At 41.9% G+C, this 57671-nt stretch carries 48 protein-coding genes and 1 tRNA gene (1 of these 49 running past the window's edge); 23 read left to right on the forward strand and 26 right to left on the reverse strand.

What is annotated here, in order from left to right:
* Nucleotides 1–438: 438 nt before the first annotated feature.
* The gene (locus ACYVBM_RS01265) at nucleotides 439–642 is read right to left on the reverse strand and encodes a hypothetical protein (protein WP_460683793.1); all 204 of its coding nucleotides are present in this window, start codon (nucleotides 640–642) and stop codon (nucleotides 439–441) included.
* A 339-nt stretch (nucleotides 643–981) separates the two neighbouring features.
* Between ACYVBM_RS01265 and ACYVBM_RS01270 the strand changes: the two genes are divergently transcribed.
* A complete protein-coding gene (locus ACYVBM_RS01270; RefSeq protein ID WP_460683794.1) occupies nucleotides 982–2199 on the forward strand; it encodes a DEAD/DEAH box helicase in 1218 nt (405 codons plus the stop codon).
* A 3-nt stretch (nucleotides 2200–2202) separates the two neighbouring features.
* On the opposite strand, the gene ACYVBM_RS01275 is transcribed toward ACYVBM_RS01270, so the two are convergent.
* From ACYVBM_RS01275 to ACYVBM_RS01285, 3 genes are read right to left on the reverse strand one after another with little or no spacing between them, the layout of a single operon-like run.
* Nucleotides 2203–2799, reverse strand: a complete 597-nt coding sequence (locus ACYVBM_RS01275; RefSeq protein ID WP_460683842.1) for a response regulator — start codon at nucleotides 2797–2799, stop codon at nucleotides 2203–2205.
* A gap of 15 nt (nucleotides 2800–2814) precedes the next feature.
* Nucleotides 2815–2994: a hypothetical protein gene (locus ACYVBM_RS01280; RefSeq protein ID WP_460683795.1), complete on the reverse strand. Its 180-nt coding sequence runs from the start codon at nucleotides 2992–2994 to the stop codon at nucleotides 2815–2817.
* Between the two features lie 10 nt (nucleotides 2995–3004).
* Nucleotides 3005–3253 carry a sensor histidine kinase gene (locus tag ACYVBM_RS01285; protein WP_460683796.1) on the reverse strand — a complete coding sequence of 83 codons (249 nt, stop codon included), beginning with the start codon at nucleotides 3251–3253 and terminating at the stop codon, nucleotides 3005–3007.
* A 301-nt stretch (nucleotides 3254–3554) separates the two neighbouring features.
* On the opposite strand from ACYVBM_RS01285, the gene ACYVBM_RS01290 reads away from it, so the two are divergent.
* Nucleotides 3555–4343 carry a patatin-like phospholipase family protein gene (locus ACYVBM_RS01290; RefSeq protein WP_460683797.1) on the forward strand — a complete coding sequence of 263 codons (789 nt, stop codon included), beginning with the start codon at nucleotides 3555–3557 and terminating at the stop codon, nucleotides 4341–4343.
* A gap of 206 nt (nucleotides 4344–4549) precedes the next feature.
* Here ACYVBM_RS01290 and sucC read toward each other — a convergent pair whose 3' ends face one another.
* The gene (gene sucC / locus ACYVBM_RS01295) at nucleotides 4550–5761 is read right to left on the reverse strand and encodes an ADP-forming succinate--CoA ligase subunit beta (RefSeq protein ID WP_460683798.1); all 1212 of its coding nucleotides are present in this window, start codon (nucleotides 5759–5761) and stop codon (nucleotides 4550–4552) included.
* 161 nt (nucleotides 5762–5922) lie between these two features.
* Here sucC and ACYVBM_RS01300 point away from each other — a divergent pair, with 161 nt between their 5' ends.
* The gene (locus ACYVBM_RS01300; protein WP_460683799.1) at nucleotides 5923–7338 is read left to right on the forward strand and encodes an MFS transporter; all 1416 of its coding nucleotides are present in this window, start codon (nucleotides 5923–5925) and stop codon (nucleotides 7336–7338) included.
* A gap of 329 nt (nucleotides 7339–7667) precedes the next feature.
* On the opposite strand, the gene ACYVBM_RS01305 is transcribed toward ACYVBM_RS01300, so the two are convergent.
* The 4 genes from ACYVBM_RS01305 to ACYVBM_RS01320 form a co-directional block, all read right to left on the reverse strand.
* Entirely contained in the window at nucleotides 7668–10499 is a 2832-nt protein-coding gene (locus tag ACYVBM_RS01305) for a hypothetical protein (RefSeq protein ID WP_460683800.1), read from the reverse strand.
* 8 nt (nucleotides 10500–10507) lie between these two features.
* A complete protein-coding gene (locus ACYVBM_RS01310) occupies nucleotides 10508–11509 on the reverse strand; it encodes a hypothetical protein (protein WP_460683801.1) in 1002 nt (333 codons plus the stop codon).
* A gap of 25 nt (nucleotides 11510–11534) precedes the next feature.
* Complete coding sequence (locus ACYVBM_RS01315) at nucleotides 11535–12341, reverse strand: fimbrial biogenesis chaperone (RefSeq protein ID WP_460683802.1); 807 nt, start codon at nucleotides 12339–12341, stop codon at nucleotides 11535–11537.
* A 79-nt stretch (nucleotides 12342–12420) separates the two neighbouring features.
* Nucleotides 12421–12969 (reverse strand): hypothetical protein, encoded by a 549-nt coding sequence (locus tag ACYVBM_RS01320; RefSeq protein WP_460683803.1) that lies wholly within the window; start codon nucleotides 12967–12969, stop codon nucleotides 12421–12423.
* 584 nt (nucleotides 12970–13553) lie between these two features.
* On the opposite strand from ACYVBM_RS01320, the gene ACYVBM_RS01325 reads away from it, so the two are divergent.
* Nucleotides 13554–14378: a purine-nucleoside phosphorylase gene (locus ACYVBM_RS01325; protein WP_460683804.1), complete on the forward strand. Its 825-nt coding sequence runs from the start codon at nucleotides 13554–13556 to the stop codon at nucleotides 14376–14378.
* Nucleotides 14379–14384: 6 nt separating this feature from the next.
* Nucleotides 14385–16448 carry a putative porin gene (locus ACYVBM_RS01330; protein WP_460683805.1) on the forward strand — a complete coding sequence of 688 codons (2064 nt, stop codon included), beginning with the start codon at nucleotides 14385–14387 and terminating at the stop codon, nucleotides 16446–16448.
* A gap of 376 nt (nucleotides 16449–16824) precedes the next feature.
* On the opposite strand, the gene ACYVBM_RS01335 is transcribed toward ACYVBM_RS01330, so the two are convergent.
* On the reverse strand, nucleotides 16825–17820 hold the full coding sequence (locus ACYVBM_RS01335; RefSeq protein WP_460683806.1) for a hypothetical protein: 996 nt from the start codon (nucleotides 17818–17820) through the stop codon (nucleotides 16825–16827).
* A 173-nt stretch (nucleotides 17821–17993) separates the two neighbouring features.
* Here ACYVBM_RS01335 and holA point away from each other — a divergent pair, with 173 nt between their 5' ends.
* Nucleotides 17994–18989, forward strand: a complete 996-nt coding sequence (holA, locus tag ACYVBM_RS01340) for a DNA polymerase III subunit delta (RefSeq protein ID WP_460683807.1) — start codon at nucleotides 17994–17996, stop codon at nucleotides 18987–18989.
* A gap of 164 nt (nucleotides 18990–19153) precedes the next feature.
* On the opposite strand, the gene ACYVBM_RS01345 is transcribed toward holA, so the two are convergent.
* Nucleotides 19154–19984, reverse strand: coding sequence for an IS982 family transposase (locus ACYVBM_RS01345; RefSeq protein WP_460683808.1), 831 nt, complete (start codon nucleotides 19982–19984; stop codon nucleotides 19154–19156).
* A gap of 238 nt (nucleotides 19985–20222) precedes the next feature.
* A complete protein-coding gene (locus tag ACYVBM_RS01350; RefSeq protein ID WP_460683809.1) occupies nucleotides 20223–21308 on the reverse strand; it encodes an anhydro-N-acetylmuramic acid kinase in 1086 nt (361 codons plus the stop codon).
* 136 nt (nucleotides 21309–21444) lie between these two features.
* Here ACYVBM_RS01350 and upp point away from each other — a divergent pair, with 136 nt between their 5' ends.
* From upp to ACYVBM_RS01365, 3 genes are all read left to right on the forward strand, one after another.
* Entirely contained in the window at nucleotides 21445–22095 is a 651-nt protein-coding gene (gene upp, locus ACYVBM_RS01355; protein ID WP_460683810.1) for a uracil phosphoribosyltransferase, read from the forward strand.
* Nucleotides 22096–22264: 169 nt separating this feature from the next.
* Nucleotides 22265–23605 (forward strand): NADP-specific glutamate dehydrogenase, encoded by a 1341-nt coding sequence (gdhA, locus tag ACYVBM_RS01360; protein ID WP_460683811.1) that lies wholly within the window; start codon nucleotides 22265–22267, stop codon nucleotides 23603–23605.
* Nucleotides 23606–23865: 260 nt separating this feature from the next.
* Nucleotides 23866–24576: an SAM-dependent methyltransferase gene (locus tag ACYVBM_RS01365; RefSeq protein WP_460683812.1), complete on the forward strand. Its 711-nt coding sequence runs from the start codon at nucleotides 23866–23868 to the stop codon at nucleotides 24574–24576.
* 124 nt (nucleotides 24577–24700) lie between these two features.
* Here the strand turns inward: ACYVBM_RS01365 and ACYVBM_RS01370 are convergent, their stop codons facing one another.
* From ACYVBM_RS01370 to ACYVBM_RS01385, 4 genes are all read right to left on the reverse strand, one after another.
* Complete coding sequence (locus ACYVBM_RS01370) at nucleotides 24701–25156, reverse strand: DUF3368 domain-containing protein (RefSeq protein ID WP_460683813.1); 456 nt, start codon at nucleotides 25154–25156, stop codon at nucleotides 24701–24703.
* Nucleotides 25134–25370, reverse strand: coding sequence for a UPF0175 family protein (locus ACYVBM_RS01375; RefSeq protein ID WP_460683814.1), 237 nt, complete (start codon nucleotides 25368–25370; stop codon nucleotides 25134–25136). The genes ACYVBM_RS01370 and ACYVBM_RS01375 overlap by 23 nt, the downstream gene beginning before the upstream one ends.
* A 183-nt stretch (nucleotides 25371–25553) precedes the next feature.
* On the reverse strand, nucleotides 25554–26666 hold the full coding sequence (locus tag ACYVBM_RS01380; RefSeq protein WP_460683815.1) for a DUF4369 domain-containing protein: 1113 nt from the start codon (nucleotides 26664–26666) through the stop codon (nucleotides 25554–25556).
* Between the two features lie 108 nt (nucleotides 26667–26774).
* The gene (locus ACYVBM_RS01385; RefSeq protein ID WP_460683816.1) at nucleotides 26775–27221 is read right to left on the reverse strand and encodes a hypothetical protein; all 447 of its coding nucleotides are present in this window, start codon (nucleotides 27219–27221) and stop codon (nucleotides 26775–26777) included.
* A gap of 88 nt (nucleotides 27222–27309) precedes the next feature.
* On the opposite strand from ACYVBM_RS01385, the gene ACYVBM_RS01390 reads away from it, so the two are divergent.
* From ACYVBM_RS01390 to argC, 4 genes are all read left to right on the forward strand, one after another.
* Nucleotides 27310–27432 carry a hypothetical protein gene (locus ACYVBM_RS01390; RefSeq protein WP_460683817.1) on the forward strand — a complete coding sequence of 41 codons (123 nt, stop codon included), beginning with the start codon at nucleotides 27310–27312 and terminating at the stop codon, nucleotides 27430–27432.
* 95 nt (nucleotides 27433–27527) lie between these two features.
* A complete protein-coding gene (locus ACYVBM_RS01395) occupies nucleotides 27528–28235 on the forward strand; it encodes a GNAT family N-acetyltransferase (protein ID WP_460683818.1) in 708 nt (235 codons plus the stop codon).
* Nucleotides 28236–28248: 13 nt separating this feature from the next.
* Complete coding sequence (argG, locus tag ACYVBM_RS01400; RefSeq protein WP_460683819.1) at nucleotides 28249–29466, forward strand: argininosuccinate synthase; 1218 nt, start codon at nucleotides 28249–28251, stop codon at nucleotides 29464–29466.
* Between the two features lie 95 nt (nucleotides 29467–29561).
* A complete protein-coding gene (argC, locus tag ACYVBM_RS01405; RefSeq protein WP_460683820.1) occupies nucleotides 29562–30542 on the forward strand; it encodes an N-acetyl-gamma-glutamyl-phosphate reductase in 981 nt (326 codons plus the stop codon).
* A 129-nt stretch (nucleotides 30543–30671) separates the two neighbouring features.
* Here the strand turns inward: argC and ACYVBM_RS01410 are convergent, their stop codons facing one another.
* Together ACYVBM_RS01410 and ACYVBM_RS01415 are read right to left on the reverse strand one after the other, a co-directional pair.
* Nucleotides 30672–31499 (reverse strand): SAM hydrolase/SAM-dependent halogenase family protein, encoded by an 828-nt coding sequence (locus ACYVBM_RS01410; protein WP_460683821.1) that lies wholly within the window; start codon nucleotides 31497–31499, stop codon nucleotides 30672–30674.
* Between the two features lie 100 nt (nucleotides 31500–31599).
* Nucleotides 31600–32436 carry an SDR family oxidoreductase gene (locus ACYVBM_RS01415; RefSeq protein ID WP_460683822.1) on the reverse strand — a complete coding sequence of 279 codons (837 nt, stop codon included), beginning with the start codon at nucleotides 32434–32436 and terminating at the stop codon, nucleotides 31600–31602.
* 96 nt (nucleotides 32437–32532) lie between these two features.
* Here ACYVBM_RS01415 and ACYVBM_RS01420 point away from each other — a divergent pair, with 96 nt between their 5' ends.
* The 10 genes from ACYVBM_RS01420 (at nucleotide 32533) to ACYVBM_RS01465 (ending at nucleotide 46843) form a co-directional block, all read left to right on the forward strand.
* Nucleotides 32533–34992 carry a glycoside hydrolase family 9 protein gene (locus ACYVBM_RS01420; protein ID WP_460683823.1) on the forward strand — a complete coding sequence of 820 codons (2460 nt, stop codon included), beginning with the start codon at nucleotides 32533–32535 and terminating at the stop codon, nucleotides 34990–34992.
* 80 nt (nucleotides 34993–35072) lie between these two features.
* A tRNA-Lys gene (locus ACYVBM_RS01425) sits at nucleotides 35073–35145 on the forward strand.
* Between the two features lie 369 nt (nucleotides 35146–35514).
* Nucleotides 35515–35712 (forward strand): hypothetical protein, encoded by a 198-nt coding sequence (locus ACYVBM_RS01430; protein WP_460683824.1) that lies wholly within the window; start codon nucleotides 35515–35517, stop codon nucleotides 35710–35712.
* Complete coding sequence (locus ACYVBM_RS01435; protein WP_460683843.1) at nucleotides 35712–35996, forward strand: hypothetical protein; 285 nt, start codon at nucleotides 35712–35714, stop codon at nucleotides 35994–35996. The genes ACYVBM_RS01430 and ACYVBM_RS01435 overlap by 1 nt, the downstream gene beginning before the upstream one ends.
* A 53-nt stretch (nucleotides 35997–36049) precedes the next feature.
* Nucleotides 36050–37651 carry a sulfatase family protein gene (locus ACYVBM_RS01440; protein ID WP_460683825.1) on the forward strand — a complete coding sequence of 534 codons (1602 nt, stop codon included), beginning with the start codon at nucleotides 36050–36052 and terminating at the stop codon, nucleotides 37649–37651.
* Between the two features lie 802 nt (nucleotides 37652–38453).
* Nucleotides 38454–39344: a methylisocitrate lyase gene (gene prpB, locus ACYVBM_RS01445; RefSeq protein ID WP_460683826.1), complete on the forward strand. Its 891-nt coding sequence runs from the start codon at nucleotides 38454–38456 to the stop codon at nucleotides 39342–39344.
* 180 nt (nucleotides 39345–39524) lie between these two features.
* Complete coding sequence (prpC, locus tag ACYVBM_RS01450; RefSeq protein ID WP_460683827.1) at nucleotides 39525–40682, forward strand: bifunctional 2-methylcitrate synthase/citrate synthase; 1158 nt, start codon at nucleotides 39525–39527, stop codon at nucleotides 40680–40682.
* Nucleotides 40683–40746: 64 nt separating this feature from the next.
* Nucleotides 40747–41175 carry a VOC family protein gene (locus ACYVBM_RS01455; protein ID WP_460683828.1) on the forward strand — a complete coding sequence of 143 codons (429 nt, stop codon included), beginning with the start codon at nucleotides 40747–40749 and terminating at the stop codon, nucleotides 41173–41175.
* A gap of 116 nt (nucleotides 41176–41291) precedes the next feature.
* Complete coding sequence (locus ACYVBM_RS01460) at nucleotides 41292–42743, forward strand: bifunctional 2-methylcitrate dehydratase/aconitate hydratase (protein WP_460683829.1); 1452 nt, start codon at nucleotides 41292–41294, stop codon at nucleotides 42741–42743.
* 608 nt (nucleotides 42744–43351) lie between these two features.
* A complete protein-coding gene (locus ACYVBM_RS01465; RefSeq protein WP_460683830.1) occupies nucleotides 43352–46843 on the forward strand; it encodes a hypothetical protein in 3492 nt (1163 codons plus the stop codon).
* A 134-nt stretch (nucleotides 46844–46977) separates the two neighbouring features.
* Here the strand turns inward: ACYVBM_RS01465 and ACYVBM_RS01470 are convergent, their stop codons facing one another.
* The 8 genes from ACYVBM_RS01470 to ACYVBM_RS01505 all read right to left on the reverse strand — a co-directional run.
* Nucleotides 46978–47925 (reverse strand): hypothetical protein, encoded by a 948-nt coding sequence (locus ACYVBM_RS01470; RefSeq protein WP_460683831.1) that lies wholly within the window; start codon nucleotides 47923–47925, stop codon nucleotides 46978–46980.
* A gap of 160 nt (nucleotides 47926–48085) precedes the next feature.
* On the reverse strand, nucleotides 48086–51217 hold the full coding sequence (locus tag ACYVBM_RS01475; RefSeq protein WP_460683832.1) for an efflux RND transporter permease subunit: 3132 nt from the start codon (nucleotides 51215–51217) through the stop codon (nucleotides 48086–48088).
* A gap of 38 nt (nucleotides 51218–51255) precedes the next feature.
* Nucleotides 51256–52347, reverse strand: a complete 1092-nt coding sequence (locus tag ACYVBM_RS01480; RefSeq protein ID WP_460683833.1) for an efflux RND transporter periplasmic adaptor subunit — start codon at nucleotides 52345–52347, stop codon at nucleotides 51256–51258.
* 1 nt (nucleotide 52348) lies between these two features.
* Nucleotides 52349–53608, reverse strand: a complete 1260-nt coding sequence (locus ACYVBM_RS01485) for a TolC family protein (protein WP_460683834.1) — start codon at nucleotides 53606–53608, stop codon at nucleotides 52349–52351.
* A gap of 73 nt (nucleotides 53609–53681) precedes the next feature.
* Nucleotides 53682–55052, reverse strand: a complete 1371-nt coding sequence (locus ACYVBM_RS01490; RefSeq protein ID WP_460683835.1) for a sensor histidine kinase — start codon at nucleotides 55050–55052, stop codon at nucleotides 53682–53684.
* A gap of 96 nt (nucleotides 55053–55148) precedes the next feature.
* Nucleotides 55149–55826, reverse strand: a complete 678-nt coding sequence (locus ACYVBM_RS01495; protein ID WP_460683836.1) for a response regulator transcription factor — start codon at nucleotides 55824–55826, stop codon at nucleotides 55149–55151.
* A gap of 301 nt (nucleotides 55827–56127) precedes the next feature.
* Nucleotides 56128–57006 carry a succinate--CoA ligase subunit alpha gene (gene sucD / locus ACYVBM_RS01500; RefSeq protein WP_460683837.1) on the reverse strand — a complete coding sequence of 293 codons (879 nt, stop codon included), beginning with the start codon at nucleotides 57004–57006 and terminating at the stop codon, nucleotides 56128–56130.
* 209 nt (nucleotides 57007–57215) lie between these two features.
* Nucleotides 57216–57671 carry the 3' portion of an ABC transporter ATP-binding protein gene (locus ACYVBM_RS01505; RefSeq protein ID WP_460683838.1) on the reverse strand. 423 nt of this gene lie beyond the right edge of the window, so only the last 456 of its 879 coding nucleotides appear in the window; the start codon falls outside the window, past its right edge; the stop codon is at nucleotides 57216–57218.

Consider the following 57671-nt stretch of genomic DNA (forward strand, 5'->3'; position numbering starts at 1 on the left):
CGAACAGAGAAGTTAAGCCCCTTAAGGCCGATGGTACTGCACCACAATGCGGGAGAGTAGGTAGCTGCCATTCTTCTTAGAGAGCCTCACAAAAATGTGAGGCTTTTTTTATGCGCAATGCTGTATTGCTTTTTTAGCAGAGTTCCCTCTGCCCTTACCGATCTCTGTTGCGGCGGATAAGCCCCTTAAGGCCGATGGTACTGCACCATCCCGATAGTCATCGGGACGGGAGAGTAGGTAGCTGCCATTCTTCTTGAACCCTTCAAGTTTACTTGGAGGGTTTTTTGTTGGACGACATTAAGGTATCCCGATACGCTTTGCTCTGGTTCCCATGATTTTGAACCTTCAGTTCTTTGCCGGCGTTTTTTATTATTACTGTTGAACACACTGACTGACCCAATATAAGGGCTGTCATTTTTTAAATGCTGATTTCAGAGATCAGCCTGTAGCTGTCTTCTTTATATCCTCAATATTGTTTTTAAGCAGCCAATTTCTGAAGTCTGAAGCATTATCGGGCTGGAAGTGAATGATCTGCCCGTTTTTTAACATGATCGTAAAAAGACTTAATGAACTGGCAAATTTTACAAGGTCTGAACAGGGATAGCCGAATCCCTGATAGTAATCATTGTTAGACTTTTTCATTGAGTATAGTTTTTTTTAAGTGTTAAACAATTGGCTGGCTGCAATAAAATAAGCGCAGGCAGCAACTTACGAACTGGGGCCTTAGGAAACCCGACAACGATAAGTGCGCCCACGCTGTAGCGTGAGCGTTTTTTCACTTATGCTCCGTTGTCATTGAAAGTTCCTAAGTTTCAGTTCAGAGCTTAAAGCTAAAAACGCTTCAAGAATTTGGGAGTAAAATTAGCTTTTTTAATCAAAAAACACTTTTTTTTATCAGTATAAATAAAAACTGCTTTTAATTCATAATAAAAGTGTTATACAAAGCAGGTATCTTTGCCACTCATTTTTAACCCGATATAAGTGAAGTTTACAGAATTCGGTTTTGAAGAACAACTGATGGAAGGTATTGAGGCCTCCAACTACGAAACAGCCACGCCTATACAGGAGCAGGCGATCCCTCAAATATTAAATGGAAAAGATCTGCTGGCTTTTGCCCAGACAGGCACTGGTAAAACAGCTGCATTCTTATTACCGCTTATCAATCGCCTGCTTGTGAATGGTACCGCGAGCAATGGGGTAAATGCCATGATTATAGTACCAACCAGGGAGCTTGCCGTACAAATTGAGCAGCACCTTGAGGGGCTTTCCTATTTTACGAATTTGAGCTCCATTGCAGTGTATGGAGGAGGAGACGGCAATAGCTTTATACAGGAAAAAAGGGCGCTTAGCACGGGCGCCGATATTGTAGTATGTACACCGGGGAAAATGATGGCCCATATTAAAATGGGTTATGTAAAGCTGCAGACCCTGCAATACCTGGTGCTTGATGAAGCTGACCGGATGCTGGATATGGGCTTTTTTGATGATATTATGTTTATCATCAACCATCTTCCGCAAAAGCGGCAGAATCTTTTATTTTCGGCTACAATGCCAGATAAAATAAAACTCCTGGCGAAGCGGATCCTGTACCAGCCGGTGGAAATCAGTATTGCTATGAGCAAACCACCCGAAAAGATCGTGCAACGTGCCTATATGGTATATGACGAACAAAAAATCCCATTAATCCAGTACCTGCTACAGGAAAAGAAATATAAAGCAGTGCTGATATTCTGCAGCAGTAAACAAAGTGTAAAGCAGCTGGCAAAGGATCTGCGAAGGGTTGGCGTTAAAGCGGGAGAAATACACAGCGACCTGGAACAGGATTTCAGGGAAGACGTTTTGATGAGATATAAAAGCGGGCGTTTACCGGTGTTAGTAGCTACCGATATTTTAAGCAGGGGCATTGATATTGATCATATTGACCTGATCATCAATTTTGATGTGCCGCACGACGGGGAAGATTATGTGCACCGCATAGGAAGAACCGCCCGCGCAGAAGCGGATGGCAGCGCATTTACGCTGGTTAATCTAAAAGACCAGAGGAAATTTCATGCTATTGAAAAGCTGATAGGGAAGGAAGTGCAAAAAGATAAAGTGCCGGAGCATTTGGGAAGTCAGCCGGCATACATGTCGGCTCCTTTAAAGCGGGGTGGTGGTAAAAAGCCGTATTACAGAAAGCCTGGCAGCAGGCATAAATAAGCTTTAGAGAAAATCCAGCTGACTGGCTTTTCTTACCAGCGATGCCACATTACGGCAATCGAATTTACTGAGCAGGTTTTGGCGGTGCGTATCTACTGTTGTAATGCTGATGTAAAGTTTTTCTGCCACCTCGTTATTGGTAAGTCCTTCGGCGGTCAGCTCCAACACTTCCTTTTCCCGCCTGGTAAGCGTTATAGCCTGTGAGGCCGGCTGATGAAGGGACTGGGCGGCTTCACTGCTCAAGTACAATTTGCCTTTCATCACTATATGTATAGCTTCCATGATCTCGGCCTGCGTGGCGTTTTTTAAAAGATAGCGCGATGCCCCGTTATTCATCATCTTGCTTACAAAGCTGATCTGGTTGAAAGTGCTGAGCCCGATAACAAATACAGAAGGCCATGCTTCTTTTACTTCCCTGTATAGATCTATACAGCTCTTATCCGGCAGGTTAATATCCATTAAAATAATATCCGGTTGTTCTTTTTGCAAAAAAGCAATGCAGGAGGTGGCATTGGTAGCATGCCCCAACCATTCAACAGCGGGTTCCTGTTGCAGCAGGGAACGGATACCTTCTATTACCATGTAATGGTCATCTACTATAAATACCTTTAATCGTCATAATTCCGGCAGTTCAATAAGTACCGAAGTGCCTTTACCCGGTACTGAATGTATATCAATTTTTCCTTTTAGAACATTCACCCGGTTTTTAATATTGCTCCAGCTAATACCCTTTGTTCGTTGTAGTGCATCAGCTTCAAAGCCGTTCCCATCATCTTCTGCTGTAATAAATAGCATGCCGTCAGTTTTACTTAGCTGCACAATAGTTTTTTTTTGCAGCGGCATGTTTAATAATATTATGGATCAGCTCCTGGACAATACGGTAAACAGTGACAGATATGGTTTGATCGTTTACGGCATTTTCCATATTAATACATTCATAATGCACCTGCAAAGCGCCGCTTTTCACAATGTCATTACAAAAGTCCCTTAAAGCCGCATCCTGCCCGAATTTTACTAATGATTCGGGCATCATATTGTGCGCTACCCGGCGCATTTCTTTTATAGAGCTTCGGCAACCGTGAGTTGCTTTTCTGTTTCCAGCTCTGAAATACGCCGCTGTTGCAGCTTTTGACGAGGCATCTTTGAGTAGCAGCTTAAAAGAAATGGAAACAAATCTCTCTAAGATGAAAGCCGCTTCCCGAACCTGTATTAAAGTATTTTAAAAAAACTGGCCCATATGGGCAGTTGATAGCCCTGTAATGACTGAGCCTGCCCCAATCACCGGTATCATCAGCATAGGGCGGTGGCGCTGAAATATAGTGCCAGTATAAGCCCGATGCCTTAGCTTTGAAGTAATGCTGTTTTTTAAAAAGAAAAAGAAAGTGGTTGGAGTTGCCCTATCCGGGGGAGGGCTGAGAGGTATTGCTCATTTGGGTGTATTAAAAGCTTTAGAGGAAAAGGATCTTCAGCCATCTCTTATATCGGGCACCAGTGCCGGGGCAATTGTAGGTGCTTTTTACGCAGCAGGATATAAACCCGATGACCTGATAGAGATTGTGTCGCATCTGAATTTTTTTAGCCCACGTGCTCTGCGGTTCAGTACTTCTGCTTTGTTTGACCGCCAGATGTTATTGAAGATTTTTCATCTTTATTTTCCTGAAAATAGCTTCAGCAGCCTTAAGCTGCCACTGTATGCTGCAGCAACGGATATTGTTTCCGGCAGGTCTGTTTACTTTAACGATGGTCTTCTGGATGAAGCCCTCATGGCTTCCGCAAGTATACCCTTTGTATTCCCGGTAACTAAAATTGCAGCGCAATATTTCCTGGATGGCGGAATTGTTAATAACCTGCCTGTTGAGCCGATACAGGATCAGTGCGATATATTAATTGGTGTGAATGTAAATGCCCTTTCGTACCAGGAAGGCGCCATACTTTCCGGAAGGCGCTTGTTTGACCGTGTTGTTCACCTGGCCCTGGGTCAGCCCGTATATCAGAAAGCTAAACAGTGCGACCTTTTTATCAGCCCTCCTGATATGACCCGATTTAGCATGTTCGATAAAAAAAACGCCCGGCACATATTTGATTATGGGTATGCATATACTATGCAATACCTCGATGAGCATATGGGACGGATTTACCGATAATGCTGTTATATTGCCTCGGCTTTTCACAAATACCGGAAACTAATCTGGAAATTTTTTTATTTAGCGGCCCGTGGAACCTGAGGGAGACATACGCAGTTTGCGGGGAAGTTTCATGCATAAATTTACCTGGGACTGAAAGCATATAATAATAAAAGCGGACTGATTCAAAGTCCGCTTTTAAAGATATGGGTTAAGGATTTTGTAAATTAAGCCACGGCTTTTTTTACCAGGTCGGCTGCTTCGCTTAACAGGATGGCCGACTGAACTTTAAGGCCACTTTCATCTATCAGTTTTTTAGCTTCTTCGGCATTTGTCCCCTGCAGTCTTACAATAATGGGAATATCTATATTGCCCAGGTTCTTATAAGCCTCAATAACTCCGGCAGCTACCCGGTCGCAGCGAACAATACCGCCGAAAATATTAATAAGGATTGCTTTTACGGCAGGGTCTTTCATAATTATTTTAAATCCTGCTTCTACAGTTTGGGCATTGGCAGTGCCGCCCACATCAAGAAAATTAGCCGGTTCCCCGCCGCTTAGCTTGATCATGTCCATGGTGGCCATAGCAAGACCCGCGCCATTTACCATACAGCCTACATTACCATCCAGCTTTACAAAGTTCAGGTTATACTTACCTGCTTCTACTTCTGTAGGGTCTTCCTCTGTAATATCACGCAGGGCGGTCAGATCTGCATGGCGGATCATGGCGTTATCATCTAAATTCATTTTACAGTCAACAGCAATGATCTTATCATCAGCCGCTTTAAACAGCGGGTTGATCTCCAGCATACTGCAATCGAGCCCTACGTAAGCATTGTAAATGTTAGTGACAAATTTTACGCAGTTTTTAAATGCTTCGCCTTTCAGGCCCAGGTTGAACGCTATTTTTCTTGCCTGGAAACCCAGTAATCCACCGGCAGGATGTACCCACTCCTTAAATATTTTCTCCGGCGTATCGTGCGCTACATCCTCTATGTTCATACCTCCCTCGGTACTATACATAATTACATTTTTGCCTGTAGAGCGGTCTAAGAGTATCGATAAGTAAAATTCCTGTCTTTCGCTTGGCCCGTCATAATACATATCCTGGGCTACATATATTTTGTTCACCACTTTTCCCGCAGGGCCTGTTTGCACCGTAACTAATGTGCCGCCTAAAAGGCCCTTTGCAAACTCTTCTATGTCTTCTAAAGATTTGGCTACTTTTACACCGTTCAGGCCGCTTTCCTTTACCGTTCCTTTTCCTCGGCCACCTGCATGTATTTGCGCTTTTACCACGGCAAATTTACTTCCTGTATCCGTTTTAATTTTCCTGTATGCTTCTTCGGCTTCCTGAACAGAGCTGCATGCATAGCCGTCCTGTACCGGGACATTGTATTTTTTTAGTAACTCTTTAGCCTGATATTCATGAAGGTTCATAATAAAAACATTTGGCACGAAGTTAAGGGTTTGCGATATAAGATGTAAAGTTTGACGCGTGTTTAGCATTACAGGCAGCGATATTTAATTTGTAATGTATGCCCATGACCTCTTACCTGCAGGTTTTTTATATTCGTGATAATTTTGAAAATCAATAACAAATGGATCCGATGAATGCTGATCAGCGCTTAGGCTCAACCAGGAAGGTGCTTCCCGTTATCCTGGCAACATCCATATTTATGCAGATGCTGGACTCTACGATTTTAAATACTTCTCTTCCGGCCATAGCAAAAGATCTGGATGAATCTCCCATGAATATGCAGAATGCTATTATCAGTTATGTTTTAACGCTGGCCCTGTTTATGCCCGTAAGCGGTTTCCTGGCTGATAAATTTGGTACTAAAAAGGTTTTTATTTCATCGTTGGTGCTGTTTGCCTCAGGCTCTTTGTTTTGCTCGCTTTCTCAAAATTTAACACAACTCGTTGTGTCGAGGGTAGTCCAGGGAGTGGGCGGAAGCCTGATGACTCCTGTGGGAAAACTGGCGCTTATCAAAACATTTCCCAAAAACGAATTGCTGAAGGCAATGAATTTTGCTATTATTCCTGCATTGATCGGTCCTGTATTAGGGCCTCTGGTTGGTGGTTACATGGTAGATTATTTGTCCTGGCACTGGATCTTTCTTATCAATATCCCGATAGGGCTTACAGGAATATTATTAAGCATAAAGTTTATGCCCGATTACCGGTCTTCTGTTATAGATTTTGATTTAAAGGGATTTCTGATATTTGCAACTGCATCACTGCTGCTTTCCATTGCACTCGAACTGTTCGGCAATACTATGCATGTTACGCCGGTTTTGCTGGTCATTTCCCTGGGGTTTCTGATGCTTTACCTTTATTACCGCCATGCCAGGCGGGACGATAACCCTATTTTTCCATTGAATTTATTCCAGGTAAGAACTTTTCGCGTAGGAATATTAGGCAACCTGGCCACACGCCTGGGAATAAGCTCGGTTCCGTTACTTTTACCTTTGATGATACAGGTGGCGTACGGACAGTCGGCAGTTACATCGGGCTGGATTGTGGCCCCAATGGCTTTAACGGCAATGTTTGGCAAATCGGTAGTGATCCGGATCCTCAACAGGCTGGGATACAGAAGTACTTTAATGATCAATACCTTCATTATCGGAATGTTGATTTGCTGTATGGCTATACCGGGTACTCATACTTCTATCTACTGGTATATTCCTGTTATTGCTGTTCTGGGATTTTTTAATTCCATTCAGTTCACTTCTATGAACACCATTTCCATAGCCGATTTAAGGGAGTATCATACCAGCAGCGGAAATTCTCTGCTTTCTGTAAATCAGCAGCTGGCGATTGGCTTTGGCGTGGCTTTTGGCCTGATTGTACTTAAAATTTTTCAGGGTAATACGGCGCTTATACATAATGAAATTCATAATGCTTTCCGTTATACTTTTTTAGTGGTGGGTGGTTTAACCATTATATCAGGACTGGTATTCAGAAGATTGCATTTTAAGGACGGAGAGAATATGAGGTCGGGAGATAATACCTGATGCGCTCCCTACCCATCTCTCAGCTTTGTTTAAAGGGCTGTTACATTGCCGGGTGTATGATGAATGCAGGACCGGCAATATCCCAAAGATATATAACCAGGTAAGAGCAAACGCATCTGATTTTTGAAAAACTTTTATGCTTCATATCACCCATTACGAAATTTTCAGCAGGCTTATCTGTCTTAATCTATTTTTAATTTTTTATGTAAGCATCTGCTGCTTCACGGCCGTACTGCACCATGGCATTACATTCTTATTGCTCTTTAGCTTTAATTGAGAAAAAGAGGTGTTTTAATCATTTGGGTATGGATAAAACGATCTCTAACCAACTAATCCCCAAATTTTTTCACTATTCTTTTCTTTTCTTTTGCTTTGATGGTAAAGGTAGGAATGGAAGTGATTTTACCACTGCTGATGCTAAAGGCAGTTGCACCGGTATCGGAAACATAGGTGTTATCCGGCAGCGATTTTTCATCCAGCATTAACTGATAAGTTCCCGTTGGTAAAAAAGACATGAACGCTCCCGAATCATCAGTACTTATCCTTTGCACTATTTTGCCTTCCTGGTTATATATGTTAAAGATAATGCCATCAAAACGAGGCTCAAAATGTAAAGATGTTCTTATGTCTATATCATATTCTATTTTACCGGAAATGGTTCCGCTTTGGTGCAATGGGATTTCTATATTGGATTTATATTCCTTCAATACAATCTCTTTTTCTTTACTAAACCACCCCTGCTGTGCGCTGGATTGGATATTGTATTTCCCAAACGGAACTGACTTATATAAGAGTTGTCCTTTAGTGTTTGTTTGGAAAGAAGTGTTGTTGATTACAATTATATGGTTGCTTGCAGTAGCGTCTCCTTTGTCAAAGATATTGTTGCCGTTATTATCATAATATACCATTGCCTGAACCGTTCCTTTTTTACCCGGGGATGCTTTGGATGATTTGAAATTAAAAGTAAATCCAAGCTCCGCAGATGCTACTGATGTAGGCGGTATATCGAACCCGGTATTGGACAAGTTGTACCTGAACCAGGAAGTATTTAGAAAAACAAAGTAGCGCTCTTTTGGGGCATACCTGAGATTGACATAGGCCGAAGGTGCTTTCCCTATCATATAATCATTTATGTAGCTGGCTCCGGAATTGATTAAAAGCTTTTTACTGAAAATAGATTGGTTGATGTTTATCGACAGCATCAATCTTTTATAATTATTATTAATGCCCGTTCGTCTGGTTGTAGCATATTCAGATAAGAAATAACTTCCGTGCTGGTAAATGACATTGAAATTAATAGCTTTGAAAACATATGAGCTGTTCAGTTTAAACTGAAGCGGATGTGTTGTGTTTTCAGGATAGCGAACCATGCCGCCGTCCATGCCTATAATAAAAGAGTGGTACTGGTTGGGGCTTGTCCAGTTTAAATTTGAAGCCAGCCTGTGTGCATCCATTGACAAGAGGTTTCCTGTGTCTGCTATATTCAGCTGGCGGTTGATACTGTTAGATGTTTCGTGTTGATATTGGTAAGTAATTGTTAAGTTTATTTTTTTCAAACGGGGCAGGTTAATGCCCGCATCTGTTCTGATATTGGTTGACTTTATGTTCATATTGTAAGTGTAGGACCGTGGCGCAAAATCAGAAGCGAAAACGCTTGCATAAAGTGAAGAAGTGTTACTTAACGATTTTGTGAATGTTTGTTGCAGTTGCAGCAAGCCGCGCCTGTTGCCTGGAAAATATTTTGTGCTGTAAAAATAATTACCAGAGGTTCTTATAGTTTTGTACTCCCCAATATGTTGTACCTCTACAGCTGTCGAAAAGTTCTGATTTTTTTCAGATTGATACTTGCTGTAACCTTCATACAACCTCACTTTCACATGGTCAGACTTGCCCAGATTGTGATTGATTTCGCTGCCTACCACGTGATGCATTGCTTTTTCATACACGTCTTCTTTAAATATATAATTGAAGGTACCGTTGTTTAATGTGTTTTGTTGATTAAACATGCCAACAGCATAGAAGCCGTAACCATTTTTTAAGAAGCTGCTTTTTTGAATGAGGTTAAAGTTCTCGTCGATAAACCCGGCCTGCAAGCCCCTGCTTTTTATTTTATTATTGATGGTTATTTCAGCTCCGCGTCCAAAAAACGGAACTTCTAATGTACGGCTGATATTGCCTATTCGTATTTCGTTTGCGTTTAAATAGTAAGATAAATATGTATTACTTACAATCGGCGCATGGTCATTTTTCAGGGTATACAGGCTGCCGTTCAAACTTACATATCCGGCAGGCAAATCAATATTGGTGTTACCCATCAACTGATAAATATCAACGTTATTACCTATCCTTCTATAGCTGGCAGTAATGCTGTTACTTTGGTAAAGTGAACCCAGGTCGTTTGTTTGCACGTTATTATAACGTTTGGATGAGGATACGTTCAGTACGGTTATTACTATATTGCCAAACAGCTCTTTCTCAGCTCCACGCAATCCGGCAACCTGCACTGTAAATCTGTCCAGCCTCAGCAGTTTTTCAGGAGCAAGAAAGTGGAATTTGAAAACAGTATCTTTTTTTCTGTCTATAAATCCGGTGTATTCAAAAAAGTTTTTTTCTCCGGTGAGCTCGGGTATATTAAATACAATAGTGGCTGCCTCTCCAATATTTCCGGTATTGCTTACTGCAACAGCTACCTGTACAGAGTCGTGTATATTATGTAGGTTTATTATTGGCTGATTGGTAAACAGGTTTAACTGCACATTAGCTGTAATAGCATATTTAACATTGTGGCTTAATATCAGTTGCTTGTTTTTTGAGAAAAGCTGTAGAGAAAACTGAGCATTCCCGGCAGTGATATTATTCCCGGCAATTATTTTTAGCGGAATAAATATTTTTTCATCAGATGCCATTGATACAGGAATGGAATCTCCCAAAATGCTGGTAAAACCTGTTGGCGTAATTACTTTCAGGTATCCATCAAAATCGCCACTATCTGCTTTGGAAATCTTTACCATCATGTCCAGCAGATTTTCTTTTTGAGGGTGTTTCTCGGTAGTGACCTGTATACTCAGTTGCCGGTTTACCTGCGCTGTTGCTGCAAGATATCCGCCAAAGCATAATAGCATCAGAAAAAGTAAGGCTTTTTGTAAAGCGTTAAGATTCATATTTACTGCTATTGTGGCGTGATCTCATATTGAAGCGTTGTGGTATAATTGTCCATTTTTGCTTCAATAAGAGATAGGTCTTGAGGCTTGGTAGAATAAATGATATCATAGTAAACAGCCGTGCTGCTTGATGATCCTGTTGCGATTTTTTGAAAGGCCGCGCTAAGCCAGGCTGCACTGCTACTTGTCATACTGCCTGATGTACTGTTTACTTGTACCATTACTGTATTTAGCGGTAAGGTATTACCTGTTACAGATGTAAAGGCGGCGGGCACCGATTTTACTCTTATCTGATAACTGGTGTTGGCATTTATTACCAGGGCGCCGGGGTAAGTTACTGTAACACCGTTAACATAATCATTAATCGTTTTAAACTCCAGTAGCCCGTTCCGCGCACCTGATCCCACCTGTATAGAATATTGATTGGTTACCGGCGGGCTGCCAGAAAGTGCTCCTATCTGTAATTGATAGGAGTGTTCCCGTAATCCTATTATATTATTATTCTGATCGTAAACTTTAAATTCAAGTGGAAGAAATAAGGTGCTCCATGCCGGGAATTTACCAAGATAAGCTCCGCCGGCTATTGTCAGGTTGTATAGTAACTGCAGCTCATAATAACCATTGGGGGAAGCGGGACTGTTATACAGGCTGGCATTGGATTGCGGTATTAAAAACACTTCCTGACCAAGCTGCAGCGTTACATTTAAGGGGGCACCTATTTGTGTAATTGTGGGTATGGGGCCCGGGTAAGCCTGCCCCGATGTAGTTGTTGGCTGCAGGCTTATCATGTTAGCAGGAAGCTCCTGCCCGTTGGAAGCCATTACCGCTTGTTTTAATCTTACCGATATTTTCCATTTCGAAACATTGATATTGCCGTTACCTGATAGCGATAGCGAAAAGGCATTGGTGCTTGTGTTACCTGCGTATGAGTCTACCTGTAAATAGTTATTACTCCATGAACTGAAATTAATATTCTGTCCTTTGGCTTTACAGGTTAGTATAGCCGCCATGCATAATAAATATAGCCGCAGTTTGTTACTCATAAGTAAATGTAAGTTCGGCCACTTCCAGTACATCCTCCATACCGTAATCCATAATAACAGTGGCGGTATATTTCCCTTTCTCAAGATTTTCGGGTAATAAAATTCTTGTTTCACGTTTATTGCCGGGCATTGAATAAAATACAATAGGTTGAGCAGGTATTTTTTTGCCGGATCCCATATTAACCAGGTCCGTGTAGATAGTGCCATCACACCATATGACACCGGTATTGTCAAAGCTAAGGATGATGTTTTTTTGCTCTTTATCAAATTGTAAATTTCTTATTTCAACTTTTTTGTTCCTTGCCTTTACCGTTTTGTGAAAAATTTTAATCCCTGAGCGTATGCTTACTTTAATATCAGTTCCCCTGTAATCCATGTCGTTTACCGGGTTCATTTGTGTAACGAACAGCAGTGCGGTATGCGCTCCGATACTATCCGGTAAGGTATCCGGTGTGGAAATAGTCACTTCGATTTCCTTTATTTCTCCGGGACGTAGAGAAAAGTATTTGTCAGCTTCTTTAATAGTTATCCAACCTGCGCAGGAGTTGGGCAGAGATCCTGCGGTATACGTAATGTTTTCTCCTTTCAAATCATAGGCCCAATCACTTAATGATACCGCAAGGTTTAAAGTGTGGTTGGTACTTACATTAGTTACTACTACTTTCTGTGTGCTGCTATGTCCCTCGTTTACTTCAAAATACAACCTGGGAGGAGAAACCGAAACTCCGGTTTGTGCGATTACAGGGCAAATGAAAAGGCTTAAAAGGGATACTACAATGGATGTTTGAAACAATCTCATTTTTTTTGGAGCTAAAATACAAAGAAGAGGCCGTCTAAAAGTCAGCCTCTTCTTTTAATATTAACCAAAGCTTGTTTTATTATTGTGCTATAATTGTATAAGTAACGGTTGTAGTATATTTTGTAGGATTTTGGCCCGCTACATAATTGTTAATATAAGCATCAGCACCTGCGCCTTTATATTCTATATTAACGCTTTTGTCTACACCACCTGTAGTAGCAGATACGATAACCTTTTCATCAGCAGAAAGGGGAGAGGCTGTGTATTGTGCATTGCTTACAGCTTTTGTACCCGCAGTCGGAACTATTTGAATAGTGTTGGCATTGATGTTGCCTGCAGGGCCTGTTTTAGAGGTTGTAAGTTCAGAACCTGAGCTTTTTACCTTTACCTGAAATCCACCAGTGCTATATATTTTCAGGTGATCTGCCTGTGCAGCGCTTACACCGTTTGCATATTGTGCAACAGTTGTGTACTCCAGGTTTACTTCTTTTTGGCTTTGGTTTACAATCAATGTCTGAATGGGGTTGAGTTTTACATTTAATGTAACATTATCTGTATTGGTGCTTTGAGCCTGAGATGCGGTAGCAAAACCAAAAAATGCAGCAGATAAAATTAATGTTCTTTTCATGTTTGTATATTTTTATGAGTTTTAAAATTGATATAGAAAAAATGTGAGTTATAATTGAATTAAAAGGAGAATAATAACAGTTTACGGTTGGGTAAGGTAAAGAGCGTTATTAAGTCCGGCTTCATACAAAAAATGGATCAGAGCGATGCTTTTGTTCATTTAAATTGTTTTAGGGCTGTGGCTTGAAGGCTTATTTCCAAATCCGACACGAAAATAAATCGGGCACAAATGTGGTTTGGGGCATATTCGATGAATGACCTGTTTTTAAAGATGAATTCCTTCTTTTTTTCGCCCAAGTAATTTTGCAGGTCCAGTGAAAATCCGGATTTTGACTTTAAAAGGATATTTAAACTGTTTCCTTATGGTAGTGAGATGTTTACGTCTTGTACAGCTACTTTTCTATTTACTGATAAATGTCATATATTGACCTGATGAAACTCATGATTTTGTATCATTGTAATGATTAAAGCAATCGCTGTTGGTTCATATAATCGGAAACCCCGTCAAATGCACTATTAACTTTTTCTACCTTAATGAAGCTGTTCCTTTCACTATATTTGCTCACATTAAAATAATTATTCCCTATGAGCAAGGGCATTGTAGAAAAAGTGAATGAAACCGCAGCGTTTTTGAACGATCAATACAACGGGCAGGCTAAAATTGCTATTGTTTTAGGAAGCGGATTGGGCAATTTTGCCGGGAAAATAAAAGTAGAAAAAGAAGTTCCTTATACGGATATCCCTCATTTTCCTGTATCTACAGTGAAAGGTCATTCGGGAAAGCTGATCTTTGGGGAGCTTTCGGGAAAGAAAATAGTAGCAATGAACGGCCGCTTTCATTTTTATGAAGGATATACGCCCCAGGAAGTGGCTTTCCCCATTCGGGTTTTAAAAATGATGGGTATAGAAACACTTTTGCTGAGCAATGCCGCCGGAGGTGTTAATCCAGCTTTTAATGTGGGCGACATTATGATCATTAATGATCATATCAGCTTTGGTACACCAAATCCTTTAATTGGCAAAAATATAGAGGAATGGGGTACACGCTTTCCCGACATGAGCGAGCCTTACAAAAAGCATTTGATTGCCAGGGCCAAAGCAATAGGCGCTGCAGGCAATATTCAACTGCATGAAGGTGTATATTTTGCTGTAACCGGGCCCACTTTTGAAACAAGGGCCGAATACCGGCTTATACAGATTGTAGGCGCCGATGCCGTAGGTATGAGTACGGTACAGGAGTGTATTGTTGCCAACCACATGGGAATGGAGGTATTCGCGGTGAGCGTTATTACCGACCTGGGTATAAGGGAAGAAGAAAATGTGATCACTCACGAAGAAGTACTGGAAGCTGCCCATGCGGCTGAACCGAAGCTGGCGTATTTATTTACAGAATTGATAAAAGCTATATAGGGTTTGATGAGGTTTTTTTCCGCATTCATATTTATACTGATCAGTTGTTCGGCTTATTCACAAGGCGCACTAAGAAGCGTGGGCGACCGGTTCAGGGGAATGAGCGGGGGCTCTGGTGGTGGTACTGATACCATTGGTCATCGTGATAAGTTTGAAGACTCTATTACGATCAGCTATCGTTATTTAGATACGGCACGTACCTACAGGCTGGATTCTTCCATTAATGATTTTACGGTCAAATATCCTATTCCTGCAGATTATTATTACCTGGGAAATACCGGAAGTGCCGCGCAGTCTTTTTTATTTTCACCCAACATGAAAGCCGGATGGGACGCGGGCTTTCATGCCTATGATATATATAAGTATAAGATCGAGAACGCCCGTTTTTTTACCACCACCCGGCCTTATTCCGAGATCAGCTATATGCTGGGCACACGCAGCGAGCAGTACATTGAGCTGATGCACACCCAAAACAGAACACCTAACTGGAATATTGGCCTTCAGTACCGGTTGATCAGTGCCCCGGGTATATTCCGTAATCAGAAAACCAGCCATAATAATTATGTACTGACCAACTCGGTACAATCCGTAAACAAACGCTACCATAACTATATCGCTATTGTAGCCAATAAGCTGAAGGCTGGCGAAAACGGTGGCATTGATACTTCTGTAAATTATATAGATAATCCCGATTATGCCGATCGCATACGGGTACGTACCCGGCTAGGCGGTGATGCGGGGGTGTCTGCTAATTTTTTCAGCACTGAAGTTCCTACGGGTAATAATTATGAAGATTTTAATGCCCTGATGCGCCAGCAATTTGATCTCGGACGTAAAGATTCGCTGGTTACCGACAGTACAGTAGTACCCCTGTTTTTCCCCCGCGTCCGGCTGGAACATACTATCAGGTACAGTGCTTACAGGTATTTGTTTTCCGACAAAAATCCTATTGAGGATTATTACCGGGAAACATATCACCTCGAAAGCTTAACCTCTCCTTTCCGCAGAGAAGACTACTGGCGGGAGCTGATGAATGATTTTTCAATTTATACTTTTCCCGATGAAAAAAACACGCAGCAGTTTTTAAAAGTAGGAGTGGCTTTACAAAACCTGAAAGGTGTTTTCAGGGATGCGGTAACAGAAACATCCGATGGAATTAATTATAGCGATGATGTAATTACTTCCGGTTATAATGTGATCGGGCATGGAGAATATCGTAACCGCACCAAAAACCGGCGCTGGGATCTTTTGGCAAAAGGAACCCTGTATTTTGTTGGGATGAATGCCGGCGATTATGAAGCGGCGGCCAGCATTCAAAGTTTATTGGGTGAAAAGATCGGGTCGCTTCAGCTGGGTTTTGAAAATGTGAACCGTTCCCCGTCCTATATCACCAATTCCAACAGCTCATTTTATTTAATGCCCGCAAGTATTGATCTGAAAAAGGAAAACAGCACACATCTGTATGCTCATATTTACCAACCTTTGTTAAAGCTAGGTCTGAGCGGTCATTACTACCTGGTAAATAATTATATTTATTACACCGATTTTTATACTATTAACCAGGCGTCTATTTTCAACATGCTGCAAATAGCAGCTCACAAGATTTTTGCTGCCGGTAAAAAAGATCAGTTTAAATGGGTAGCAGACGCTTATGTTCAGCAGGTAATTGGGAACGGTCCGGTAAATGTACCTGCAGTATTTACCCGTAACCGGTTTATGTATGACGGCAACCTGGGATATAATAAACTTAAAATAGCTATGGGCTTTGATACCCGCTACCGTACCAATTACAAAGGCAACAATTATTCGCCGCTTTTGGGCCAGTTTTTTTACCAGGACGAAACAACCGTTAAATACAAGCTGCCCGACATAGACGCATTTATTCATTTCCGCATCAATTCCTTCAGGGCGTTTGTTCGCGCTGAAAACCTGAATACTTTCAGGGGTTTACCCAACACTACCGGCAAGGGTACCATGTTTGGGTTTACCAATAATAATTTTGCTGCTCCTCATTATCCTTATCCTGGTTTAATCATCAGGTTAGGGATTGCCTGGGGATTTGTAAACTAATACAAACAGCCCCGCAAAGTATATTGAACGTAAGTACCCAATTCTTCGATGGGCGGAAGTAGTAATTTTATATGGTATCATCGTCAAGCTGGTAATTTTTGTTCCGGCAGGTTTAAGGAAACTGCAGGGCAGGTTGTTTTCAACAAAGAATAAATGTTCCTATTGATTCCAATTACAGAAAGTCAGAAAGCAGGCTGAAATATACACCATCTGTCAGGCCCGTACATAACAACAAGCTGTACTTCTCATCATAACATTAAATCAATCCTGAGCTCGCTTAGCGGAGTTTTAGCTACATTTTTAAAACCGCCTTATAGGTGCAAAAAAAACCGCACCTGGTTAAAGATGCGGCGTTTATTTTGAGGTTTCTGATGGATTATCCGAAAATTCCTTTTCTTAAGCTTCTGATCCCTTCGCCGATTTTGAAGCCATTGTGATAAACTTCAATCTTGTAATCACCGGGTTTGAAGCCTTCCGTATTTTTGATAGGGAAAGAAACGCCTTTGCGGGTTCCGGTTTCATATTCCACAGGGATTTTAGCCGTAAAGTTCCGGTCTCCGTCCTGGCGGGTAGTCATAGCTCCCGACCCTAACTCATTGTTTTGCACAATACTGCCTTTAGGATCGGTAACAATAACATACAGGTCGGCCGGACCAGAAGTAGTAACGCGGTTTTCAATATTAAAAGTTATCTGTAATTTATCTACCCTTTTGGCAAAGCTGGTTTCTTTTTCCTTGCCATTGCGTTTTTCTTTTAAAGGCGTAATAGACATACCCGAGGCCGAAAGTGTGCTTGCCACGTCAACAGTATTTGCCAGTTCTTCATTTTCGGCAGCACGCATTTCGAGATTCTGACTCAGAACGTTCTTTTCTGTATTCAGATGGCTATTGCGTACGGTCAGCTCCTGATTCTCACCTTTAAGCTGGGTGATCTGGGCTTCAAGCCTTCCTATTTGACCGTTCAGTTCTCCAATCAACTGGCGGGCTCTTTTTAAATCGGCCGCTGTTGCATTATTGTTGCTTAATATCCTGTTAATCTCTGCTTTCCGGGTTTCAATTTCTTTTTGCAAAGCGGTTTTTTCACCCCGCAGGCTGTTGTTTGCACCAGTGATAGAATCGAGCCGCATTTCTGCGAGGTTAAACATCTGTCTTAATGAATCAGACTCCGACATTACATTTTCTGTTTGTGAATCAGTCGGCGAAAACAAATTCTCATTATCTGTACCCGAGTTTTTATTCCACAACATATAACCCCATGTGCCCAGCAGCGCAGCTATAAGCACCCCAATAATGAGATTTCTGCCTCCATTTGGGTTGGATGGGCTATTATTAGATGGCTGCTGAGAAGCAGAGGGATAATTCGTGTTTGCCATAAACAATGAAATTTTAAATGAATAACTGCATTATACTGCAGGAGGTGAAGTTTTTCTAATGCTTAAAAAAAATGTCCTTTCTCACAAAACATAAATTATGCCAAATAAAATTAAGACTTTTATTCAGGCTCTTTTTTGATAATATTTTAGGATTTTAAAATTATCTTGCGGGCATGTCTGTCGATAAGGTTATATCAGATTGGAAGAAAAATGCTTATAAACCAATATATTGGATAGAGGGCGATGAAGAGTTTTACGTAGATCAGCTGGTAGATTATGCAGAACGCAACATACTTAATGAAAGTGAAGCCTCTTTTAACCTGACCATATTTTATGGTAAAGATGCTGCCTGGGCAGATGTACTGAATGCCTGCCGTAAATATCCCATGTTTTCAGACCGGCAGGTGGTAATATTGAAAGAGGCCCAGCAAATGAAGGAGGTCGATAAGCTGGAGCCGTATATTCAAACGCCTTTATCTTCTACTATTTTAATAGTAGCTTTTAAAGACAAGAAGCTGGATGCACGCACCCGGTTTGCCAAGCTGGTGAAAGACAAAACGGAATACATCCTTACCAGGAAAATATATGACAATGCTTTACCGGAATGGGTAAATTCGGTAATAGGAGGAATGGGATATAATATTACTCCTAAGGCAAACAGTCTTATTGTAGATCATATTGGTAATGATTTAAGCCGTATTAAAAATGAGATCGATAAGATACTTATTAACCTGGGTGGAAGAAAATCTATTACCGAAGAAGATGTTGAAAATTATGTAGGCATCAGCAAAGAATTCAATGTATTTGAGTTGCAGAGTGCCATTGCTGCCCGGGACCTTGCCAAGGCCATACGCATTATTCAATATTTTGGTGCTAACCCCAGGGTAGCGCCTATTCAATTGGTATTGCCCTCCCTCTATACATTTTTCAGCAAAGTGTATATGGTTTTTGGTGTTTCGGGCGGCGAAGATGCCATTGCCAGGCAGATCGGAGTAAACCCCTATTTTGCAAAAAGTTATTTGCAGGCCTCCAAAACCTATGGTTTCAGCGGCGTTGAGAAAATATTGTTATTACTGCACCGGTATAATCTTAAAGGTATCGGCATCAGCGCGGCCAGGGTAGAAGATGCCGAGCTTTTGAAAGAAATGGTAGCAAAAATCATGATGTAAGATGAGGCCGGTGGTTCATAGTTCATGGTGGATAGCAATAGGCCAAAAGCCAGGTAACTGATCGCTGGTCGAAAACATTCATCACCCCTTACTCATAGAAGTTTAAAAGCTGTTGAAGATGGTTGAATGCTGGTGAAGGGTATTTAATTAATTCAAGTTGCTATTTAATCAGTGAGTTTATTCAAAGTAAAAGCGAGCATAAACATCACCAGTTTGATCAGGAACCCTTTAAAGGTCACTGCATGTATTTTTCTGAGAAACAAAGCCTTTATTTGACTAAAGGCCGTTTCTATTCCTTTTCGCATTTGTTCTTTGATAAATCTGATCCAGGGCTGATCCGGTCTTCTGGAATTGCTTTTGCGACAAATCATTAACTCCACGAGTTCTGCTGCTTTCATATCATCTTCAGCCTGGTAATCAGTATAGGCCGAATCGCCATAAATCTTACTTTCTGCCGCTACTGCCAGTGGTAACTTTTTCAATGCCTGTACATCACTTTTCGAACCCGGCACAAAGCCAAACTCTACCGGAATACCTGTTGAGTTAACCAATACCTGCACTTTTACTCCATAAAAATAACGTCGCATGCTGCTCTGCTTACCCCGCCACTGTTTGCCTTTCAGTAGCTTGCTGCGGCTGATGCGGATGTTATCACACACCGGTACAGGGAACGAATCAATCACATATTCAGATGCCCCTGCCATGCTTTTTAAGCAATGTCCTAACTGCCAGAAAACAGACACGATCAATTCGCTGACTGCATGAAGTCTACGATTAAACCGGCTTTTATCCAGCATCTGCGGTACCAACCTGGTCATCTTCATAAAATTCCGGCCATTGTCCTGATGACCTCCAAAATAAAGAGCCGATACCAGCGCGGTTGTGATCACTTCACTATCACTTACCCTGCGGCGACTGTCCTCCAAATGGCCAATTCCTTTCAAAATATCGTCTATAATACAATAAAGAGCTATAATTTTATCTTCTGTGAGCATTGATAATCGAGTTTTGTGTGTGGTAACTCAAAATTATCTTTTATTAATGCTCCTTTTTATTTGCTTACTTTAATAGCAACTTGGGTTAATTAATATAAAAATATTTAACAAGGTGGGGCGAATGATGGATATCAACTATATGGTATAGCAATTCTATACTTGGATAATCAGCAACCAATGCTCATTTTTCATTTACAGAAAGCTAAAAGCTTTAAGCCCTATGCTTTCGGCTTCCTGTCTACTCTTCCTGCCCCATCCACATAGCCCCACCCACACTATTACGCGCAGCCCCAGTAACAGAACTTAGCACATTATATTCTTCGCGCCAGCGCAGCACGCCTATCAGCGCCATAATCAGGGCTTCTTTATATTGTACCAGCTGTTCATCAGGCACCACTACCTTAATACCCTCTAAAGCCTGTTGCAGGCGTTCTACCAGGTAGCTGTTGAATGCGCCACCACCGGTTACCAGTAGTTGTTGCTCTGTTGCGGCTGCTGTTTTATGGGTCATCAACGCATTTTTAACCTGCCGTACTATATGGGCTGTATAGGTATGCAACGCATCTGCCGCAGAAAGCCCATATTTCTTAATAACAGGATAAACCGTATCTGTTCCGAAGCTGTTTGCCAAAGACCTGGGTATCGGCAATGTATAGTAGGTAAGTCCGTTCAGCTCATTCAGCAATGCCTGGTTTAACTGCCCATGCCGGGCCAGCTCGCCGCCTTCGTCAAAATCTTTACCCACTTCGTTTGCCAGCATATTAAGCACCCGGTTGGCGGCACATACATCAAAGGCTTTGTAATGGTCGCCCTTAATAGAAATATTGGCAATACCGCCTATATTTAAAAAATAGGGATAGTCAGGGAAAAACAACTGCTCGCCAATAGGTACAACAGGAGCGCCCTGGCCGCCAAAAGCAATGTCCATAGAGCGGAGGTCGCTTACAACCGGAAGCTGGGTTACAGCGGCTATTGCTGCACCATCACCCAGCTGGGCGGTCATTTTTTTTGCAGGCAGGTGAAAGGTGGTATGCCCGTGAGAAGCCACTACCGCTACTTTAAACTGTAAATGATGCCTGTTTATAAACTCATTTACTCTGCCACCCAGGTAATGACCGTATTCGCTATGCAATAGCTGGTAGTCCAGGGCAGAAAGCGATGTAGCGTTTTTCAGCTTTTCTGTCCATTCCTCACTATAAGGCAGGCAGTCTGCGTGAATAATTTCATAGCTCCATTTACCGCCATTTTCCAGGATCTCGGTAAAAACTATATCCAGTCCGTCAAGAGAGCTGCCGCTCATTAATCCTATTGCACGATAGACCATCGTAATATAAAAAAGTTTAGATTTAAGGTAAAGCTTTAAGCATAAAGCGTCAGGCTTAAAGCATATTTCCTGTAAGTTTGCCAAAAGTAGTAAAACACATTTGTAATCGGCCAAGATGCTTTAAAATAGAGAAGATATGATCAGAAATTTAAGTAAAAGTCATAGCCTGTTAAGTAACTGGATAAGCGAGCTGCGCGATATAGATGTGCAAAACGACCGCATGCGCTTCCGGCGTAACCTGGAGCGTATTGGAGAAGTTCTGGCTTACGAAATAAGCAGGGAGCTGCCTTCTGTTATTCAAGAAACGCATACTCCGCTTGGCATTTCAGAAAGCAAAGTGCTGGCAGCGCAACCCGTTTTGGCTACCATACTGCGTGCAGGCCTTGCTTTGCACCAGGGTTTGCTGAACTACTTTGATAAGGCTGATAATGCTTTCATATCTGCTTACCGTAAACATCATAAAGACGGTACTTTTGAAATTGAAATTGAATATGTCAGTTGTCCCGACCTGGAAAACAGGATATTGATTGTTTCTGATCCTATGCTGGCCACAGGAGCCTCTCTTGTAAAAGCGATACAATACTTAAAAGACGAGGGCCAGCCTGGAAAAATACATATTGCCGCTGCCATAGCCTGCACCGAAGGCCTGGAATATGTAACCCGCGAAGTGCCGGAAGCAACCATCTGGTGTGGAGACATTGATGAAGAAATAACTGCGAAAGGATATATTGTTCCGGGCCTCGGCGATGCCGGTGACCTGGCTTATGGCAGTAAGACACAGCATTAGCGCCTTTTGTTTCACAATACTCTAATGCTACGATAGTTATTGTGGGTAATTGTAGAAATATAAAAAATTAATGCTTTCTGAGTTTTCCTTTTAGAAAGTTGAAAATTATACTGAATAAATTAAAAGAAATCTGTATTTTCCCCGCAAAATTTGATCTATTTAATAGTATATGAATAAAACAACAACGGTGTTTGTTGAGCGTATCAACGCCAGGAATGCAGGAGAGCCAGAGTTTTTACAAGCTGTTTCAGAAGTTGCCGAATCCGTTATCCCATATATTGAATCGCAGCCGCGGTATAAAAAAAGTAAAATTTTAGAGCGTATTGCCGAGCCGGAGCGGGTTTTGATCTTTCGCGTGCCCTGGTTAGATGATAAAGGAGAAGTACAGGTAAACCGTGGTTACCGTGTTCAGATGAATAGCGCTATAGGACCTTATAAAGGCGGGCTGAGATTTCATCCTACCGTTACGCTTAGTGTGCTGAAATTTCTTGCATTTGAGCAGGTATTCAAAAACAGCCTTACCGGATTGCCTATGGGCGGTGGAAAAGGTGGTTCTGATTTTGATCCTAAAGGAAGATCCGATAATGAAATAATGAAGTTCTGTCAGAGCTTTATGACTGAATTGTACAGGCATGTAGGAGATGATATTGATATCCCGGCAGGGGATATTGGTGTAGGAAAAAGGGAAATAGGCTTCCTGTTTGGCCAGTATAAACGTATTACCGGCACATTCAATGGGGTGCTTACGGGCAAAGCTTTTGAATGGGGCGGAAGCCTGATAAGGCCTGAAGCTACAGGCTACGGGCTCGTGTATTTTGTTGAAGAGATGCTGCAGAACAGGGAAGAATCTTTGCTGGGTAAAAGAATATTGATCTCCGGATCGGGCAATGTGGCCCAGTTTGCAGCTGAAAAATGCATCAGCCATGGCGCTAAAGTGCTTACGATGTCGGATTCGGAAGGATTTATTCATGATCCTGCGGGCATTGACCAGGAAAAGCTGGAATATATAAAGGAACTGAAGAATGAGCGCAGGGGACGTATGAAAGAATACGCCGATCATTATGGCTGTGAGTATTATGCAGGCGAAAAACCCTGGAAAATAAAATGTGATATTGCATTGCCCAATGCCACGCAAAATGAGCTGGACATAGCCGATGCGCAATTGCTCATTAGTAACGGCTGTATTTGTGTTGCAGAGGGAGCGAATATGCCCTGTACACCTGCGGCTGTTGCTGCCTTTAATAAGGCAAAAGTGCTGTATGCACCCGGTAAAGCAGCCAACGCCGGTGGAGTAGCGGTTTCGGGACTGGAAATGTCGCAGAACTCTTTACGTTATTCCTGGACCAGGACAAAGGTTGATAACAAGCTTAAAGAGATCATGAGCGATATACACCAGATCTGTGTGAAGTACGGAAAAGACGATCATGGGCATGTTAATTATGAAAAAGGTGCCAATATAGGCGGTTTTGTAAAAGTAGCTGAAGCCATGTTATCTCAGGGAGTAGTATAGTAGTATAAGACATTACCCTGTCTATAGGCAATATATATTCGAACGATAAAGGTTATTCATCGGGAATACACTGCAATACTTCTTTGATCACCTGTGCAGTCTGTGAGAGACAATGGTCCGCAATCTGAATGAATACTGCTCACTGAACATACAGGCTTACACAGAAAGGACTCTTTGATCTTCTGTGTGTAAACGGCGAGCGATAAAGGTATTCAGGCAGCATGTTGTTTTAAAAACTTTAAAAGTTGTAACATTGTTTCATGTCAGCACAGGTTTATTTGATCCCCACTTTTCTTCATGAGCAGGCATTGCATGTTTTACCTGCTTATATTGCAGAGGCTATAGAAAAATGCAATGTGTTTTTTGCAGAGAATGAGCGCTCTGCCCGCAGGTACTTCAAGCAATTAAAACGGGAGATCGTCATTGACAGCTATGAATGGTTTACCATAGGAAAGGCGGAGAAAGAAGTTGTACAGGCTTTTCGCAATAATATCAAAGAAGGGAAAGCGATAGGGATCATCAGCGAGGCTGGCTGCCCTGGAGTAGCCGATCCAGGGCAACTGTTAATTGCTGCTGCGCAGGAAATGAATGCTACTGTTGTGCCCCTGGTAGGCCCCAGTTCCATTTTATTAGCGCTGATGGCCAGCGGTATGAACGGACAACAGTTTTGCTTCGCTGGATATTTGCCTATTGACAATCATCAAAGGATAAAAGCCATAAAAGAACTGGAAAGCGAATCTGCAAAAAAGAACAGTACACAGATATTTATCGAAACGCCTTACCGGAATAACCAGATGTTGGAAACGATCCTTAAAAGCTGCCAGCCGTCAACAACGCTATGCGTAGCGGTTAACATTACCGGCCCCGATGAGTTTATCAAAACTAAAACTGTTCAGGACTGGAAAAAGAAAATACCCGACTTTCATAAGCAACCCGCAATATTCTTGCTCAACGCCAACCAAAGCATTTAACTGGTGGATAGTTCGTCTTTCGCTGTGGGGGGAGGTTTTAAAATGCCATATAGCGGTTCACGGCCTGGCAGTCGGGCATTTGAGATTCGTCAGCCGACAACTCAAACTTGTTGTGCGCATGGCTTTATTCATTAGCCCTCTTTAAAATTAATGATTCAAGCTGTCCAGTAATTCTAAAATTGGTCGATTTGATTTTGGAAAGTATAGGTTTAACAGAAGGAATTATACCAGCTAATTTTGCGTCAACAATAACTCCGATAGTTCCAATAATTGTCAAACCAAGTTGATGGGCAAATTTTCTGCCTTTCAAATCATCAATAATAAGCAGGCAGTCATCTATTTCAACGGCAAGAGCAATTGCACTGGCCTCTCCCTTGTCGACAGAGGCTTCGATTATAGATTGATAATTTTTGTCAGTTGGTTGTCTTAATTCAAACCATGCAGGTAAGGGTTTGCCAAACTCTTCCGCAACTTCGCTGGTTGTGATTATTATTCCAAATAATTTATTTAAGATATCAAGCTCGTCAATTTTTTCGAGTAAGATTAGGCAACTTGTGTCAGAGATGATAGTTTTGTGCACCAAGTATATCTTTTTCTAATTCGGTTTCAGAATAATTAAATACTGATACATCATAACTTCCCAAAACTTCCATAAACGCCCGTTTGGTATAGCCGGCAAGTTCAGCAGCTTGTCCCAATGATAAAGAGCCCTTTTCATATAACCTGGCTGCAAGCATGGTTTTTGCTTCTCTTTCATCTAAATGGTCAGGTATTTGAACTGTCATGGCCTTCATACTTCAAATTTAATTGAAATTAGCAGAATTACAAAGTATTTAAAACGTCAATTAGCTTGCACCCAACGTTCAGTCAAAAAATTGGAAACTCCATAGTATAGGAGCGGCACCGTTGGTCTTGTTCAAAAACGCTTTCATTCCTCGTCCTGCGGACGAAACGAAAGCTTAGTTATTAGCGGTAGTTTATTTTTCGGCAATGAGTTTCTCCAACTTATTTATAAAATTATCACCCTCAAATCCAACAAATTTCTCTACAACTATTCCTTCTTTATTAATCAAATAAGAGGTAGGTATCGCCTGAACATCATATATTGTCTTTATGCTGCCATTATCGCCTTCTAAGTCAGATACATTAATCCAAAGGATATTGTCTTCTTCACTTGATTTTGCCCAATCAGATTTATGTTTATCTATAGAAAAGCTAACGATAGAAATTTTATCCTTAATCCGATTGTACTTCCTGCTCATTATTCTGTTTTGAGCCCGGCAAGGCCCACAACCCCTACTCCAAAAATCAAGCAGGATATAATTACCCTTTAGGGAGGATAATTTGAATGGATCCCCGTTTAATGACGTTGCGTCAAAATCAATAAATTGCTTCCCTACTTCTATAAGACTATCCGTTGCAAATGCCATTAATGACTGTCCTTTAAGGGTTGATTGTAGTTGCCCGCTCATTTGCGAAACAAGGGTTTTGACCGTATCTTTCTCAATCCGTTGTCTATTGCGATAAATAATATCTTGCCCTAAAACAGAGTTGGGATGTTGTTTTCCAAACTCAACGTATATATTATGAGAAGCCGTTTGGGCATTATTACATATTTCTATCAACCGATTTTTACTCTCATCGTTGGGGTACAATTTATTTGTTACACTATCAAAAGCCGTGTAGAAAACCTTGTCATAAGGATATTGCTTTAATCTTAATTCATTTTGTAAATCTTGTTCTTTACCTCCTTTAACAACAGCATTTAAGTCCATATGATTAATGGGAGATTGAAATGTCATTTGTGTATTTTCTACCATGATAGTCACTGCTTCATTTGGGTTTTTTACCCAAATCCAACAGATAGTTGGTTTTTCGACATATCCTTTAAAGGTAAATTTTCCCTGAGCGCTTATCGCCGAATCTAATGTATTTTGTCCGTCTAAGTCGTACAAATACACTTTTGTTCCATTTTCTATTCCGTCAATACGCCCCTTGATTTCAAAACCCTTTAATTTATTGCGCTGTGCAAATGATAGAAAGCAAAAGCACATAAAAATTGTCGCAAAAGCAAACTTCTTAAAGTTCATAATGTTTTTTTAATTACCGCCAATTCTCAAATAACCGAACTTCTCACATACGCCCAATCCCAAACAAGCCACTAAGCCATTTATAATCAAGGATGAGGCAATCAATACTTAAAAACCCGATGCAGGCGCCGCGTCATTCATAGAAATGATGCTGTCCACTATATAGCGGGTATTGCCGCGCCAGGGAAGAACTCCATTGTACTCTTTATAATGCAGATCGAAGCGCTTGCCAGAATTCATTTTTAAAATATCAAACACTTTTTTGTCTTTGATAGAAAATTCAAATTCGTTGGATTGCACGCCTCCTGTAGCTGAACCACGGATGCCTTCCTGTATCAGCTTTCCTTCATAGGTTTTAAAGACCTGTCCTTTTTCCACTGCAAAATTCAGGTAACCCGACTTTACACCGTCAGAAGTATAGGGGTAATAAAATTTCCAGTAAATGTAGCCCCCCGCCACTATAAAAATAGCCAGGAAGAACAATAATATATATTTGGCGCAGCCCCTTCTTTTTTTAGGCTGCAAATTGGGAGTAGGAACGGGTTCAATAGGCATAAAAAATGTTTTTCTTAAATAAATTTAATCCTATAATATTAATTTATTGCACTAAATTTGCGGCTCTAAAAGTACTATTTGTTTTTAAATGAACAATCTTTTTAACCATACCAAGCAGTTTGAGCTTCATCCACTGGTTACAACAGGGGTGTATGCGGTAGGTTTTGATGTGTTTATTTTCTCTCCACGTCCACAGTATCGTATAGGCTGACAGGCCAACCTCAAGCCACAGGTACCTGTCAGTGAAGCGCTTCCGAAATAAAAACATTAGGGCAGGCATCCCACAAATTTTTACAAATACCGATAGTGGACAATCAGGAAATCATTGTTAGAGTAGCAATACCGGAGGATAAAAAATTTTCAATCGTTATTACCGATGAGATGGCCTCCTCTGCTGCAGCGCGCGGTACTGGTATAGCCCGGCGCAGCCCGGAGTATATCGAAAAGAAAATTGATGAAGGTAAGGCCGTGGTAGCTGTTACCAAAGATGGTGAGTGGGTAGGCTTTTGCTATATAGAAACATGGAGCCACGGCGAGTATGTGGCTAATTCTGGTCTTATTGTTTCGCCCAACTTCCGGAAAAGCGGCGTTGCCAAGAAGATCAAGCAAACAATTTTCAATTTAAGCAGGAAATTATACCCCGAGGCTAAAATTTTTGGTCTTACTACCGGCCTGGCTGTTATGAAAATTAACAGCGAGTTGGGATATGAACCGGTAACTTATTCAGAACTTACACAGGATGAACAGTTTTGGGCCGGATGTAAAAGCTGCGTGAACTACGAGATCCTGATGAGTAAGCAAAGGAAGAACTGCATGTGTACCGCCATGCTTTACGACCCTAAGGATCATTATGAACCCGAAGAAACCACGGCTTTTTTTGAAGAGAACCGATCGGGCCTGGAAAGATTACTCCGGTTCAAACAATGGAAGTTTTTAAAGCACTTTCGCAGGAAAGATAAGAACGGAGGCTCGGGCTCTACTATTAAAGTATTTTTACATTCACTGTTTCACTAAAATATATTATTCGATGGCTAAAAAAGTTGTTCTGGGTTTCAGTGGCGGTTTAGACACCACTTTCTGTGTTAAGTACTTAACCGAAGAAAAAGGTTATGAAGTGTACAGCATTATCGTAAACACCGGCGGTTTCAGCGAAGAAGAGCTGGAAGATATTGAGGCACACGCCAAAAAGCTGGGTGTAAAATCGCATAAAACGGTCAATGCGGTTCAAAATTATTACAATTCGATAGTGAAATACCTGGTATTTGGTAATGTACTTAAAAACAATACCTATCCTTTAAGTGTATCTGCCGAAAGATTAAGTCAGGCCCTGCATATTGCCGAGTATGCCAGGCAGATCCATGCAGATGCAGTGGCGCATGGAAGTACCGGTGCCGGCAATGACCAGGTTCGGTTCGATATGGTGCTGAACATCATTGCTCCCGGTACTGAAATTATTACCCCTATTCGGGACATGAAGCTGAGCCGCGAATCGGAAATTGAGTACCTGAAAAGCAAAGGGGTGGAAATGAACTTTGAAAAAGCAGTGTATTCTATTAACAAAGGGCTTTGGGGCACCAGTGTAGGAGGTAAGGAAACGTTGCATTCGAAAGGGATGCTTCCTGAAGAAGCATGGCCTACACAGGTTACTAAAACAGGCAGCGAAGAAGTAGTGCTTGAGTTTGAAAAGGGAGAGCTGGTGAAAGTAAATGATGAGCGTTTTGATCACCCAACCGAGGCTATTCAATATTTACAATCCATTGCGGGCCCTTATGGTATTGGCCGCGACATACATGTAGGCGATACTATTATTGGTATCAAGGGCCGCGTAGGCTTTGAGGCTGCAGCTCCTATACTTATTATAAAAGGCCACCATGCTTTGGAAAAACATGTATTAAGCAAATGGCAACTGCAATGGAAAGACCAGATATCACAGTTCTACGGAACATGGCTGCACGAGGGACAGATGCTGGATCCTGTGATGCGCGATATAGAAGCTTACCTTGAAAGCAGCCAGCGTAATGTAACAGGAAAAGTATTTATTCAGCTCCATCCCTATCGTTATCAGGTAATAGGTATAGAGAGCGAATACGATTTAATGAGCAGTGCTTTCGGAAGCTATGGGGAGATGAATGCAGGCTTTACAGGCGAGGATGTAAAAGGATTTACCCGTATTTTTGGTAACCAGACAGCTATTTACCATTGGGTAAAAGAAGGGGTACAGCAGAAGAACGCCAGCGAATTTTAATGGATTAGTTCACAGATAACAGTTGATAGGAGGCTTTTGTGTATCGAAAATACTGTCAACAGTCATTCTTTCGGCTGTCATCTAAAAAAAGGAGCATGATAAACGTAGGAATTATAGGCGGGGCGGGCTATACTGGTGGAGAACTGATAAGATTGCTTATCAATCACCCACAGGTACATATCAGCTTTATTCACAGCCGCAGCAATGCCGGTAAATATGTGTATGAAGTGCATAAGGATCTGATTGGCGATACGAAGCTGAAGTTTAGCGAAGCTTTTTCCCAGGATATTGACTGCTTATTTCTTTGCCTGGGGCATGGTGAGTCTACCCGGTTTTTACAGGAGAATAAAATAGCTGACGCTGTTAAGATCATTGACCTGGCTAACGATTTCCGTTTACAGAAAGACAGGGTACAGGAGGCAATTGGCCGCACTTTTGTTTATGGCTTGCCTGAGCTGAATAAGGGCGCCATCACCGCAGCTCATAATATTGCTAATCCCGGTTGTTTTGCCACTACCATCCAGTCAGGATTATTGCCCCTGGCCAAAGCGGGTTTATTGAAGGATATTTATACAACCGGTATCACAGGCAGTACAGGAGCAGGGCAATCTCTAAGCGCAACTGCTCACTTCAGCTGGCGCGCCAGTAATATCCAGGCTTACAAAACTTTAACCCATCAGCATTTGGGAGAGATAGGAGAGTCGCTGCACCAGTTACAGCCAGGCACTGATATAGATCTGAGCTTTGTTCCCTGGAGGGGTGATTTTACGAGGGGCATTTTTGTAAGCTCCACTATTGCTACAGATCTTTCCCTGGAAGAGCTGTTCCCTCTGTTTGAAGACTTTTATAAAGACCATCCGTTTACACAGGTGAGCCGAACTCCTGTATTCTTAAAACAGGTAGTGAATACGAATAAAGCTGTTGTTCATTTAGAAAAAGCCGGTAACAAGCTGGTGGTACATTCTGCTTTGGATAACCTGTTAAAAGGGGCCAGCGGCCAGGCGGTGCATAATATGAACCTGCTGTTTGGTTTGGATGAAACGCTGGGATTGAGGCTGAAACCTTCCGCATTTTAAATTTATACAGGTTGCTATCCATGCTATTATGCCGGCCTGCAGGACCCGGCATGCCATAAACTATTTGCGCCGGATCACAGCAATGTACGGCCTGATAGGAAATATCCGGTAATCCCTGAATTCGGAATATTATTCAAAATAAACCTTTACGGTTTGATAAAGCAGCTGGTTTTGCATAATAGCTGAAGAACGGCCGGCTTTTTCTGAGTATCCTTTTAGTCCGAAAAGTCCGGCTGCATTGCCTTTATTGATCGCTACCTCAAGATAATCGGCGCTGTTAAAGAGGGCTAACTTTTCTCCCTCCGGCACATCGGCATAAGACTCGCTGATTTTATTAATCACCTCATCTCTCAAAAAAACAATTTTGAAAGAGCGTCCCTGCCGTTGTTCTTCAAACTGCTTTTTGGTAATATTTACCACTACATTCTCAAAATTATCGATGAAGATGATCTGCCCTTCAATAAACGTATTGCTTTCTATAGGCAGTAAAGGGTTTTTTTCTATAAAGCTGACATCAGGGATTCCTATTTTCTGAATCGGTTCTCCATTAGAGAGCCGGGTAATAGTTTCTGCAATGACCTTAGTGCAGTAAAGCGTATTTTTATTAGCGCCTTTTTCCAGCTTAATGCCCATCACCATATCTGGTTTTTCTTCCAGTATCATATTCAGCAGGCCATTGTCTGCACAAAAGATATATTGATTCTTATGAAAAGCCAGCAAAAGGTTTTTAGGTTTTTTATCGAACAGGTTTACCAGGATGATATGATAGGTGAATTCAGGAAAATTTTTAAATGCTCCTCGGCAAACATAAGATGCCTGCGGAAAGTTGAATGGCGCAATATTGTGTGAAATGTCGATGAGTTGCAGATCAGGACCGGCTTGCAGCAGTTGAGCTTTTATCGCCCCTATGAGGTAGTCGTTATGCCCGATATCTGATGTAAGTGTTACAAAATTCATTATGATTTAGTGCCGATCTGCGTATAATGTTTTGCTGCGCAATTTATCTTTTTTTGATCAATAGTTGAAAGATAATAACGGTATAGTTGGTTATTACCTGTTATTTAACCAGTTGCTTATTCTTAAAATAGAATTTATGCACCAGTTTATCTGCAAGACCCGGAAAAAACTTATTCAGGAAAATAGTTTCTTTGCCGGTAACAGTAAGTACCAGGGTCCTTTTCTTTTTTACTATAGCGGTGAGCAAATGCTGCGCGCATTCTTCTGCACTCATCATTTTGCCTTCATCCATAGGATTTTCTTTTTGCTGCGCTCCTTTATCGTTCAATGCATGATCTCTTATTTTGGATGCAGTGAAACCGGGACTTACCCACATTACATGTACTCCGTCATCTTTTAATTCGGTTTTTAATGATTCAAGAAAACCCTGCAGGGCAAACTTGCTGGCAGAATAACCGGTACGCCCCGGTAAACCCCTGTAGCCAGCAATAGATGAAATGCCTACAATGGTGCCCTTGCTTTCAATAAGCGCGGGTAACGCAAACCGGGTGCAATAAACAGATCCGAAAAAATTAATGTCCATTACTTTTTTAATAACCTCCAGTTCCAGGTCTTTGAACAGTCCGCGCATACTGATGCCTGCGTTATTAATAAGCAGGTCGATTCTTCCGTATGCGCTTAAAGTGGATTCAATAAACCTTTTACAGTCTGCCTCTTTACTTACATCAGCTACCAGTGTATGCAGCGGAAGAGAAGGATGCGTTGCCTGCAGTTCATACAGTTTATCGTGGCTGCGGCTGCAGGTAGCCACTTTAGCGCCGTAAGTAAGTAAAGCCGTTACCAGGGCTTTCCCAATTCCGTCTGTGCCGCCGGTAACAACAGCTACTTTATCTTTAAAATGCACATTCATTAAATGATGATCAGTTGATTTTAGCAAACCTACTTATAAAAGAGCAAAAATCAATAATGACGGGGTGCCATCATTTTTGTAAATTCACAGGGATTTGTTTGACGTACTCTTTATTTTGTTTATATGCGTTATATTTTTTTGCTGGTTATTGCCGTTGTTATTAATACGGTTGGTATGGCACAGCAGGCCTGGATCAGGATCAATCAGTTAGGCTATATTTCTAAAGGAGTAAAGCAGGCTGTGCTTGTGGCAAAAGCCGATATAGACTGTAATGGTTTTATTTTGGTGGATGCAATTACCGGTAAGGAAGTGCTTAAAAGCAGCCGGGTTAAATATTCCGGCGAATGGGGTGCATTTAAAAACAACTGGCGGCTCGATTTTTCAAATTTTGGGGTGAGCGGTCTGTATTATCTGAAGGCCGGAAATATAAAATCTCCTGTATTCAGAATTGATGATAATGTGTATAACGGTGCTGCGGATTTTATATTACGGTATATGCGGCAGCAACGTAGCAAGTATAATCCTTTTCTAAAGGATAGTTGTCATATGCAAGATGGATTTATCGTATACCATCCTGATAAAAAAAAGGACTCTTCTTATATAGATGTGGCTGGCGGCTGGCACGATGCATCGGATTATCTGCAATATTTGCCCACATCGGCCAATGCCACTTACCAGATGTTGTTTGCTTATATGCAAAACCCCGGTCGCTTTGCCGATTTTTATGATGCTGCCGGAAATGAGGGTGCTAACGGCATACCGGATATAATAGACGAAGCAAAATGGGGGCTGGACTGGCTGGTAAAAATGAACCCGGCAAAAGGCGAATATTATAACCAGTTGGCCGATGACAGGGACCATACAGGATTGAGGCTGCCAACAAAGGATAGTGTGAAATATAGTGCAGATAAGGGCCTGGCCCGTCCTGTTTATTTTATAACCGGCCAGCCACAGGGAGAGAAGTATAAAAACAAGACAACAGGTGTCGCCTCTTCTGCCGGAAAGTTTGCTTCGGCTTTTGCGCTGGGAGCCGTTGTGATGAAAAAGTTTGATCCTGCTTTTGCAAAAAAACTTGAGCAAAAAGCAGCAGATGCTTATGCTTTTGGAAAGAAGTATCCTGGCAATACACAAACACTATCAGTAAAAGCTCCGTATATATATGCGGAGGATAATGATGCAGATGATATGGAGCTGGCCGCTCTTTCTTTATATCTTTTATCAAAGGATAAAAAGTATCTTACAGAAGGTATCCGCTTTGCCCGGCAGGAGCCAGTAACACCGTGGATGGGCGCCGATAGCGCGAATCATTACCAATGGTATCCCTTTGTGAACCTGGGACATTACCTCGGAGCAACACTGGACAAAGAGCACAGGCAGGAATACCTTTCTTTTATGCGAAAGGGTATTGAAAAGGTAGTTAACCGTGGAAAATCGAATCCATTCTTAAACGGGGTGCCGTTTATTTGGTGCTCCAATAATTTGCTGGTTGGCATTTTAACCCAGATGCGTTTGTATAAAATGCTTACCGGCGATACATGCTTCGACGTGGAAGAAGCTGCAATGTGTGATTGGCTGCTGGGTTGCAATCCCTGGGGAACCAGTATGATATGCGATCTGCCGTATAATGGTGTTACACCTAAAGACCCCCATTCCGCTTTTACCTATTTGTATAAGTATAAGATCTCCGGCGGGCTGGTAGATGGCCCTGTATATGGAAGCATCTGGAACAAACTTATCGGCATCAGGCTGTACGCTCCTGATGCCTTTGCAGCGTTTCAGTCAGATAAAGTAGTGTATCACGATGATTTCGGAGATTATTCCACCAATGAGCCAACGATGGATGGAACAGCAAGCCTTAGTTATTATTTCGCTTCTTTGGCAAATGATAAAAAAGAAGTTCTGGAGGAACTGGATAGTGAAAATGCCGTGATTCAATTCAACCCTCATAAAAAAAATATTTACCTGTTGTTTTCAGCACACGAATTTGGGGATGGAAGAAATATAATTTTAGATGCACTCGATAAAAACAAGGTAAAAGGGAACTTTTTTTTCACAGGAGATTTTCTGAGGAACCCACACTTTCATGAGTTTGTAAGAAAGGTGAATACCGGTGGGCATTATATAGGGTCTCACTCAGATCAACATTTGTTATATGCAGATTGGAGCAGGAGAGACTCTTTGCTTGTAACCAGGGATTCCTTTTGTACAGATTTAAAAAACTCACTTAAGGAGTTGGAGCGATTGGGTGTTAAAAGCGGAAAATATTATTTAACGCCTTACGAGTGGTATAATAATAAAATTGTACAGTGGAGCGGGGAACTTGGGTTAACGGTAATAAACTACACACCCGGAACTTTTACTAATGCAGATTATACCTATCCTGAGCTGCCCAATTACAGGTCCGGTGATGAAATTTTGAAGCGTTTGGTAGTATCAGAGAAGCAATCCGGATTAAATGGTTATATGCTCTTGATACATTTAGGTACTGACGCCAGGCGTAAAGATAAGTTGTATGATAAACTGGATGAGCTGATAAAATGGTTAAAGACAGCGGGATATGCCATTGACCGGTTGCCAAAATAAAAAAGCTAATTTTTTTTTCTAAAAGTTTGGAGTAATAAGCTGATAACTCTATATTTGCACTCCCAAACGGGAAAACGGTTGATTTCGTAGCTCAGTTGGTAGAGCACAACACTTTTAATGTTGGGGCCCTGGGTTCGAGCCCCAGCGGAATCACAGGAGCGCATCATTTATGATGCGCTTTTCCTGTTCTAAAGGGTTAGTAGTAACCTGATCCATTAACTGCCTGACTTTACATATGATTGCAAATGGAAAAACTTCATTCTTATAATATTGATTCAAAGGCTCATTAAATGTATTTCACCCGTGGGAATTTAAAGGAGTAATTTTGCTGCCTGGTGCAGATGCGGGGCGCCGATTGGGGTGGTGCGGCTGTAACGCCGGATGGTATGATGTATATCAATGCTAACGAAATGGCATGGTGTTCAGTGTAAGCAGGAAAAAAGAAAGATCTTCCGAACCGTATTCAGGCGGGCGTGCATGATATAGTACTTATTGTGCCGCCTGCTATAAATCTGATCTTTCGTGCAGCCCCGGAAGCAGAAACAGCAGATCGTAAATTATTTGTTCGGGCAGGATAAGATAGATGCGGTAGATGATGCCAATGATCCCGGTGCGGGAGCCGATGTGCCTTATGCGTTTAATGATTACAATAAATTCCTGGATGAAAACGGCAACCCGGCTATATCCCACCCTGGGGAGCCCTTACCGCTATTGATCTGATTACCGGCGAGTACCAGTGGCAGATACCCCTGGGTGAGGCAGAAGCATTAAAATCAAAAGGAGTAAAAAATACAGGCACTGAAAATTATGGCGGGCCATTGGTAACAACAGGTGGATTGATTATCATTGCTGCTGTAAAATATAGTAAGAGCAGGGCTTTAGCCAGTCCTCAGGTAAATTGTTGTGGGAATATATTTTGCCGGCAGCCGGTTTCGCAACACGGAAAACAATATATTGTTATTGCTTGTGGCGGTACAAAGCTTTATACACCTAAAAGGAGATAGCTATATTGCGTTTGCACTGACATAAAAAATTACTACTAAAAAAAAAGAATAACATGAAGCGGATATCTTTAGCACTACTTGTTTTTGCTGCATTGCCGGCCTCGGGGCAAAACGTTGCCGGAAACGGAAAATCCAGGCCCAACATAGTCTACATCATGAGTGATGACCACAGCTACAAGGCCGTAAGTGCTTATGGGCATGGTTTGAATAAAACACCCAATATTGATCGTTTGGCTAAAGAAGGTGCGCTGTTTACAAGGGCTACGGTTACCAACTCATTATGCGCCCCAAGCAGGGCGGTAATGCTTACCGGCAAGCATAGCTATATCAATGGTAAAGTAGATAATGTATCCCGATTTGACTGGTCGCAGGAGAATTTTCCCAAACTGCTTCAGCGTGCCGGTTATACAACAGCAATGGTAGGAAAGATCCACATGGATGGGTTACCGCAGGGATTTGATTACTCCGCGGTACTGCCTGATCAGGGTGATTATTATAATCCTGACTTTATAGTGAATGGCCATAAACAGCAAATCCACGGCTATGTGACCGATATTACAACCGACCTGGCGTTGCAATGGTTAGACAACCGGGACAAAGACAAGCCTTTCTGTTTGTTATATCACCAGAAAGCGCCGCACAGGGAGTGGCTGGCTGCCGAACGGCATTATAAGGAATATACCAGGATGACCTTTAAAGAGCCTGAAACACTTTTTGACGATTATAAAGGGCGGGGAACAGCGGCCAAAGCGGCCGAGATGAATATTCTTAAAGATATGAACTGGGCCGGCGATTCCAAGATACATCCTGAGCTGATGGACGAATTAGGGATCCCTTCCACATTGAAATGGGATAAAGATGCGTACAGGCGCAATTTGGGGCGCATGGATGCCGCACAGCGTGCAGCATGGGATGCAGTTTATGATCCTATTAACGAGGATTTTAAAAAGAGATATAAATCTATGTCGCAGGAAGACCTGATGCACTGGCGTTACCAGCGTTATATGCAGGACTATCTGGGCACCGTTGCTGCAGTTGATGACGGGGTAGGACAGGTGCTGGACTATCTTGAAAAGAACGGTTTATCAGAAAATACTATTGTAGTGTATACTTCCGACCAGGGTTTTTACATGGGCGAACATGGCTGGTTTGATAAAAGGTTTATGTATGAAGAATCTTTACGCACACCATTGCTGATCCGTTATCCAAAAGAAATAAAGCCGGGGATTAAAGTGAGCTCATTAGTACAGAACCTCGATTTTGCGCCCACTTTCCTGGATTATGCAGGGGTGAAAGTACCGGCAGATATGCAGGGCGAATCATTCAGGAACCTGGTAGCTGGTAAAACTTCTAAATGGCGCGATGCTGTTTATTATACATATTATGAATATCCTTCCATACATATGGTAAAGCGTCATTATGGTGTTCGCACAGATCGTTATAAACTCATGCATTTTTATTATGATATAGATGAATGGGAATTGTATGATCTGAAGGAAGACCCGCAGGAGATGCATAATGTTTATAATGAGCCGGCGTATAAAAAAGTAAAAGAGCAGATGCGTAAGAAGCTGGCGGAGCTGCGGAAAAAGTATAAAGACAGCGATACAAATGATAACAGGTTTATTAAAAATTACCTCAATGATATAAAATAGCAGCAGATACCGGAACTGGCAAACAGGCAGATCATTTGTTTTTATCATAGTTTTTTTATCTGCATTTTATGCCTGGCCCGGGAGCCAGAAGATATTTTGCCTAAATGGGCGAATCTTAATGAGGGTAAATCGGCATTTGCATACGAAGCACAAATAGCCACAAAGGCAGCGCTATGCAAAAACAGCGTTCAATAAAATACTGGGCCCCTTCCCGAAAAAAACGCCTTTAAATGCGGTAGTGACGGTGGCGTAAAGTAGAAAAACTGTATTTTGAGTCTTTACCCGGGTATTTTCTTCAGCGTGTTATACTCAATCTTATAAAGAAAGGCTTTGCTGTACTGGTATTTCATCCCAGTAGGACAAGACAAGCGAAGACAGTATCTGCATATTGAAAAATGCGCAGTTTTCATCCATTAACCATCTTAGCCGGCAGTATGGAGTGGTGAGAGATACCGTGGAAAAGCATATAAGATACTCAAAAACGAAGGGTATATTTATGCGGTGAAAGGTAAAGGATACTTTTGTTTGTAGAAATAGATAGCAGGCTTTGAAGAAAAATGAGGCAGCAATGGCTTTGCCTTTTTATAGAATAGTTTGGTTCTAAAGGATGCTTGATTTATAAAAATTTACACAACAGTAACCTCCCTTATTGAACTGTGTTGCTCCTTTCTTCTGGCAGCCCTCAAAGCTATTGCTGGCATTCCCTGCTTTCTGCATTCCGCGCAAAATTTTATAAGAGTTGTTTAAGGTTTTCTTATATTACACTTCTCAATTCAAATATAATACATCACATTTAATACGTATGACCCCCAATCATTCATGTTCTCCCGGTTATCGCTTTCGTGAAGCGATGAAAAACGAAAGCCCTTTGCAGATTGTAGGAACTATTAATGCCAATCATGCCTTATTGGCCGTTCGGGCGGGTTTTAAAGCGATCTACCTGTCAGGCGGCGGCGTTGCTGCTGGTTCTTTGGGAGTTCCTGATCTGGGTATTACCAACCTGGATGATGTGCTGGTGGATATCAACCGTATTACCAATGTAACAGATACGCCTTTGCTGGTAGATGTGGATACCGGCTTTGGTGCATCGGCGTTTAATATAGCACGTACCGTAAGATCCTTAATAAAAGCAGGTGCCGCTGCGCTGCATATAGAAGACCAGGTAGGCGCCAAGCGCTGTGGCCATCGCCCCGGAAAAGAAGTAGTGAGCAAAGAAGAAATGGCAGACAGGCTGAAAGCCGCCGTTGATGCGCGTTCTGATGAACATTTTGTAATTGGCGCCCGTACCGATGCATATGCCGGTGAGGGTCTGGAAAAAACTGTAGAACGTGCGGTTACCTATAAAGAAGCAGGGGCCGATTTTATTTTTGCCGAAGCGGTGCCCGATCTTGCCAGCTATCAGAAATTTGTTGATGCTACCGGTATCCCTGTCCTGGCTAATATTACCGAGTTTGGTATGATACCCATGTATACGTTAGAGGAATTGCGTGAAGCCGGTGTGGGACTGGTATTATATCCTTTGTCGGCTTTCAGGGCAGCGAATAAAGCGGCTCAAAATGTGTATGAACATATAAGGAAAGAGGGTACCCAGCAAAACGTTTTACATACTATGCAAACCCGCCAGGAATTGTACGAAAGCATTAATTATTATGAATACGAAAAGAAAATAGACGACCTGTTTAAAATAAAATAATATTAAATATCGAAATTTGAAATCCGAAATCCTGAGATCAGGAGGGAATAGTTTCTCTCTTCATGAGGCGGGTTGGAAGCAAGTCCTGGCAAAGGGCTTCTATCCGGTTTATTCCCTGTAGGGTATAACATCATCTACTGGCACATAAGTTAATAATATAGTCAATTTAAAACAATAATAATGTCAGCTACTAACGAACCTAATACATTTAAGCCTAAAAAAAATGTTGCGCTTTCGGGTGTGGCAGCAGGCAATACGGCATTATGTACAGTTGGTAAAAGCGGCAACGATCTGCATTACCGCGGTTATGATATTAATGACCTTGCAGAAAAGGCTTCTTTTGAAGAGGTGGCCTATTTGCTGATTCATGAAAAGTTGCCTACCCTGCCTCAGCTAAAAGCATATCAGGCTAAGCTCAGGTCTTTGAGAGGGCTACCTGATGTAATTAAGAAGGTGTTGATGCAGATTCCCGCAGCGGCACATCCTATGGATGTTTTGAGAACCTATGTATCCGTGCTAGGAACGGTGCTTCCTGAAAGAGAAGATCATAACATTGCCGGTGCCAGGGATATTGCAGATAAGTTATTGGCCTCGTTTTCTTCTGCATTATTATATTGGTATCACTATTCGCATAATGGAAGACAGGTGGATGTGGAAACGGATGATGATACAGTAGGCGGGCATTTTCTGCACTTGCTGCACGGTACCAAGCCGCCTGACAGTTGGGTAAAAGCCATGCAGGTCTCTTTAAATCTTTATGCAGAGCATGAGTTCAATGCATCTGCTTTTACCAGCAGGGTAATTGCTGGTACAGGTTCCGATATGTATTCTGCAATAGCCGGGGCTATCGGAGCATTGCGTGGACCTAAGCATGGGGGCGCGAACGAAGTGGCGTTCGATATACAAAGCCGTTATATAAATGCGGATGTAGCTGAAAGAGATATAAAATCCCGATTGGAAAAGAAAGAAGTGATCATTGGCTTTGGCCATCCGGTTTATACTATTTCAGATCCCAGGAGTGTTATTATTAAAAATGTAGCTTATGCCTTATCCAAAGAGGCCGATGATATACAGCTGTATGATATTGCCGAACGCCTGGAACAGGTCATGTGGAACGAGAAGAAAATGTTCCCCAACCTGGACTGGTTTTCTGCGGTAGCCTATCATATCATGGGTGTGCCAACAGCCATGTTTACACCACTGTTTGTAGTGTCAAGGGTTACGGGCTGGAGCGCGCATATTATAGAACAAAGGCTGGATGGCAAGATCATCAGGCCCGGCGCCAATTATACAGGCCCCGAAAATCTGAAATTTGTACCGATCAGTAAGAGAAAATAGTTCATAGATTTTGCTCAAGGGATATTTAATAAAGTGACTAACTAAAAATAAACTACAATTATTTATGACCATAGTAAATCCATATTTATATTTTAATGGTAATTGTGAAGAGGCTTTTAATTTCTACAAATCAGTTTTTAGAGCTGAGTTTAAATATATCGGACGTTATAAAGATGTGCCTCAAACAGATCGCAGCGTTTTTTCAGATCAGGATAACAAGATCATGCATGTTTCGCTACCTATTAGTAGCGAAACCACTTTGATGGGATCGGACAATGCAGCACTTTTCAGGCAGGGAGGTTCAATAAACAACTTTTCTTTAGCAATTAGTACAGATAAAAAAGAAGAAGCCGATAGGTTATTTCAGGCGCTTTCCATTCATGGAGAAGTAAAGCTGCCCATAAATGAAACTTTCTGGGGTTCGTACTATGGCATTGTTACAGATCAGTTTGGGATTAGCTGGAAGGTTAGTTTTGAGCTAACTATGAATTAATGAATAGTTATCCTGCATAGCTCATGGCTTATGGTTCATCATCTATTCAACAGCAATATTCAACTGAACAATAATAAACTATTATTAAACTACCTATCAACTCATAAACTTAAAAAATGTCCCACATTTCCAACGAAAGACCACAACCCGATAAGGTACTGGCAGATATAGCCGATTATGTATTAAACTATGAAATAAAAAGCGGGCTGGCTTTACAAACTGCCCGGTATTGTTTGCTCGATACATTGGGCTGCGGATTTGAAGCGCTTACTTATCCTGCCTGTACGAAGCTGTTAGGCCCGATAGTTCCCGGAACGATTGTACCCAATGGCGCTAAAGTGCCCGGTACCGGTTATACGTTAGATCCTGTACAGGCGGCCTTTAATATCGGTGCTATCGTCCGCTGGCTTGATTTTAACGATACCTGGCTGGCCGCAGAATGGGGCCATCCATCGGATAATTTAGGAGGTATTTTAGCTACTGCCGACTGGTTAAGCCGTACCAACATTGCCGAAGGAAAACCGCCTTTAACCATGCTGCAGGTATTACATGCCATGATACTGGCGCATGAGATTCAGGGTGTTTTAGCTTTGGAAAATTCGTTCAACCGTGTAGGGCTGGATCATGTGATCCTGGTCAAAGTAGCTTCTACAGCAGTGGTAGGAAAATTGATAGGTTTAAACCGGGATGAGCTGATCAATGCGCTTTCTTTGGCTTTTGTAGACGGCCAGTCGTTAAGAACTTACCGCCATACACCCAATACCGGTAGCCGTAAATCCTGGGCGGCAGGTGATGCTACCTCAAGGGCGGTTCGCCTGGCATTGATTGCTAAGACCGGGGAGATGGGTTACCCATCAGTGCTTACCGCAAAAACATGGGGCTTCTACGATGTGTCTTTCAGAGGCAATTCCTTTAGTTTTCAGCGCGGGTATGGTACTTATGTAATGGAGCATATCCTGTTTAAAATTTCTTTCCCTGCTGAGTTTCATTCGCAAACAGCTGTGGAAGCTGCCATGAGCCTGCATGAAGTATTAAAAGCAAGCGGCAACACCAGCGATGATATAAAGCGCATAATTATCCGTACGCATGAAGCGGCTATCCGCATTATTGATAAAAAAGGCCCGCTGAATAATCCTGCCGACAGGGATCATTGCATCCAGTACATGGTTGCGGTTCCTTTGATATTTGGCAGGCTGACCGCGGCGGATTATGAAGATGTCGTTGCTGCCGACGCAAGGATTGATGCGCTGCGCGACAAGATTTATTGCGTGGAGGATACGCAGTTCACCAGAGATTATCATGATCCCGAAAAACGTTCTATCGCTAATGCATTAACTATTGAGCTGAATGATGGAACTATTCTGGATGAAGTAGTGGTAGAGTATCCGGTCGGTCATAAGCGCCGGCGTGATGAAGGTATTCCCCTGCTGATAGAAAAATTCAAAATAAACCTTGCGCGCATTTTTGATGAGCAGCAGCAGCAACAGATCCTAAAGGCAGGGTTGGATTATGACATCCTTACAAATATGAATGTAAATGAGTTTGTGGATTTGATGGTGAAGGATTGATGAGGCTGCGAGGCGAGGTTTATGGTTCAAGTAAAGTTACAGGTTACTGGTTTCTAGTTACTGGTAACTTGTCGAATTTCGTACATCGTACACCTAGCATCGTACATTTTACATTATGTTGGTTGTGAACTTTCAGCCTTTGGCTTTCAGGGCTTTCATTGGGCATTGAATATTGATTGTTCGGATATTCTATACACAGGCGTAAAATATTCAATAATAAATTTTCAATACATCAATACTCAATTGTAGTAAAGAGTGCTCTGCTTTTAGCCTTCGGCCTTTCGCTTCCGGCTTCAGCCTTTCGCTATTCGCTTTCATGCCTTACATCGTACATCTTATATCGTGCCTTTTACATTATGCTGGATGGGGGTTTCTGGTTACTTGATGCTGGATAAGTCGTTCATAGTTCATGGCTCATGGTTCATTGCCAAACCTATCAACTTTTCAACCCTGCCCTGCCGGTCAGGCGGGCTTTAAACTTTTCAACCTTCCTCCTGTCAACTGTCATCCGTCCTCTGTCCGCTTTCATTATCGAACACCTAACATCGTACATTTTACATTATTCTCCCCTGAATACCCGATTTTTGTTTTTTTCAAATTGGTTGGGTTTGCGCTTTATCTGTATCATACCTGTATTGCTGATCAGTTTATCATCTTTTTTGATAACCTACGGGCAATCGCCTGTCCTTCCGAAAAGCAATTACAGGGAGGCGTACATACCTGTAAAGGCCGGCGCGGGGTATAAGCTGGACTCGCTAAGTATTATTCCTTCCACATTTCAAATAAACGGAGTTGACAGCCTTCAATATATTTTAGACTATACCAATGCGGTACTATATTGGAAGTTACCTCCTGCTGATTCAGCGGTAAAGGTACGTTACAGGGTTTTCCCATTCAGGTTGAATACAGCTATCCAGAGAATGAGGTATGACAGCCTGGTGCTTTATTCCACAGCCCCTATAAGAGCGCGCACGAATGAAAGTGCAGAAAGGGCAAGCTTGTTCAATTTTGGCAATATACATGCGCAGGGCAGTTTTGGCCGCCAGGTGGGATTTGGTAATAACCAGGATGTGGTGCTGAATTCAAACCTGAACATACAGCTGAGCGGGATGCTGGCAGATAGTATAGAGCTGCAGGCTGCTATTACGGATAATAATATACCGATACAGCCTGATGGCAATACCCAGCAACTGAATGAGTTTGATGAAGTATATATCCGCTTTAAAAAGAAAAACTGGCAGCTGAATATTGGTGATATGGATATGAAAGAAAGCAGGAGCTATTTTCTAAAGTTTTACAAGCGCCTGCAGGGTATATCTTTTCAAACCATCAATGATATTTCAAAAAATACACAGTCCAATACGTTGGTGAGCGGTTCTATTGCAAAGGGAAAGTTTACCCGCAATGTATTTCAGGGATTGGAAGGCAACCAGGGACCATACAGGCTTTCCGGCGCTAATAATGAAACTTTTTTTATTGTGCTGGCCAATACCGAGCGCGTATTTATTGATGGGGTATTATTACAGCGTGGCGAAGACCAGGACTATGTGATCAATTACAATACCGCAGAAATTACGTTTACTCCCAGGAAAATGATCACCAAGGACAGCCGCATACAGGTGGAGTTTGAGTATGCCGACCGGAACTTTTTGAACATGAACATTTTTGCTATGCAGGAGATGGACTTTAGTAAAAAAGTAAAGCTGCGCGTGGGTTATTTCAGTAACAGCGATGCTAAAAATTCTTCTGTGAACCAGGTGCTGGATGCACGTCAAAAACAATTTTTATTTGATATAGGGGATAGTGTACAGAAGGCTTATTATCCATCCGCCGTACAGGACACATTAACGGCTGGCAAGGTGTTGTATGAGCGGGTGTATGATACAGTGGATAACGTGGTAGACTCCTTTTATCGTTATTCCATTGATCCCGAAAGGGCAAAATATAACCTGGCTTTTACAGAAGTGGGCTATGGCCGGGGAAATTATATACCTGACAACAGTAATGCCAATGGAAAAGTATTTGTATATATGCCGCCGGTTAATGGGGTGTTGCAGGGTAATTTTGAACCGGTTGTCCTGCTCGTGGCGCCAAAGAAGCAACAGTTGCTGACATTGGGAGTTGATTACAATATAACGCCGAATACTGTTGTTAAAACAGAAGTGGCAGCAAGTAATTATGATGTGAACACCCTGTCTGCTTTAAACGACAGCGATGATAAAGGGTATGCCGCAAAGGTTCATTTAAGTAACACCAGGATGCTGCAGGAAAAGAACAAGCTGAGTTTGGTGACTGCTGTAGATTATGAATATGTGCAACAACGGTTCCAGCCGCTGGAGCGCCTGCGGGAAGTAGAGTTTACAAGAGATTGGGGGCTGCCCCTGACTATGCAAAGGGCTACCGAAAATATAATCAAAGCTTCGGCAGGTTTGCATGGCGAAAATGGCAACAGCCTGCAATATCATTTCGTTAATTATAACCGGAGCGACCATTATAACGGTTTTCAGAACGCGCTGACGCAGTTTACCAATGTGAAGACCTGGTTTTTTAATAACCAGTTTGTTTTGACTAATTATAACACAGCGAACTACAAAGGCTATTTCCTGCGGCCTGTTATAGAGATCAGCAAGACACTTCCCTGGATGAAAAACTGGATGATCGGCGGTAAATATACGCTTGAAGAAAACAGCAGCAGGGATAAAATCAGCGATACATTAATGCCGGTTTCTTTTTCTTTTGACACGTATACCGCCTATCTGAAGTCAGGGCCGGAAAGCAGGAACCGTTATGGTGTCAGCTTTTATACGCGGAGTGATAAATATCCTGTTGGAAAAAGCCTGGTTCGCGGGGACAGGAGTTATAATCTTAACCTGCAGGCAGAATTATTATCCAACGCCAGCCGGCAATTCTATTTGAATACAACTTTCCGGAAGCTGAAAGTATATAACGATGAGGTGAGCCCACAGGCAGAAGACCATACATTACTGGCGCGTGCCGAATACCAGATGAACGAGTGGAACGGCTTCCTGAACGGAAATATACTATATGAAGTAGGTGCTGGCCAGGAGCAGAAAAGGGAATACGCTTATCTCGAAGTGCCTGCCGGAACGGGCCAGTATACATGGATCGATTATAATGAAGACGGTATACAACAGCTAAACGAATTTGAGCTGGCAATATTCACTGACCAGGCAAAATTTATAAGGATATTTACGCCCACCAACGAATATATTAAAGCAAATTACACTACATTTAATTACAGCCTTAATATGACTCCTAAACAATTGTGGGGGAAGAAAGAAGTTGCGGGTTTCCCGAGGTTTTTATCCAGATTTATATGGAACAGTTCTCTGCAGATCGCAAAAAAATCGAAGGCAACGGGTTCGTTCGAGTTTAATCCTTTTGGTTATGGATTAAGCGATACTAACCTCATAACACAAAGTACTATATTAGTAAATACTTTGTCCTTTAACCGCCAAAGTACCAGGTGGGGTGTAGATATTACCAACCTGCACAACAACAATAAAGCTTTTTTGACCTATGGATACGAAACCCGGCAAAACAGCGAGTGGATGCTGAAGTACCGGCATTTTTTATCGCCTTCGTTAACCCTGAACATGAATGCACTTACAGGCTCCAATAGTTTAACCACTAATGATGCCCAGTTTGATAATCGTAATTATAAGATCAGCAGGAATAATGCGGAAACCTCGTTGTCGTTTATTCGCGGTACTGCTTTCAGGCTTACTACAGGGTATAAGTACGAAGTAAAAAGTAATGCGCCCTTATATGGAGGAGAAAAGTCTGTGTCTAACGCGCTTACGGCCGAAACCCGGTACAATATTTTGCAAAGCGCTTCTTTAACGGCCAGGGTTACCTACAATGGGTTGCAGTATAGTGCAGGCGCAGGTGCTGCACAAACCACTATCGGTTATATCATGCTTGATGGCTTGCTACCCGGCAGCAATTTTTTATGGAACGTTATGCTTACCAAGCGCCTGCTCAATAACCTCGAGCTGAATTTCCAGTACGATGGCCGTAAGCCGGGCAATACAAGAACGATACATACAGGGCGCGCAAGTTTAACAGCGATATTTTAACGCTTATAAATGCTCCGCTGCTGCGTGTTGAGCTGGGCTAATACTTAAAAACATTAACACTGTAGCAGCGCAACTTGCTTGCTGGTGTTCCTCCATTGTTGCGTAGCCATCACGCAACATCAGCGGGGCGCGCTCTATTTATCTGAGATAATAGTATTATTTGCAATAGGTACAATCTGTATCCAGATACCGCTTACTTTAAATTGAGCACCTGTGTCTGTATTCTGGACAGTCAGCGTATAATTGAAAACACGTTTACAGTAGGTGATCTCACCTTTTAAATATACGGTGTAATAAGGTTTCACCAATATCTTATAATCATTAAAGCGGTCTTTAATATATGGCGTTGTAGTAATACCTTCTTTATATATCGTTCTGCCTGTAGCATACATTTTATTTTCTATAATTAAATCAGGAACACTGATATGGACGCCTTCTTCCGGCAGCCAGCCAAATGCCCCATAGTTGCTGCTTTCAAAATTAGAGGACTGCACTACATTTTCGAAAATAGCTGCATAAGGTTTCCAGATAGCTTCTGATGTGGAGTTGCTTAAAGTTAACGTTGAACAGCCTTCTCCGCTTTTATAAACACGACGTTGATCTTCTGATTCTTTAAACTCCGATTTTACTAATTTATACCCTTTTCCTCTTTTTTGAATAACGGTGATATAGTGCTCCCCGCCTGTTTTATCAGTTACAACTATCTCAAATTTTCTTTCGGATGATGCATCAAAATTTTCTTTTAGTTGAATAGTAAATTTATCATTTCCTTCGCGTATCAGTGTCAGCCATCCCGATGAGGCGGCTACATGCCCGTTCCCTTTTAACGTTAAAGGCTTGCCGTTATGATCCAATACAGCTTCTCCGGACGGCATATACTTTACTGATGCTATACTCCAGCCACTGGTTAAAACGGGAACTTCAAGCTCGCCGCCGCTTAAGATTTCCAGTGTTTTATAAGAAGGGGCGATGAATTCAATGTTACTGCTCTTGGTGCACGACGTAAGCCAAACAGAACCTATTACTAACAGCATTACTCCCAACCGGTTAAATGTGCTCATATTTCCTTTGTATTGATCCATTCATGGGTAATTGTAATCTTTGCCCGTCAAAAGTACAAACAAATGCAGTAACACAGGTTGCGCCTGATCAATAATACAGGGGTAAGAGGAACGCTGATGCGAACCTTTTTTTAAGTAGGATTTACTATTGTATGAACTTCTACGCAATTTTGACGTTATTTTATCTCATACTGATTTTCTTTTTATCCCTTAAATGAAGCGCCTTATGATAAATGATGGGGAAAACAAGCAAGGTGAAAATGGTGGCTGTTACCAATCCTCCGATAATAACAATGGCTAATGGTTTCTGGCTTTCGGAGCCGATGCCTGTACTGATGGCTGCGGGTAGTAAGCCAATAGCTGCCATTAATGCCGTCATAACTACCGGCCGGGTTCTTACTCTTACAGCATTGATGATGGCCTGGCTTAAGTCGCTGTGGGTTTTTGCCTGTTTATGAAATTCGGAGATAAGAATTACGCCATTTTGAACACAAATGCCAAACAGCGCAATAAATCCTACACCTGCCGAAATACCAAAGTTCATTCCTGTAAGATGCAATGCCAGTATGCCTCCAATTAAAGCAAAAGGAACATTAATTAAAACATAACCGGCATCCCTGGCATTACCAAACATAATAAACAACAAAATGAAGATCAGTATCAGGCTGATAGGCACTACCTGTGTGAGCCGGTTGCTGGCCCTTACCTGGTTCTCAAACTCACCGGTCCATCCTATCTTATATCCTTCGGGGAGATGGACATTGGCATTTACATTTTTCTGTGCTTCCGCAATGGTGCTGCCCAGGTCGCGCTCGCGAACAGAGAACTTTACACCAATAAAGCGTTTGGTATTATCACGGTAAATAAATGCCGGGCCTGTTAATTGTTTAATAGCCGCTATTTCTTTAAGGGGTACTTTATTTCCCGAAATAGAGGGAATCATCAGCATCAGGATATCATCCTCGTTTTTGCGATAGTCTTTATCATAACGGATACGGATATCGAACTTTTTTTCGCCTTCGTACTTTTGTGTAGCGGTTTTCCCTCCGATGGCCATTTCTATTACAGCCTGGGCTTCGGCTTTGGTAATACCATATATAGCCATTTTTTCTTCATCAAATAATATACTGATTTCGGGTTGTCCTACATTGCGCAGTATGCCCACGTCTTTTATGCCGGGCACATTTTGTATCTGTGCTATTACCTGGTTGGCATATTCATCTAATTTATCCAGCTTGTCTCCATAGATTTTTACGGCATTGGAAGCTTTGATACCTGCGGCAGCCTCAGCAACATTGTCAATTATGGGTTGAGAATAATTATAAACAATACCCTGGTACTTGGAGAGATCTTTGTCCATTTCATCTATAATGTCATCCATTGCAATACCCTTTCTCCATTTATTTTTATCCACTAAATCTACCTGGAACTGCACAAAGTAAAAGCCGTTGGGATCGGTGCCGTCATTACTCCGGCCGGTTTGAGACAGGACATCTTTTACTTCAGGAAATTTTCTTAGTTTGGTTCTTAATTCATTAGTTAGCTTAACGCTTTCCGGTAAAGATATACTCATAGGTAATTCTGCTGTTACCCACAACGAGCCTTCGTTTAGCGGCGGTAAGAATTCTGATCCTAACCATCGCGTAGAAAATATGGTAACGGCAAAGAATAAGACAGCAGTCAGCAATGTTACTTTTTTATGTTTGAAAGTCCAGTTAAATCCTTTACCTACAACCTGATTTACAAAACGGGTAAAGAAGTTGTCTTTTTCTTTTACATTTTTATTAAGCAGGATAGCGCATAATACCGGAACCAGGGTAAGCGTAAATATTAAAGCTCCCAGTAAGGCGAAGCCTAAGGTCCATGCTAAAGGCGAAAACATTTTACCTTCTACCTTCTCAAAAGAAAAAATCGGAAGCAATGCAGAGATAATAATGAGCTTGGAAAAGAAAATAGCTTTTCCCATTTGAGAACCGGTATTCTTTATTAATCCCATTTTTGCCAGGCGGTTAAATTTTTGCATGCCCGTTTTATGGGCGCGATGGTCGAGCGCAACGAAAATTCCTTCCACCATAACAACAGCGCCATCTATAATAATCCCGAAATCTATAGCTCCCAGGGAAATCAGGTTAGCGCTCATGCCCTTTAATTTCAGCATTAAAAATGCAAACAATAGAGATAGCGGAATGACAACCGCTACCACAACAGTAGTCCGCCAGTCTGCCATAAATAAAAATACAATAACTGTAACCAGTATAATCCCTTCAACCAGGTTATGCATTACCGTTTTGGTACAATAGGCCATCAGGTTATCTCTGTCATAAAAAGTTTCCATTTTTACATCAGATGGTAAAACGGAGGTATTCAGCTCATGGATCTTTTCCTTTACACTTGCCAGTACCTCGCTTGGGTTTTCACCTTTGCGCATCACTACAATCCCTTCCACTACATCATCGTTATCATTCAGGCCTACCTGTCCCACACGCGGCTTGCTCGTTTCAATTACGTTGGCCACGTCTTTTACCAATAACGGGTGGCCATTAAAAATATCTACAATAGTGTGCTCAATATCTTTCTGGCTGTCCAGTAATCCTATGCCTCTTACTACATAGGCCTGCCCGTTTTTTTCAATCACATCACCACCCACATTCAGGTTAGATTTGCTGATGGCTTCATACAGTTCCAGGGGTGTTATATCAAATTCCTGAAGTTTGGCAGGATTGGCCGATATTTCATAAACCTTTTCCTGCCCGCCAAAAGCCACTACATCAGCAACGCCGGCTACACTTCTCAGCTCCCGGTCAATTGTCCAGTTCTGGATGGTCAGCAGGTCGCGCGTATCCCTGCTCTCACCCGACTGTCCGGTGGGCAGGCTTTTCAGCACATAACGAAAAATTTCTCCTGTAGGGCCATAAGGCGGTTGCACTTCAGGTTCTACTTCTTCAGGAAGTGATACGTTCCTTAACTGGTTATTAACCTGCTGGCGTGCGAAAAAATCTTCCACATCATCCTCAAAAATTATTTTAATCACCGAGAGGCCAAACATGGTAATGCTGCGTACATTGGTTTTACGCTGCACGCTGTTCATGGCTATTTCAACAGGTGTAGTTACAAAACGTTCTACCTCTTCGGCACTTCTTCCGTTCCATTGGGTAACAATAATGATCTGCGTGTTGGTAACGTCAGGGAAAGCTTCTATAGGAATTTTTATAAAGCTGAAAATTCCTGCAATGGCAATAATGCCTACCCAAAAGAAAGTAAAGAATTTATTCTTTAAAGAAAACGCTACGATATTTTTTATAAACCTGTTCAATCTGCAATTATTAATAATGGATCATTAATTACTAATTATTAGTCATTCAGCGCATCATAAATCAAAAGTCCGTTTTTGGAAATAACGGTATCTCCTTCACTTAGTCCGGATCGTATATACGTAGTGCCGTTGAGTTGCCGGTACACTTCCACCGGTCTCGTCTCAATGTTGCGCTTGTCTTTAAAAACCATGACCCAGTATTTGCTTTTGTCGAAAATAATAGCAGATGAAGGCACGGTGATCATTCGCTGGTTTTCATTATAGCTTACGTTTACAGTACAGTTCATATCGGGTTTTAATTTAAAATCTGCATTGGGCAGGCTTACACGGAATTTCATAGACTTTGTATCAGCATCGATTACATTGTATATTTTATCTATTTTACCCCGGTAATTAATATCCGGGAATGCAAGTGTGTTTACAACTGCTTCATAATTTTCTTTAATATGGGCAATATTGCTCTCATTCACATAGGCTACGGCCCATATCTCATTAGTGTTGGCAATCGAAAATAGCGGCTCAGTTTCATCCGAACGAATGAGCTCGTTGATATTGATTTTTTTGGTAATCACAAACCCGCTGATAGGTGCGGCAACAGGGAAAATAGAACCCTTTTTGAATTTGTAAATGCTATATATTTCCTTTATCTTTAGCAGATTGGCTCTTGCTTTTTCTAACTCCGCTTCTGCCAGCTTTACATCTTTTTCAGAATTTAGTTTTCCTCCAAATAGATCTTCTGCTACCTGTAAATTCTTTTCTGCAATAGCTACTTCATTAATAGCATCCAGACGCTGCTGCTCATAGCCGGCTACTTCACTGCTTTGAATGGTAGCCAACACTTCGCCTTGCTTCACATAATCACCAAGACCGGAATTGATAGACTTTACCAGGCCACCTACTGCGGAAAAAACCTGGGCAGTTTTATTGTTATTGGCTTCTATCTTTCCAAAAAAACGGATTTCATTTTTTACCTCTTCTACAGTTGCCTTCACAAACTCGCATTTAGCCATCATGGTATCGCTTAATGAAAAGGCAATGGCATTTTCTTCAAAGGGTTTGCTTTTACAGCTGTATAAAGCAGCTGTAAGTACTAAAAGTAATACAAACAGGTTTCGTATGAAATGACGCATTTTAATATATATCTTGGCCGGTTAAAAGATTTAATTGCTCGCCTGAAGTGATGAGTTGTATCTTGATTCTTGAGAGTTCTGTAATCACCTCATTATAGGTTTCGAAAAAATCGATAAACTCAATAATGGAAACGTTGCGTTTCTGAAAATTCTCTGTCATACCCTTCACTGTTACTTCAAAATCCTCGTTATAAAGCGATTTTGCTTTTTGATATTCTGAAACAGTTTGCGTATAAAAAATATAGGCATTCTGCAATTCGCTGAATACCCGCGTTTGAATGGCTTCTTCGTTATACCCGGCTTCTTTTATTTTGATTTGTGCCGTCCTGATGTTTCCCTGGTTGCGGTTGTTCAGGGGTAAGGGAATAGATATACCTGCATTGGTTTCGTTTTTAAAAGCACCGCTATTTCTATCGTACGATAGTGCTACCGTAATGTCGGGTACTGCCAAACGTTTTTGATATTGCAGGTGTTGTGCTGCAAGCAGCTTATGCTGTCTGCCGATCTGCAAATCTGGACTGTTTTGTAAAGCTGCTGAATAGAGTTCGCTTAACGGTTTTTGCTGAATATATTTTTCCACTTCTTTCTCCGAGACCCGGAACTGTATAACGGAAGATGTTTGCAATAAGGTTTGCAGGCTGCTTTGCGCTTCATGAAAATTTTTAATGATCTCCGAACGGTCGTTGTTCAGGTTTAAATAAGCGCCTTTTAAGCGAACCACATCCTTCAGCGGGATATTGCCTTTGGCGGCCTGCGCTTCGTAAGCCGCTAATAAAGTATGCAGCAGTTCCAGTTGCTTATTATATTGCTGCAGTAGCAGATCTTGTTGCCCCACAATAAACAGATCCGTATGCAGTTTGAACTTTAGCTGTTGCAGTAGTTGCTGAAATTCCAGCTCTGCCAAAGTGGTATTGGTTTGGGCTATTTCAATTTCTGATTTTCTTTTGCCTCCTAAAAGTATCAGTTGCTCCAGCTGAACCATTGCCTGGCCGTTTTGGCCGACATGAAGTGTTTTTTTGTTTTCCGGATCATAAGCGTTGAAAGATGTGGTAAGAACGGGGTTGGGATACAGCTTTGCCTGTATCATCTGCGCTTTTTGCGCTTCAATGTTCATGGAAGACGCCAGCAGCTGAAAGTTTTTGCCTAAAAAAATACGATCTGCCTCTTCCAGGCCTAGCCTGAGCGTGTCCTGCGCATCCAGCTTTTGTACTGCAGCCGATAAAAGCAGGGGAAGTAAAAATTTTATGATTCTGAAATACATTTGCGCTTATTACTAAAGCAGCAAATGTGTTTTGAATAAACTTAAAAACGCCTTAAACCAGATAAAATTCTGCTTAACCCGGCGGCAGCTGTACTTCAAATATATTGGTGTTTTCTGATGGATTGGTGTAAGAAATGCTGCCTTTATGAAGTGCTATGATGTTCTTGGCCAGCGTTAACCCAAGCCCAAACCCTGCTTTATTGCGGCTGTTCTCACCCCTGAAAAAGTGACTGAATAAAAAAGCCTTTTCTTTATGGGATACAGCCCGCCCGGTATTTATGAACTGTATGGTAAGCCTGCCTGCCTGCGAACTGTCTATTTTAATTTCAGCTTTCCTGTTTTCTTCGCTGTAGGCAACGCAGTTATGCAGCAGGTTTTGGAAGGCCTGGCGGATCAGCATTTCATCTGCATACACCGACAGCTTTTCCGCATCAGGCTCATCGGGCAGGTAGTTCACTTCAAAAGCAAAGGCAGGATAAAGGGTATTAAGCTCGCTTATACAGTCAAAGATCAGCTCATCGACCCTTACAGGCTGTTTATTTACAGATTGCCCGCTTTCTATTTTGGATATTTCGAGCAATATATTAATAATATCTGCCAATGACCTGGTTTTAGCAATCTGTTCTTCTATTTCCTGCTGAATGATCGTGTCTGCAGATTTCTCCCTGATCCTTTCCAGCTCTGATATAAGAACTGCAATAGGTGTTTTAAGCTGATGAGAGATATGATGGATGGAATTTTTCTGAAAAGTATAGGCGTTATTGGTCCTGTTCACAAGCTCACTGAATTTTGTGTTCAGGTATTTGATCTCAGAGGTATTCGTGCGAATGCTGCTATGGATAGGGTTATCTCCGATTTTGTAGTTGGCCAGCAGCATTGCCAGTTGTGCAATGGGTTTGGAAATCCTGCTGGAAAGATATAAAGACAGCACAATAACCAGTGTAGAAAATACAATAAAAACAAGGAGTAATAAGTTTCTTAAAAAAGATAATTTGCTATAACCGAACTGGTCAAAAGCTTTGCTGATACCGTAATAGCTTTTATTATTAGATGTAAAATAAATACCTATCACGTCATATAACCCGTCTTTTTGTTCAATCCAGTCTTTATGATCGTTCAGCTCTGAAAGAAGCTTGCCTGAATAAGAGATAGATACATCATCCAGGCTGGAATAAACCAGGTTTTTGCTGCTGTCGAAAATGAGCATCTTTTCGTTCAGCATTGAGTTAATCGCCAGCCGGTCGATGGCATCTGTCAATTCTTTTTCATCTTTTTCAACTTCCGTTATGAATTGAAGTGTGGACAGGATTTTCTCTTTTTGCCTTTGTTGAAATTCTTCTTCCCGGTATTCAGAAAACAGCCAGTATACCAACGAAAAAAATAACCCTACCATTATAATGGATGTGGCGGAAAAATAAAGCAGTATCTTATTTCTTATTTTCATGCGTATATTTTTTATGAATTATCGCCGCATGGATTTTTTTTCGGAACAATTTTCATCGCTTTGGGTATAAATTTACCCGGAAATTTTATGGTTATTTTATTCGGAGTCTAAATAATAACCAAAACCTACTTTTGTTTTAATACTGTTTTTGCTGAAAGGTTTATCTAATTTTTTACGTAAGAAATTGATATATACTTCAATGGTGTTCGTATTGGCATCAAAAGCACGCCCCCATATTTCTTTTATCAGATCGGCTTTGGAAACTATTTCGCCTTTATGCTCAATAAGCCTGACCAGTATTTGGTATTCACGGGGTGTAAGTACAATTTCCTGGTCTCCGCGTGTTACTTTTTTCGTATTCAGATGGATGGTTATATCGCCTGCATTGATGATGGCAGTTGTATTTCTTAGGGTGTTTTTTCTTTTGATAAGGGCCTGAATGCGTAAAGTAAGCTCCCGCATATAAAATGGCTTGGTAAGATAATCATCGGCCCCACTGTTAAACCCCTGCACTTTATCATCCAGCTCGCCAAATGCAGTGAGCATCAGCACCGGTGTATGAGTGTTGTATTCACGAAATGATTTGCACAGTTCAAAGCCATTTTTGCCCGGCAGGTTGATGTCCATGATCACGCAATCAAAAGTTTCTCTCTTTAAAACCCGTTCAGCCAGCAAGCCATCGTATAACGATCTTGCCTGCATCCCTTCGGCTTTTAGTGCTTCATGAATATTATGATTAAGGATCTGGTCGTCTTCTATTAACAGGATGTTCATTCTACAAACTTAGTGTTTCGTTTTTTATTGCAGTTTTATACCTTTTCTTCTCGTTCCATCTTCCTTTTTTTATATCATTTATACATTAAAACCTGTTCAATAACCAATGGGTAGTGAGCTGGCCGAACCGCGATTCATTTGAAAAAATGCTTCGGATGGCTCACGGCGGCAACATCTTTTTAATCTAATTGCTATTAAATAAATGTACATTGATCGGGCAGCTACGGTAACAAAAAAATCCTCCGGTATGATCGAAGGATTCTTAATCTTTTATTTCCTGCTTTCTAAGTGTTGTTCACGCTTACCGGCGCGCTATTACTTCTGCCATGGTTTTGCCAATATCTGCGGGGCTGCTTACCACATGAATACCGCACTCGCTCATGATCTTCATTTTAGCGGCCGCAGTGTCATCGGCGCCGCCTACGATAGCGCCGGCATGGCCCATACGGCGCCCGGGAGGGGCTGTTTGTCCTGCAATAAAACCTACCACCGGTTTTTTATTCCCCGTCTCTTTGATCCAGTTGGCTGCTTCAGCTTCCATGCTACCGCCAATTTCACCTATCATTACAATAGCATCCGTTTCAGGATCGTTCATTAACAGCTCTACTGCTTCTTTGGTAGGCGTGCCGATAATAGGATCTCCGCCAATACCGATCGCCGTGCTGATGCCTAATCCGGCTTTTGCTACCTGGTCGGCTGCTTCGTAGGTAAGTGTGCCCGATTTACTTACAATACCAATCCGGCCCTGTTTAAATACAAAGCCGGGCATAATACCCACCTTGCATTCACCAGCTGTGATAACGCCGGGGCAATTAGGGCCGATCAGCCTGGTGCCGGTGCCTTGCAAATAATGTTTCACTTTTACCATATCCTGCACAGGAATGCCTTCCGTAATACAAACCACTAATGCGATACCAGCCTCGGCTGCTTCCATGATGGCATCCGCAGCAAATGCCGGTGGAACGAAGATGATGCTTACATTGGCACCGGTAGCTTTTACACAATCCGCTACGGTATTAAAAACCGGCCTGTCGAGGTGGGTAGTGCCGCCCTTATTGGGTGTTACACCGCCAACAACGTTAGTGCCGTATTCGATCATCTGGGTTGCATGGAACGTGCCTTCCGTACCGGTAAAGCCCTGTACTAAAACTTTAGAATCTTTATTTACTAATACTGCCATTTAATATAGATTTTGGGGTTGGTTGCAAATGTAAGGAAAGCTGCTCATAGTCGATAGTTGATAGCTTGTTGAGGGGCATTTTTACGGTTCGTGAATACGAGTCCCGGCTTGTCCGGAACAGGAAGCCGGAGCCAAACTTCCGGCTTGAACCACCATCGTCAATTGTATTCAATTACTGCTTATACGGTCAGCCGTCAATACGTTCTTGATCAACTCCCATCTCCGGGAGAGCCGATAATGCCGTCGCCATCCATGTCGGTGTTGAATTTTTCTTCCAGCGCATCGCGCACATCATCATGCACATCATCCGGAATTTCGCCTGTTTCCTGTATCATGCGCATGTGTTTGGCATCCTGCAAAAACTCCGAGGCAAAAATGAAATCGTTAAGCTTCTGGTTATCGCTGTATATAATTTCTTTATTCGTTCCTTCCCATTCCTTGGCACCCTGGTGCATATACACAATATGGTCACCAATTTCCATCACACTGTTCATGTCATGCGTGTTCATGATAGTGGTAGTGTTGTATTCTCCCGTTATTTCTTTAATAAGTTTGTCAATAACAATAGAGGTTTGAGGATCGAGGCCAGAGTTGGGCTCATCACAGAACAGGTATTTAGGATTTAATACAATCGCCCTGGCCAGTGCCACCCGCTTCTGCATACC

This window comes from Niabella aquatica, from assembly GCF_054779315.1.

Coding starts and splice junctions, on each gene's coding strand:
- holA (WP_460683807.1), top strand. CDS start 17,994: ATGTCTGTCGATAAGGTTATATCAGATTGGAAGAAAAATGCTTATAAA.
- ACYVBM_RS01490 (WP_460683835.1), bottom strand. CDS start 55,052: ATGAAAATAAGAAATAAGATACTGCTTTATTTTTCCGCCACATCCATT.
- ACYVBM_RS01410 (WP_460683821.1), bottom strand. CDS start 31,499: ATGAATTTTGTAACACTTACATCAGATATCGGGCATAACGACTACCTC.
- ACYVBM_RS01440 (WP_460683825.1), top strand. CDS start 36,050: ATGAAGCGGATATCTTTAGCACTACTTGTTTTTGCTGCATTGCCGGCC.
- sucD (WP_460683837.1), bottom strand. CDS start 57,006: ATGGCAGTATTAGTAAATAAAGATTCTAAAGTTTTAGTACAGGGCTTT.
- ACYVBM_RS01470 (WP_460683831.1), bottom strand. CDS start 47,925: ATGGATCAATACAAAGGAAATATGAGCACATTTAACCGGTTGGGAGTA.
- ACYVBM_RS01345 (WP_460683808.1), bottom strand. CDS start 19,984: ATGCTCACAGAAGATAAAATTATAGCTCTTTATTGTATTATAGACGAT.
- prpB (WP_460683826.1), top strand. CDS start 38,454: ATGACCCCCAATCATTCATGTTCTCCCGGTTATCGCTTTCGTGAAGCG.
- ACYVBM_RS01325 (WP_460683804.1), top strand. CDS start 13,554: ATGAGCAAGGGCATTGTAGAAAAAGTGAATGAAACCGCAGCGTTTTTG.
- ACYVBM_RS01310 (WP_460683801.1), bottom strand. CDS start 11,509: ATGGCGGCTATACTAACCTGTAAAGCCAAAGGACAGAATATTAATTTC.
- ACYVBM_RS01375 (WP_460683814.1), bottom strand. CDS start 25,370: ATGAAGGCCATGACAGTTCAAATACCTGACCATTTAGATGAAAGAGAA.
- ACYVBM_RS01335 (WP_460683806.1), bottom strand. CDS start 17,820: ATGGCAAACACGAATTATCCCTCTGCTTCTCAGCAGCCATCTAATAAT.
- ACYVBM_RS01485 (WP_460683834.1), bottom strand. CDS start 53,608: ATGTATTTCAGAATCATAAAATTTTTACTTCCCCTGCTTTTATCGGCT.
- argC (WP_460683820.1), top strand. CDS start 29,562: ATGATAAACGTAGGAATTATAGGCGGGGCGGGCTATACTGGTGGAGAA.
- sucC (WP_460683798.1), bottom strand. CDS start 5,761: ATGAACCTTCATGAATATCAGGCTAAAGAGTTACTAAAAAAATACAAT.
- ACYVBM_RS01480 (WP_460683833.1), bottom strand. CDS start 52,347: ATGCGTCATTTCATACGAAACCTGTTTGTATTACTTTTAGTACTTACA.
- ACYVBM_RS01390 (WP_460683817.1), top strand. CDS start 27,310: ATGAACAATCTTTTTAACCATACCAAGCAGTTTGAGCTTCATCCACTG.
- ACYVBM_RS01460 (WP_460683829.1), top strand. CDS start 41,292: ATGTCCCACATTTCCAACGAAAGACCACAACCCGATAAGGTACTGGCA.
- argG (WP_460683819.1), top strand. CDS start 28,249: ATGGCTAAAAAAGTTGTTCTGGGTTTCAGTGGCGGTTTAGACACCACT.
- ACYVBM_RS01290 (WP_460683797.1), top strand. CDS start 3,555: ATGCTGTTTTTTAAAAAGAAAAAGAAAGTGGTTGGAGTTGCCCTATCC.
- ACYVBM_RS01365 (WP_460683812.1), top strand. CDS start 23,866: ATGTCAGCACAGGTTTATTTGATCCCCACTTTTCTTCATGAGCAGGCA.
- prpC (WP_460683827.1), top strand. CDS start 39,525: ATGTCAGCTACTAACGAACCTAATACATTTAAGCCTAAAAAAAATGTT.
- ACYVBM_RS01380 (WP_460683815.1), bottom strand. CDS start 26,666: ATGAACTTTAAGAAGTTTGCTTTTGCGACAATTTTTATGTGCTTTTGC.
- ACYVBM_RS01265 (WP_460683793.1), bottom strand. CDS start 642: ATGAAAAAGTCTAACAATGATTACTATCAGGGATTCGGCTATCCCTGT.
- ACYVBM_RS01315 (WP_460683802.1), bottom strand. CDS start 12,341: ATGAGATTGTTTCAAACATCCATTGTAGTATCCCTTTTAAGCCTTTTC.
- ACYVBM_RS01280 (WP_460683795.1), bottom strand. CDS start 2,994: ATGCTATTTATTACAGCAGAAGATGATGGGAACGGCTTTGAAGCTGAT.
- ACYVBM_RS01385 (WP_460683816.1), bottom strand. CDS start 27,221: ATGCCTATTGAACCCGTTCCTACTCCCAATTTGCAGCCTAAAAAAAGA.
- ACYVBM_RS01420 (WP_460683823.1), top strand. CDS start 32,533: ATGCGTTATATTTTTTTGCTGGTTATTGCCGTTGTTATTAATACGGTT.
- ACYVBM_RS01330 (WP_460683805.1), top strand. CDS start 14,385: ATGAGGTTTTTTTCCGCATTCATATTTATACTGATCAGTTGTTCGGCT.
- ACYVBM_RS01495 (WP_460683836.1), bottom strand. CDS start 55,826: ATGAACATCCTGTTAATAGAAGACGACCAGATCCTTAATCATAATATT.
- ACYVBM_RS01300 (WP_460683799.1), top strand. CDS start 5,923: ATGGATCCGATGAATGCTGATCAGCGCTTAGGCTCAACCAGGAAGGTG.
- ACYVBM_RS01455 (WP_460683828.1), top strand. CDS start 40,747: ATGACCATAGTAAATCCATATTTATATTTTAATGGTAATTGTGAAGAG.
- upp (WP_460683810.1), top strand. CDS start 21,445: ATGATCAGAAATTTAAGTAAAAGTCATAGCCTGTTAAGTAACTGGATA.
- ACYVBM_RS01350 (WP_460683809.1), bottom strand. CDS start 21,308: ATGGTCTATCGTGCAATAGGATTAATGAGCGGCAGCTCTCTTGACGGA.
- ACYVBM_RS01285 (WP_460683796.1), bottom strand. CDS start 3,253: ATGCGCCGGGTAGCGCACAATATGATGCCCGAATCATTAGTAAAATTC.
- gdhA (WP_460683811.1), top strand. CDS start 22,265: ATGAATAAAACAACAACGGTGTTTGTTGAGCGTATCAACGCCAGGAAT.
- ACYVBM_RS01305 (WP_460683800.1), bottom strand. CDS start 10,499: ATGAATCTTAACGCTTTACAAAAAGCCTTACTTTTTCTGATGCTATTA.
- ACYVBM_RS01320 (WP_460683803.1), bottom strand. CDS start 12,969: ATGAAAAGAACATTAATTTTATCTGCTGCATTTTTTGGTTTTGCTACC.